The 54,608-nt window shown below is 68.8% G+C and carries 42 protein-coding genes and 4 tRNA genes (1 of these 46 cut by a window edge); 19 read left to right on the top strand and 27 right to left on the bottom strand.

Going from position 1 to position 54,608, the window contains the following annotated elements; genetic code table 11:
* Together ACTJKH_RS14875 and ACTJKH_RS14870 are read right to left on the bottom strand one after the other, a co-directional pair.
* Window positions 1-1,904, bottom strand: a 1,904-nt coding sequence (locus ACTJKH_RS14875) for a DUF7507 domain-containing protein (RefSeq protein WP_440737549.1), incomplete at its 3' end; no start/stop codon positions are given.
* The gene (locus tag ACTJKH_RS14870; RefSeq protein WP_440737551.1) at window positions 1,822-9,891 is read right to left on the bottom strand and encodes a DUF7507 domain-containing protein; all 8,070 of its coding nucleotides are present in this window, start codon (window positions 9,889-9,891) and stop codon (window positions 1,822-1,824) included. The genes ACTJKH_RS14870 and ACTJKH_RS14875, both read right to left, overlap by 83 nt.
* Window positions 9,892-11,230: 1,339 nt before the next feature.
* On the opposite strand from ACTJKH_RS14870, the gene ACTJKH_RS14865 reads away from it, so the two are divergent.
* The gene (locus ACTJKH_RS14865) at window positions 11,231-11,782 is read left to right on the top strand and encodes a hypothetical protein (protein WP_440737548.1); all 552 of its coding nucleotides are present in this window, start codon (window positions 11,231-11,233) and stop codon (window positions 11,780-11,782) included.
* A 25-nt stretch (window positions 11,783-11,807) separates the two neighbouring features.
* Window positions 11,808-12,857, top strand: a complete 1,050-nt coding sequence (locus ACTJKH_RS14860; RefSeq protein WP_440737547.1) for a 2,3-butanediol dehydrogenase — start codon at window positions 11,808-11,810, stop codon at window positions 12,855-12,857.
* 115 nt (window positions 12,858-12,972) lie between these two features.
* Here the strand turns inward: ACTJKH_RS14860 and ACTJKH_RS14855 are convergent.
* The 3 genes from ACTJKH_RS14855 to ACTJKH_RS14845 form a co-directional block, all read right to left on the bottom strand.
* A tRNA-Val gene (locus ACTJKH_RS14855) sits at window positions 12,973-13,044 on the bottom strand.
* 25 nt (window positions 13,045-13,069) lie between these two features.
* Window positions 13,070-13,140, bottom strand: a tRNA-Cys gene (locus tag ACTJKH_RS14850).
* Between the two features lie 53 nt (window positions 13,141-13,193).
* Window positions 13,194-13,266: transfer RNA gene (locus ACTJKH_RS14845), tRNA-Gly, on the bottom strand.
* A 152-nt stretch (window positions 13,267-13,418) separates the two neighbouring features.
* Here ACTJKH_RS14845 and ACTJKH_RS14840 point away from each other — a divergent pair.
* Both ACTJKH_RS14840 and ACTJKH_RS14835 read left to right on the top strand, forming a co-directional pair.
* A tRNA-Val gene (locus ACTJKH_RS14840) sits at window positions 13,419-13,491 on the top strand.
* Between the two features lie 115 nt (window positions 13,492-13,606).
* Window positions 13,607-14,608 (top strand): SecDF P1 head subdomain-containing protein, encoded by a 1,002-nt coding sequence (locus ACTJKH_RS14835; RefSeq protein WP_440737546.1) that lies wholly within the window; start codon window positions 13,607-13,609, stop codon window positions 14,606-14,608.
* A gap of 109 nt (window positions 14,609-14,717) precedes the next feature.
* Here ACTJKH_RS14835 and ACTJKH_RS14830 read toward each other — a convergent pair whose 3' ends face one another.
* Together ACTJKH_RS14830 and ACTJKH_RS14825 are read right to left on the bottom strand one after the other, a co-directional pair.
* Entirely contained in the window at window positions 14,718-15,101 is a 384-nt protein-coding gene (locus ACTJKH_RS14830; RefSeq protein WP_440737545.1) for a YybH family protein, read from the bottom strand.
* An 86-nt stretch (window positions 15,102-15,187) separates the two neighbouring features.
* A complete protein-coding gene (locus ACTJKH_RS14825) occupies window positions 15,188-15,688 on the bottom strand; it encodes an RNA polymerase sigma factor (protein WP_440737544.1) in 501 nt (166 codons plus the stop codon).
* 63 nt (window positions 15,689-15,751) lie between these two features.
* On the opposite strand from ACTJKH_RS14825, the gene ACTJKH_RS14820 reads away from it, so the two are divergent.
* Window positions 15,752-16,198 carry a GIY-YIG nuclease family protein gene (locus ACTJKH_RS14820; protein WP_440737543.1) on the top strand — a complete coding sequence of 149 codons (447 nt, stop codon included), beginning with the start codon at window positions 15,752-15,754 and terminating at the stop codon, window positions 16,196-16,198.
* 50 nt (window positions 16,199-16,248) lie between these two features.
* On the opposite strand, the gene ACTJKH_RS14815 is transcribed toward ACTJKH_RS14820, so the two are convergent.
* On the bottom strand, window positions 16,249-16,629 hold the full coding sequence (locus tag ACTJKH_RS14815) for an SPW repeat domain-containing protein (RefSeq protein WP_056307564.1): 381 nt from the start codon (window positions 16,627-16,629) through the stop codon (window positions 16,249-16,251).
* A gap of 96 nt (window positions 16,630-16,725) precedes the next feature.
* Between ACTJKH_RS14815 and ACTJKH_RS14810 the strand changes: the two genes are divergently transcribed.
* Window positions 16,726-17,412: a Pr6Pr family membrane protein gene (locus ACTJKH_RS14810; RefSeq protein ID WP_440737542.1), complete on the top strand. Its 687-nt coding sequence runs from the start codon at window positions 16,726-16,728 to the stop codon at window positions 17,410-17,412.
* On the opposite strand, the gene ACTJKH_RS14805 is transcribed toward ACTJKH_RS14810, so the two are convergent.
* The 3 genes from ACTJKH_RS14805 to zapE form a co-directional block, all read right to left on the bottom strand.
* Window positions 17,353-17,838: a type II toxin-antitoxin system PemK/MazF family toxin gene (locus ACTJKH_RS14805; protein ID WP_440737541.1), complete on the bottom strand. Its 486-nt coding sequence runs from the start codon at window positions 17,836-17,838 to the stop codon at window positions 17,353-17,355. The genes ACTJKH_RS14810 and ACTJKH_RS14805 overlap by 60 nt on opposite strands.
* Before the next feature lie 20 nt (window positions 17,839-17,858).
* Window positions 17,859-19,097 (bottom strand): ammonium transporter, encoded by a 1,239-nt coding sequence (locus ACTJKH_RS14800; protein WP_440737540.1) that lies wholly within the window; start codon window positions 19,095-19,097, stop codon window positions 17,859-17,861.
* Window positions 19,098-19,212: 115 nt separating this feature from the next.
* The gene (gene zapE / locus ACTJKH_RS14795; RefSeq protein WP_440737539.1) at window positions 19,213-20,262 is read right to left on the bottom strand and encodes a cell division protein ZapE; all 1,050 of its coding nucleotides are present in this window, start codon (window positions 20,260-20,262) and stop codon (window positions 19,213-19,215) included.
* A 147-nt stretch (window positions 20,263-20,409) separates the two neighbouring features.
* Here zapE and ACTJKH_RS14790 point away from each other — a divergent pair, with 147 nt between their 5' ends.
* Together ACTJKH_RS14790 and ACTJKH_RS14785 are read left to right on the top strand one after the other, a co-directional pair.
* The gene (locus tag ACTJKH_RS14790; protein ID WP_440737538.1) at window positions 20,410-21,303 is read left to right on the top strand and encodes a sulfurtransferase; all 894 of its coding nucleotides are present in this window, start codon (window positions 20,410-20,412) and stop codon (window positions 21,301-21,303) included.
* 19 nt (window positions 21,304-21,322) lie between these two features.
* The gene (locus ACTJKH_RS14785; protein WP_210098046.1) at window positions 21,323-21,754 is read left to right on the top strand and encodes a SufE family protein; all 432 of its coding nucleotides are present in this window, start codon (window positions 21,323-21,325) and stop codon (window positions 21,752-21,754) included.
* On the opposite strand, the gene ACTJKH_RS14780 is transcribed toward ACTJKH_RS14785, so the two are convergent.
* Complete coding sequence (locus ACTJKH_RS14780) at window positions 21,738-22,892, bottom strand: alpha/beta hydrolase family protein (protein WP_440737537.1); 1,155 nt, start codon at window positions 22,890-22,892, stop codon at window positions 21,738-21,740. The genes ACTJKH_RS14785 and ACTJKH_RS14780 overlap by 17 nt on opposite strands.
* 25 nt (window positions 22,893-22,917) lie before the next feature.
* On the opposite strand from ACTJKH_RS14780, the gene ACTJKH_RS14775 reads away from it, so the two are divergent.
* The 4 genes from ACTJKH_RS14775 (at window position 22,918) to ACTJKH_RS14760 (ending at window position 28,130) form a co-directional block, all read left to right on the top strand.
* A complete protein-coding gene (locus ACTJKH_RS14775; protein ID WP_210098048.1) occupies window positions 22,918-23,499 on the top strand; it encodes a DUF3000 family protein in 582 nt (193 codons plus the stop codon).
* Window positions 23,492-24,685, top strand: a complete 1,194-nt coding sequence (locus ACTJKH_RS14770; RefSeq protein WP_440737536.1) for an HRDC domain-containing protein — start codon at window positions 23,492-23,494, stop codon at window positions 24,683-24,685. The genes ACTJKH_RS14775 and ACTJKH_RS14770 overlap by 8 nt, the downstream gene beginning before the upstream one ends.
* Window positions 24,686-24,758: 73 nt before the next feature.
* Complete coding sequence (locus tag ACTJKH_RS14765) at window positions 24,759-25,964, top strand: thiolase family protein (protein WP_440737535.1); 1,206 nt, start codon at window positions 24,759-24,761, stop codon at window positions 25,962-25,964.
* 6 nt (window positions 25,965-25,970) lie between these two features.
* Window positions 25,971-28,130 (top strand): 3-hydroxyacyl-CoA dehydrogenase NAD-binding domain-containing protein, encoded by a 2,160-nt coding sequence (locus tag ACTJKH_RS14760; RefSeq protein ID WP_440737534.1) that lies wholly within the window; start codon window positions 25,971-25,973, stop codon window positions 28,128-28,130.
* A gap of 43 nt (window positions 28,131-28,173) precedes the next feature.
* Here the strand turns inward: ACTJKH_RS14760 and ACTJKH_RS14755 are convergent, their stop codons facing one another.
* From ACTJKH_RS14755 to ACTJKH_RS14745, 3 genes are read right to left on the bottom strand one after another with little or no spacing between them, the layout of a single operon-like run.
* On the bottom strand, window positions 28,174-29,832 hold the full coding sequence (locus ACTJKH_RS14755) for a GMC oxidoreductase (RefSeq protein ID WP_440737533.1): 1,659 nt from the start codon (window positions 29,830-29,832) through the stop codon (window positions 28,174-28,176).
* Complete coding sequence (locus ACTJKH_RS14750; protein ID WP_440737532.1) at window positions 29,825-30,739, bottom strand: diacylglycerol kinase family protein; 915 nt, start codon at window positions 30,737-30,739, stop codon at window positions 29,825-29,827. Before ACTJKH_RS14750 ends, ACTJKH_RS14755 begins: the two co-directional genes overlap by 8 nt.
* A 1-nt stretch (window position 30,740) precedes the next feature.
* Complete coding sequence (locus ACTJKH_RS14745) at window positions 30,741-32,363, bottom strand: FAD-binding oxidoreductase (RefSeq protein WP_440737531.1); 1,623 nt, start codon at window positions 32,361-32,363, stop codon at window positions 30,741-30,743.
* A 20-nt stretch (window positions 32,364-32,383) separates the two neighbouring features.
* On the opposite strand from ACTJKH_RS14745, the gene ACTJKH_RS14740 reads away from it, so the two are divergent.
* The 3 genes from ACTJKH_RS14740 (at window position 32,384) to ACTJKH_RS14730 (ending at window position 35,268) form a co-directional block, all read left to right on the top strand.
* Entirely contained in the window at window positions 32,384-32,992 is a 609-nt protein-coding gene (locus tag ACTJKH_RS14740) for a TetR/AcrR family transcriptional regulator (protein ID WP_440737530.1), read from the top strand.
* Complete coding sequence (locus ACTJKH_RS14735) at window positions 32,989-34,434, top strand: glycerol-3-phosphate dehydrogenase/oxidase (RefSeq protein ID WP_440737529.1); 1,446 nt, start codon at window positions 32,989-32,991, stop codon at window positions 34,432-34,434. Before ACTJKH_RS14740 ends, ACTJKH_RS14735 begins: the two co-directional genes overlap by 4 nt.
* A 138-nt stretch (window positions 34,435-34,572) precedes the next feature.
* On the top strand, window positions 34,573-35,268 hold the full coding sequence (locus tag ACTJKH_RS14730; RefSeq protein ID WP_210098056.1) for an SPFH domain-containing protein: 696 nt from the start codon (window positions 34,573-34,575) through the stop codon (window positions 35,266-35,268).
* 38 nt (window positions 35,269-35,306) lie between these two features.
* On the opposite strand, the gene dxs is transcribed toward ACTJKH_RS14730, so the two are convergent.
* The 5 genes from dxs to dut all read right to left on the bottom strand — a co-directional run bounded on the left by dxs (window position 35,307) and on the right by dut (window position 42,192).
* Window positions 35,307-37,247: a 1-deoxy-D-xylulose-5-phosphate synthase gene (dxs, locus tag ACTJKH_RS14725; protein WP_440737528.1), complete on the bottom strand. Its 1,941-nt coding sequence runs from the start codon at window positions 37,245-37,247 to the stop codon at window positions 35,307-35,309.
* A gap of 169 nt (window positions 37,248-37,416) precedes the next feature.
* Window positions 37,417-40,254 (bottom strand): aconitate hydratase, encoded by a 2,838-nt coding sequence (locus ACTJKH_RS14720; protein WP_440737527.1) that lies wholly within the window; start codon window positions 40,252-40,254, stop codon window positions 37,417-37,419.
* 153 nt (window positions 40,255-40,407) lie between these two features.
* Window positions 40,408-41,142, bottom strand: a complete 735-nt coding sequence (locus ACTJKH_RS14715) for a DUF3159 domain-containing protein (RefSeq protein WP_440737526.1) — start codon at window positions 41,140-41,142, stop codon at window positions 40,408-40,410.
* Window positions 41,139-41,726 carry a DUF3710 domain-containing protein gene (locus tag ACTJKH_RS14710; RefSeq protein WP_440737525.1) on the bottom strand — a complete coding sequence of 196 codons (588 nt, stop codon included), beginning with the start codon at window positions 41,724-41,726 and terminating at the stop codon, window positions 41,139-41,141. The genes ACTJKH_RS14715 and ACTJKH_RS14710 overlap by 4 nt, the downstream gene beginning before the upstream one ends.
* A complete protein-coding gene (gene dut, locus ACTJKH_RS14705) occupies window positions 41,719-42,192 on the bottom strand; it encodes a dUTP diphosphatase (RefSeq protein WP_210098061.1) in 474 nt (157 codons plus the stop codon). Before dut ends, ACTJKH_RS14710 begins: the two co-directional genes overlap by 8 nt.
* A gap of 12 nt (window positions 42,193-42,204) precedes the next feature.
* On the opposite strand from dut, the gene ACTJKH_RS14700 reads away from it, so the two are divergent.
* Window positions 42,205-42,669 (top strand): DUF3093 domain-containing protein, encoded by a 465-nt coding sequence (locus ACTJKH_RS14700; RefSeq protein ID WP_440737524.1) that lies wholly within the window; start codon window positions 42,205-42,207, stop codon window positions 42,667-42,669.
* An 85-nt stretch (window positions 42,670-42,754) separates the two neighbouring features.
* On the opposite strand, the gene ACTJKH_RS14695 is transcribed toward ACTJKH_RS14700, so the two are convergent.
* Entirely contained in the window at window positions 42,755-43,048 is a 294-nt protein-coding gene (locus tag ACTJKH_RS14695) for a DUF4193 domain-containing protein (protein WP_042540214.1), read from the bottom strand.
* A gap of 196 nt (window positions 43,049-43,244) precedes the next feature.
* Between ACTJKH_RS14695 and sepH the strand changes: the two genes are divergently transcribed.
* Window positions 43,245-44,279, top strand: coding sequence for a septation protein SepH (sepH, locus tag ACTJKH_RS14690; protein WP_440737523.1), 1,035 nt, complete (start codon window positions 43,245-43,247; stop codon window positions 44,277-44,279).
* 43 nt (window positions 44,280-44,322) lie between these two features.
* Here sepH and ACTJKH_RS14685 read toward each other — a convergent pair whose 3' ends face one another.
* On the bottom strand, window positions 44,323-45,444 hold the full coding sequence (locus tag ACTJKH_RS14685; RefSeq protein WP_440737522.1) for an alkaline phosphatase family protein: 1,122 nt from the start codon (window positions 45,442-45,444) through the stop codon (window positions 44,323-44,325).
* A gap of 60 nt (window positions 45,445-45,504) precedes the next feature.
* Between ACTJKH_RS14685 and ACTJKH_RS14680 the strand changes: the two genes are divergently transcribed.
* Window positions 45,505-47,949, top strand: coding sequence for a DNA gyrase/topoisomerase IV subunit A (locus ACTJKH_RS14680; RefSeq protein ID WP_440737521.1), 2,445 nt, complete (start codon window positions 45,505-45,507; stop codon window positions 47,947-47,949).
* A gap of 24 nt (window positions 47,950-47,973) precedes the next feature.
* On the opposite strand, the gene ACTJKH_RS14675 is transcribed toward ACTJKH_RS14680, so the two are convergent.
* Genes ACTJKH_RS14675 through ACTJKH_RS14660 form a run of 4 tightly spaced genes read right to left on the bottom strand, consistent with a single transcriptional unit; the run spans window position 47,974 to window position 51,978 of the window.
* The gene (locus ACTJKH_RS14675; RefSeq protein WP_440737520.1) at window positions 47,974-48,888 is read right to left on the bottom strand and encodes a 3-oxoacyl-ACP synthase III family protein; all 915 of its coding nucleotides are present in this window, start codon (window positions 48,886-48,888) and stop codon (window positions 47,974-47,976) included.
* Between the two features lie 14 nt (window positions 48,889-48,902).
* The gene (locus ACTJKH_RS14670) at window positions 48,903-50,195 is read right to left on the bottom strand and encodes a F390 synthetase-related protein (protein ID WP_440737519.1); all 1,293 of its coding nucleotides are present in this window, start codon (window positions 50,193-50,195) and stop codon (window positions 48,903-48,905) included.
* The gene (locus ACTJKH_RS14665) at window positions 50,195-50,992 is read right to left on the bottom strand and encodes an MBL fold metallo-hydrolase (RefSeq protein ID WP_440737518.1); all 798 of its coding nucleotides are present in this window, start codon (window positions 50,990-50,992) and stop codon (window positions 50,195-50,197) included. Before ACTJKH_RS14665 ends, ACTJKH_RS14670 begins: the two co-directional genes overlap by 1 nt.
* A complete protein-coding gene (locus tag ACTJKH_RS14660) occupies window positions 50,989-51,978 on the bottom strand; it encodes an NAD-dependent epimerase/dehydratase family protein (protein ID WP_440737517.1) in 990 nt (329 codons plus the stop codon). The genes ACTJKH_RS14665 and ACTJKH_RS14660 overlap by 4 nt, the downstream gene beginning before the upstream one ends.
* A 32-nt stretch (window positions 51,979-52,010) precedes the next feature.
* Here ACTJKH_RS14660 and ACTJKH_RS14655 point away from each other — a divergent pair, with 32 nt between their 5' ends.
* On the top strand, window positions 52,011-53,228 hold the full coding sequence (locus ACTJKH_RS14655; protein ID WP_440737516.1) for a glycosyltransferase: 1,218 nt from the start codon (window positions 52,011-52,013) through the stop codon (window positions 53,226-53,228).
* Between the two features lie 3 nt (window positions 53,229-53,231).
* Here the strand turns inward: ACTJKH_RS14655 and ACTJKH_RS14650 are convergent, their stop codons facing one another.
* Window positions 53,232-54,608 carry the 3' portion of a DNA gyrase/topoisomerase IV subunit B gene (locus tag ACTJKH_RS14650; protein ID WP_372443554.1) on the bottom strand. The gene runs 726 nt beyond the window's last position, so the window shows 1,377 of its 2,103 coding nt (coding positions 727-2,103); its start codon lies off the right edge, out of view; it ends in the stop codon at window positions 53,232-53,234.

Here is a 54,608-nt window from a genome sequence, read left to right as displayed (position 1 = left end):
GTCAGCACATACGTCCACGTCACCACATCACCGGCCCGGCCCGTCGCCCCCGGAGCCAACGCACCACGGTCGGTCACCGACACCGCCGGAGCCGCCGCCACCGTCGGAACCACACTCTCCGCAGACACCACCGTGATCGGCTCACTCCGCGCCGGCACACCAGACGCCGACGCCGTGTTCACCACACGACCCGCATCCACATCCGCCTGCACGATCACATACGACCCCGTCGCCGTCGCCGTCTCCCCCGGAGCGATCACCCCCGGAGCACCCGCATCCGGCCACACCACACCCGACAACACCACACCCGGCACCGCATCCGACAGCACCACACCCGACACCGTCACATTGCCCGTGTTCGTCACACCGAACTCATACGACACCACATCGCCCACCGCACCAGCACCCGACGCCACACCCGACTTCGACACCGACAACCCCGCCGCAGGCAACACCGTATTCACCCGCACCGTGTTCGTATCCGCCGACACCCGCACCCCACCCGGAGCGAACGCCGCCACCGACGCCGTGTTCTCCACAAAACCCGCATCCACATCCGCCTGCGTCAGCAGGTAGAAGCCGCGACCTGTGGCGGTCTCCCCCACGCCCACGCGACCGGGCACCGCAGGATCCGGCCACACGATGGAGACGCCCTGGAGGCCCTCCATCGGATCCACCAGGACGCCACCGGTGACCGTCACGTTGCCGGTGTTGGTCACGACGACGGTGTAGTCGATACGGTCGCCGACCGCGCCGATGTCACCCGCAGCGAGCACACCCGTCTTCACCGCAGACAGGGCCGCGCCCGGCGCTATCGTGACGGTGGCCGCGGCGGGCGCGTCGGCCAGCGTCCCTCGCACAGGCGTACCCGTGACGGTGACGGCGTTCGACACGGCGCCGGCATCGACGTCGGACTGGAGGAGTGTGTAGGTCGCCGTGGCCGTCGCTTCCGCTCCGGGCACGAGGACGCCGGGGCGTGCCGCGTCCGGCCACGTGATGGTCAGCGGGCTCAGGCCGGTGAGCGCGTCATCGAAAGCGACCTCGCTGACCGTGACGTCGCCCGTGTTGACGACCGAGAACCGGAACTCGACGGTGTCTCCCGCGCGGCCGGTCGATCCCGCCGCGAGCGTGCCCCGCTTCGTCGCGGTCAGCTCCGGACGAGCGGCCGCCAGTTCGGTCGTGACCTCTGCCTCGGTCGACGAGACGTCGACCGCGTCGGGTGCGGACCCGCTCGCGGTGGCGGTGTTGACGACCTCACCGGCATCGACGTCGGCCTGTCCGATCGTGTACTGGGCGGTGGCGCTCACTTCCTGCCCGGGGGCCAGTCGCCCCGTCTCGCCGCTCGGCCATGTTCCGAACACCACGCCGGAGATGCCGTCGAGTTCGTCGGCGATCGCGACGTCCGACACCGTCGTGTTCCCGGTGTTCCGGACGGTGAACGAGTACGCGATCGAGTCGCCGAGCACGCCGGCGCCGGCGAGATCGTCCTCCTTCACCAGCTCGAGCGCAGGTGCCCTGGTCTCTGTCGCGAGCGTGACGGTGTCGGATGCCGCGACGGCAGCGGCGCTGGGGGTGAGACCCGTCGCCGTGGCGGTGTTGCGGATGTCTCCGGCATCCACGTCGGCCTGCGTCACGGTGTACTCCGCCGTCGCGCTCACGGTGCCGCCAGGGGCGAGGCTTCCCGTGGCTCCTGGCCACGGTCCGAACGTGATCGCCGACAGCCCCGGCAACGGATCGCTGAGTGCGATGGCATCGATCGTCGCCGTACCCGAGTTGGAGATGTCGAACGTGAAGGTGACAGTGTCGCCGACCGCGAGGTCGTCATCCTGCGATGCGGTCTTGACCAGTGTCAGCCCGGCGGTCGAGGCGATGGTGACCGTGGCCGGTGCGGTCGCGGTGGNCACCCGACGGGGCTGCGCCGCGCCCCGTGACCACGCTGATGATCGAGCCCGCGTCGACGTCGGCCTGGGTCAGGACCGTCGTCGCGGTCGCGGTGACGGTCTCCCCCGGCGCGAGCACGCCGGCCTGGCCGTTCCATTGGTAGATCGGCGCCGTGGTGCCCGCGAGGGCGTCGGAGAGTGCGGAGCCACTGAGCGTGACGTTTCCCGTGTTCTTGAGCGTGTAGGTCCACGTGACGGTCGACCCGGCCGCTGATCCGGGCGGCAGTGCGCCGCTGTTCGTCACCGCGACCGACGGAGCGGCTGCCTCCACCGGCACGACGCTCTGCGATGAGGTCGTCGAGACGGGTCCCTCGGGAGCCTCTCCCGAGGCCGTCGCGGTGTTCAGCACCCGCCCGGCGTCGATATGAGCCTGGGTGATCTCGAGAGTCGCCGTGGCGGTCACACTCTGGCCCGGGTCGAGCGTCCCGTCAGCACCGGGCCAGTCCGCGGCGATGCTCGAGAGACCGACGAGCGGATCCGCGATGACGATCCCGCTGACCGTGACGTTTCCGGTGTTGCTGAGCACGAACGTATAGGTGATGTCGTCGCCCAGACCCGCTTCGTTCGGGAGGGTGCTCCCCGACTTGGTGAGCCTGAGCTCGGAGCGCTGCGCGCCCGTGGCCACGTCGACGGAGTCGGTGGCCGTCACTGCGGGACCCGCGGGCGGCGCACCGGATGCGGTGACCGAGTTCGGCACCGAGCCGCTGTTCACATCGGCCTGCGTGATGTCGTAGACCGCGACGGCCGTCGCGCGGGCACCCGGGGCGAGGACGCCCGTCGCGCCGGGCCAGGTGATCGTGGGGACGAGGCCGGGGATGCTGTCGGCGAGCTCGACGTCCGTCAGCGTGACGTTGCCGTCGTTGACGATCACGAAGTCGAAACGGATCTGATCGCCCGCTTCTCCGTCTCCCACACCGTCACCGAGCACCGTGCCGGTCTTCGACACGTCGATGGATGCCGATTCGGCGAGCGGCACCGTGACGTCGTCGTTCTCGGTGATCGTCGCGCCGCCCGGCGCCACGCCGGACCCGGTCACCACGTTGTCGACGCCGCCGGAGTCGATGTCGGCCTGAGTGAGCGTGTACGTGGCCGTCGCCGTGACGACCTGGTTCGGGGCGAGCGTGCCCGCGGTCGCCGGCCACGAGTAGACGAGCGGCGAGACGTCTGGAACGAGATCGGTCAGAGCGACACCCGTGAGCGTGACGTTGCCGGTGTTGCGCAGCGAGAACGAGTACGCGACCGTGTCTCCGGCACGCGCGGTCGCTCCCCCGGCGAGAGTGCCCGTCTTCGTGACCTCGATGTCGGGGGTCTGCGTCGCCGTCGGTGTCACGACCGGGTCGGACGGGTCGGTGACGGCAGGACCGGTCGGCGGCGTGCCGGTCGAAGTGGCTGTGTTCGACACCGAGCCGGCATCGAGGTCGGCCTGGGTGATGCGATGGGTAGCCGTCGCCGTCACGGATTCGCCCGGCTGGAGGGTGCCGCTGGCGGCCGGCCAGGGGCCGTACGCGAGCGTGCTGAGCCCGGGTGCAGGATCCGAGAGCGCGACCCCCGTCAGAGTGACGTTGCCCGAGTTGGTCGCGCGGAGCGTGTAGGTGATGAGATCACCCAGCTGGCCGGATCCGCCGACCGAGGCCGACTTCGTGGTGACGATCGCCGGAGCCGCCGCCGAGGTGCTCAGCACGACGGTCTGCGACGTCGCAGAAACCGCTGCACCCGTCGGCGGACGACCCGATGCGGTCGCCACATCGGTGATGGAGCCCGTGTTCACATCGCTCTGACGCACCTGGTAGGTCGCGGTCGCGGTGATCGTCTGGTTCGGCGCGAGCGTTCCCACCGTGCCGGAGGCCCACGTCCCGTAGCTGATCGCGGACAGACCGCTGTGCGGGTCGCTCACGGCGACTCCGGTGAGCGTCACGTTCCCGGCGTTGCGCACGGTGTACGAATAGGTGATCGTGTCTCCGACCGAACCGGAACCGGCGGTGTAGGCACCCGTCTTCTGGATGGTCAGGGCCGGCGCCGAGGTCAACGGGACGGTGGCCGAACCCACCGACGACGTGGCCTGTCCGCGCGAGGGGGTTCCCGTGGCGGTCGCCGCGTTCGAGACCGCGCCCGCATCGACGTCGGTCTGACGCACCGTCGATGTCGCGGTGGCGGTCACGAGATCACCCGGGGCGAGAACGCCCGCAGTTCCCGACGGCCAGGGGCCGTACGTGAGCTGACTGATCCCCGGAAGCGAGTCCGTCGCGCTGACACCCGAGAGCGTGACGTTTCCGGTGTTGCGGATCGACACGGTCCACGTGATGGTCTCCCCCGCGACGCCCGTGGCACCGGCGGGGAGCGTTCCCGACTTGATCACCTGCAGGCGAGGATCGCCCGCGGCGGTCGGCGTGGCGACGGTGCTCGACGCCGCCGTCACGGGCGTGCCGTTGGGCGACAGACCGCTGCCGGTCGCGACGTTGACGATCGACCCGGCATCCACGTCCGCCTGCGTGATCGTGTGGCTCGCGCGAGCGACGACCTGCGCACCGGGGGCGAGAACGCCCGACTCACCCGGCCAGGTGTACACGAACGGTGTGAGGCCGACCATCGGGTCGTTCACGACGACGCTGCGGAGCGTCACGTTTCCGGTGTTGGTCACACGCACCGTGTAGTCGACGACGTCGCCCACGGCACCTGTGCCGCCGACGGACGCCGACTTCGTCGTCGTCAACGCCGGGCCGGCGGCGACGGTCGCGAGCGTGACGGTCTGCGAGTCCGCGCCGACCGCGGGACCGGACGGGGGCGTTCCCGTGACCCGCGCGGCGTTGCGCACGGCGCCTGCGTCGACGTCGGCCTGGGTCACGGTGTACGTCGCTGTTCCGACGACCTGTGCTCCCGGCGCCAGAGTCCCGACCGTTCCCGGCCACGTGAGGGAGATCGGGCTCAGCCCCGCATGCGGGTCTGAGACGGTGACGTCGGTGAGCGTGACATTGCCCGCGTTGCGGGCGGTGAACGTGTAGGTGATGACGCTGCCGACCGCACCGTTTCCCTGCGTGTACACGCCGGTCTTGCCGAGAGTGAGGAGCGGTCCTGCGATCAGCGCGAGGGTCGCCGGGGCTGTCGCCTGCACGGCATCGCCCCTCGGCGGCGTGCCCGTGGACGTCGCCGTGTTCGCGACCGATCCGGCGTCGACATCCGACTGCGTGAGCGCGCGCGTCGCTGTCGCGGTGACGCTCTGTCCGGGCTGCAGAGTGCCGGCGGCCCCGGGCCACCCGGTGTAGGCGATCGTCGAGAGGCCCGGCAGCGCATCCGCGATGCCGACGCCCGTGAGCGTGACGTTGCCGGCGTTCCGCACAATGAAGCTGTAGGTGACGACATCGCCCGCCCGGCCGGTCGCACCCGGGGCCAGGCTGGCTGTCTTGTCGAGAGTCAGCCTCGGCGCGGCTGCGGCCGTCGGCGTGACGACATCGGAAGACGAGGCGTTCACCGCACCGCCGCCCGGGGCCGTGGCAGCCGCCGAGGCGCGGTTGCGGATCGATCCCGAGTTCACGTCCGCCTGGGTGATGACATACGTGGCTCGGGCGGTCGCCGTCTGCCCCGGGGTCAGCACGCCGCTCGCACCCGGCCACGTGACCGAGAGTGCGGAGAGTCCTGCGAGCGGATCGCTCAGGGTCACGCCCGTCAGCGTCTGGTTGCCGCTGTTGGTCGCCGTGATCGTGTACGTGATGACGTCGCCGACACGCGTTCCTGCCGCCGTGTCTGCGCTCTTCGTCACCGTCAGCGCCGGTGCGGCCGCACTCGTGGGCACCACGGCCTCCGTGGATGTCGCCGACACCACGGCACCCGTCGGCGGTCGGCCGCTCACACTCGCGGTGTTGCGCACGGATCCGGCATCGACGTCCGCCTGCCGCACCGTATAGGTCGCGGTTCCGGTCGCCGTCTGACCCGGCGTCAGGGTGTTCGGAGACCCGGGCCACGTGATCACCGGGGCGCTGAGACCCGCAAGAGTGTCGGTGAGGGTGATTCCGCTGAGGGTGACGTTGCCGGAGTTGCGGATCGTGAAGGCGAATGTGACGGTGCTGCCGACCTCACCGGATCCGGTCGTGACCGAACCGGCCTTCTGCACGGCGATCGACGGCACCGCCGCGATACGCACCGTCGAGGGAGCGGTTCCCGTCACCGCGGCTCCGCGCGGCGGCGCGCCCGTGGCCGTGGCCGTGTTCGCCACCGCCCCGGCATCCACGTCGGACTGTCTGACCGTGTAGGTCGCGGAACCGGAGACGCTCTCGCCGGGCTGAAGAACTCCTGCGGCTCCCGGCCACCCGGAGAGCGGTACGGTGGCCGCGCCGATCAGGGGGTCGACGAGCGATACGCCGGTGAGAGTGACATTGCCCGAGTTCCGCACGGTGAAGGCGTACGTGATGGTGTCGCCTGAGGCGCCGGTCCCGGCGAGAGTGCCGGTCTTGGTGACCGAGATGGCGGGTGCGCTCGTGGCGGTCGGCGTCGTCACCGCCGCGGATGACGCGGTCGCGGTCACGCCTGCACCGGTGCCGGTGGCCGAGGCGGTGTTCGTGACGGAACCCGTGTTCACATCGGTCTGCGTCACTGTGTACGGCGCGGTGGCGACGACGGTCTGGCCGGGAGCGAGTGTTCCTGCGGCACCGGGCCACTGGTACTGCAGCGCTCCGAGTCGCGGGAGCGGATCGGTGATCCCGACACCCGTGAGCGTGACGTTTCCGGTGTTGCTGGCGCGGAACGTGTAGGTGATGACGCTGCCCACGCCACCGCCGCCGCCCGAGGCCGTCTTGGTGATCGCGATTCCCGGTGCCGCAGCGACCGTCGCGACCGTCACCTCGCCGGAGGATGCGCTGATCGCGGCGCCCGTCGGCGGGGTGCCGGTCGCACTCGCGGTGTTCTTGGCGGAGCCCGCATCCACATCCGACTGGCGCACGGAGTACGTGGCCGTCGCGGTCACCGTCTGGTTGGGCTGGAGCGTGCCCGCAGTGCCCGGCCAGGTGTAGGCGATCGTCGAGAGTCCGGCGTGCGGGTCGGTGATCGCGACCCCTGTGAGCGTGACGTTTCCGGTGTTGCGCGCCGAGAACGAATAGGTGATCGTGCTGCCGACCGAGCCGTTGCCCGACGTGACCGCACCGGTCTTGGTGAGCACGAGACCGGGAGCCGAGGCGAGCGAGACCGTCGCAGGAGCCGTGCTCGTGACCGCGGCCCCGCTGGGCGGGGTTCCGGAGCCGGTCGCGGTGTTGCTCACCGCGCCGGAGTTCACGTCGGTCTGCGAGATGACCGATGTCGCGGTGGCCGTGACGGTCTGCCCCGGTTGCAGGACGCCGGTCGTGCCGCTCGGCCACGTGCCGTAGGTCGGCACGGAGATGCCCGGGAGCGAATCGGCGACCGCGACCCCGGTCAGCGTCACGTTGCCGGAGTTACGCAGCGTGATCGACCAGACGATCGTGTCACCTGCGCGACCGGAGGAACCGCTCTGGAGCGCACCTGCCTTGGTTGTCACGATCCCCGCCGACGCGGTCACCGTGTTCGTCGTGACCGTTCCCGACGTGCTTGTGACGGGGGTCGTGCCGTAGACGGCCGACGACGATGCGACGTTGCGCACGGACCCCGCATTCACGTCCGCCTGCTTGATCGTGTATGTCGCGACAGCCGTCACCGTCTGCCCCGGTGCGAGCCTCCCAGACGTCCCCGGCCAGGTGTAGGTGAAGGCCGACAACCCCGCGAGTGTGTCCGTCACGGCTACATCCGTGAGCGTCACGTTGCCCGTGTTGGTGGTGCGCACCGTGTAGGTGATCACGTCGCCGACTGCGGCGGTGCCCGAGACGGCGGCGGTCTTCGTGGTCGTGCTCGCGGGCGCGGCCGCCACCGTGTTCACCCGCGTGGTGGGCGAGGTGCCGGTGACCGATGCGCCGCCCGGCGTACGGGCCGAGGCGGTAGCCGTGTTCGTCACGGTGCCCGCATCCACGTCCGCCTGCCGCACCGTGTACGTCGCGCGGCCCTGCACCGTCTGCCCCGGTGCGAGGGATCCCGCGGTGCCGGGCCAGGTGTAGGTGATGGCCGAGAGTCCGGCAAGAGGATCCGCGATCGCGACCTGCGTGAGCGTCACGTTGCCGTTGTTGGTCGCCGAGAAGTTGTAGGTGACGGTGCTGCCGACCCCGCCGTTCCCCGTGGTGACCGATCCCGACTTCAACACGGTCAGAGCACCCGTCGGGGTGACCGGCAGGGTGAACGCCCTCGTCTGAGTCAGGCGCGCACCGCTCGGCGGCAGAGCCGACGCGGTCGCGGTGTTCGCCACGGAGCCGGCATCGACATCCGACTGCTTCAGCGTGTATGTGGCGGTCGCGGTGACCGCCTGTCCTGGCGCCAAGGTGCCCGCGGTCCCGGGCCACGTGTAGCTCAAGGCCGAGAGGCCTGCCAGCGGATCGGTGATCGAGACCTCGGTGAGCGTGACGTTTCCGCTGTTCGCCAGGCGGAACGAGTAGGTGACGACGTCGCCCGCCTTGCCCGTGCTGCCTGGCGCGAGCGCCCCGGTCTTCGTCAGATTCACCGCGGGGGCGGATGCGGCGGTGGCGACGACCGACTGGCTGCTCGGAACCGTGAGAGTCGCACCGGCCGGCGTCCGAGCGGTGCCGGTCGCGGTGTTGCGCACCGCTCCGGCATCGACGTCTGCCTGGGTCACGGTGTACGTGGCGGTCGCGGTCACGGACTGCCCCGGTGCGAGAGAGCCGGCGGATCCGGGCCATGAGTAGGCGAGAGTCGAGAGCCCGGCGAGCGGATCGTTGATCGCGACGTTCGTGAGAGTCGTGTTGCCGGAGTTGCGGGCCGTGAACGTGTAGGTGATCGTGCTGCCCACTCCCCCGCTGCCCTGAGTGAGGGATCCCGACTTCGTCGTCGTGAGTCCTGGAGCGGAAGCGATGGTGGGGACGGTGACCTGCGGAGAGGACCCGGAGACTGTGGTGCCGCCCGGCGTGCGGGCTGTGGCGGTGGCGATGTTGCGGACGCTGCCTGCGTCGACATCTGCCTGGGTGATCGTGTAGAAGGCGGTCGCGGTGGCTGTCTGACCGACGGGGATGACGCCCGCCGTCGCAGTGGGCCAGGTGATCGCCGGTGGAGAGAGACCCGGCAGCGGGTCGACGAGCGAGGCGTTGTCGAGCGTCACGTTTCCGGTGTTCCGGATGGTGAAGCTGTAATTGATGCGATCGCCCACCCGGCCGGTCGTCCCGCTCGCGAGAGCCCCGGTCTTGGTGACCGTGACAGCGCCGGCGGCGGCGATGGGCGTGACGCGATTCGCCGATCCGGAAGGACGGATGCCGCCGTCGTCATCCGCCGCGCTGACCGTCGCCGTGTTCGCGACGGAACCCGCATCCACATCGCTCTGCTTCAGCGTGTAGTTCGCGGTCGCCGTGACGGACTGACCCGGAGTCAGCGTTCCGACCGTTCCGGGCCAGGTGCCGAATGTGATCGCCGACAGCCCCGGAAGCGGATCACTGAGGATGATGTCGGTGAGCGTCGACTGACCCGTGTTCGTCACGGTGAAGGTGTAGATCACGACGTCTCCGGCACGGCCCGTGCCACCGGGAGCGAGCGCGCTCGTCTTCGCGAGAGTGATCGCGCTGAGCAGCACCGTCGTGCTGTCGTTGTCCTGCGCGAGGAAGTCGCCCACGACCGTCCTGGCTGTGGCCTCGGCCGTCGAGACGTAGCCCGTCGCAGACGGCGCGGTCGCCGCACAGGTGTAGGTGGTCGTCTGCAGGGGCGCGAGAGTCAGCGTGCCGAGGTTGCGCGCGCAGTTGGCCTGGTCGTCGGTCACGACGATGTTGCGCAGGGTTCCCGCACCGGTGTTCGTGATACGGATCGTGAAGGTCGCGACCTCTCCTGCCGTCCGCGACTGGGTGTCCGCCGTGCCGTCGAAGGTCTTCACGAGCTGCAGTCCGGCGGTCGGCACCGAGAGCATGGCGTTGCGCAGAAGGTAGGAGTCGCCCGACGTGCCGAGGCGAAGGTTCACGGTCGAGTCGCCGGCGACCACGTTGGTGAGCGGAACCGTCGCGACGTCGACGTTCTGGTTGGTGAACGCCGTGCCTGCGGTGCCCGTGTATCTGACCGACCCCACCGCCCGCGAGATGCCGACGTTGCCGGTCGCGCCGGCCGCGTTCGCGATCTCGGTGTAGGGCGTGGAGCCTCCGCGCGAGTATGACGCGGTGTCACCGGTGATGTTCCGATCGCCCTCGAAGAGGGTGAATCCGGCGCGCGTTCCGGCGGCGACCGCGGTGAAGCCGTTGAACGCCACGGTGAGGTCGGCGTCGTTCGCCCCCTGCCGCACGTGGCCCTCGTAGTAGATGATGTTGTGCGGCACCGAGGCCGGGTTGTCGGCGATGAACGTGCCGTAGTCGTAGACGACGTTGATCGACCAGCCCGCGTAGCAGCCGGCGCCGGTCGGGGTCCAGATGTTCCCGGCCGAGATCGTGACCTCGGATCCCGTCGGCACGGCCGCGAAGGCCGATGTCACATCGGCACTCGCCGAGTAGTAGAGCGCCGTCGCCTGCGAGGCGGGGTCGGCGAGCATGCTCTGCGGCGAGACGTTGATGACCGAACTGCCTGCGACCTTGAGCTGGACCGCCCGCGAGGTGTACCCGGTGGCGCTGCCCGACGGCATCGTGGCCACGCCTCGTGCGGCGGAGTACTGCGCGCAGAGACGGCGCGTGTCACCCGTGTAGACGCCGGTGTTCGCGCTCCAGGTGAGGAAGGCCTTGACGACGGTGGCGCCGGCGGGGATGGTCATGGTCGCGCTGCTCGAGTTCGAGGTGAAGCCGGCGACCGAGTTGTTCTGGCTCATCACGAAGTTGTCGTTGACGTTGTTGGCGTTGGTGCTGGAGGCCGCGTGCAGATCGGCGCAGGTGCCGTTCGTCGTGGCGGTCGTCGCGGAGCACGCGAGCACACCGTTGCCGGCCATGATGAAGTCGCCGTTGACGTTCGCCTGGTAGTTCGGGGCGGTGCCGGAATTGGTGCCCCACTGCACGACAGCGGCTTCGGCAGCCTGCGGTGCACCGAGGGTGAAGCCTGCGGCGATCACGGCGATGGCCGTGGTCATCGCGACCACGGATCTGCGCCAGCGACGCCGATCACTCCCCCCGACCATCAGACCTGACCCCCCTCAGAGTCCGTCGACACCTTTGTGGATGTACGACGTCCTCTCACCCTAGGCGAGACCTTCCTTTGTTGACAATGGTGCAGTTGTTACGCGTGCGAAATCTGTGACCGGCACTTACCTGACGACTGTCAGATAGACTTGAGGCATGGACGCACGGTCGCGACGTTCGCGCGAGAGTCTTCGCGCGGCGGTCCTCACGCTGGCGGGGGCCACCCCGATCTCGGAGGTGACGGCATCCGCGATCAGCCTGCAGGCGGGTGTCACGCGCGACACCTTCTATCGCCACGCCGACAGCCCGACGGGCCTGCTCGCCGACGCGCTGTCCGCCGAGATCGACGAGGCGATGAAGGTCCTCCCCCAGGCCGACGTGATCGGCGACGGGGAGCGCGCACTGCTCGAACACGTGCATCGGCGAGCCGACGTGTACCGCGGTGCGATGCATCCGCTGCTCGCCGCTCCCGTACGCGACAATCTCCAGCGGTCGATCAGCGCGGGTCTCGTGCTGTGGGCCGAGCTGCACCCCCGGATCATCCCGGCAGTGTTCGCCGACGACGCCGCCGCCATGCGGATCGCCGTCGCCTACGCCGCGGCCGGCACCGTCGGAGCCATCGAGGAGTGGTTGCGCAGCGGGGACGACGACATCGAACGTGCCGTGAGGCTGATCCTCGCGGCGTCACCGGAGTGGTGGCTGCGTTGACAGCCGCCCGGAAGAGGAGAAGAAGATGAAGGCCGCACAGTTCCACGCCAAGGAGGACCTCCGGATCGAGGATGTTCCCGAGCCCTCGCCAGGCCCCGGACAGGTGAAGCTGCGGAACGCCTTCGCCGGCATCTGCGGCTCCGACCTGCACGTGTACTACAGCCCCGAGGCAGCCGGCCTGGACTTCGATCACCCGCACCCGATCACCGGGTCGACGCTCCCCCAGATCCTCGGTCACGAGTTCTCCGGCACGGTCGTCGAGCTCGGTGAGGGCGTCGACGACGTCGTCGTGGGCGACCGCGTCGCCGTCTGGCCCATCTACTACTGCGGAGAGTGCCCGGCGTGCCGCCGTGGCATGTTCAACGCCTGCCAGAAGATCGGCTTCCACGGGCTGAGCTCGCGCGGCGGAGGAATGGCGGAATTCACCACGGTGGATGCCACGAAGCTGCACGTGCTCCCCGAGAACGTCGACCTGCGCATGGGCGCACTCGTCGAGCCGATGGCGGTCGCCTGGCACGCCGTCACGCGCGGCGGCGTCGAGGCAGGCGGCACCGCGCTGATCGCCGGCGCCGGGCCCATCGGCATCGGCGTCTGGTTCGCCCTCAAGGCGCGCGGCATCGAGAAGGTGCTCGTCTCGGAACCCAGCGCCGACCGGCGTGCCATCATCGCTGCGCTCGGCGCGACGGTCGTCGACCCGGTGAACGAAGATCTCGCTGCCGCGGTCGCGGCACTGACCGACGGAGACGGTGTGGATGTCGCGTTCGACGCCGCCGGCGCGGGCCCGGCCGTGACCTCGTCGCTCGCCAGCCTCGTGTCCGGCGGACGCGTCGTCGTCGTCGCGATCCACGAGCGGACCATGGAGTTCCTGCCGACGCAGCTCGTCATGGCCGAGACCGAGATCGCCGGCGCGCTGGCCTACCTTCCCGAAGACTTCGAAGCGGTCATCGAAGCGATGTCCCGCGGCGTCTACGACACCACCGGCTGGGTGCAGGAGGTCGCGCTCGAGCAGGTCGTCGACGCCATCCACTCGCTCCGAGGCGGCGCCGGCGCGAAGATCCTCGTGCAGGCCGGCTGACCGCCACATGCAGACGGAGGGCCGAGCGGATGNCCCTCCGTCGCATCCGTCCGAATGAGCGCTGGCGGTGACGGGACAACGAAAAAACCCCCGGATAACCGGGGGTTTTCGTCTGTGCGCGATACTGGGATCGAACCAGTGACCTCTTCCGTGTCAGGGAAGCGCGCTACCGCTGCGCCAATCGCGCCCAAGTGGGCTATTCAGTTTGTGAGAGGTGGCGACGGGATTCGAACCCGTGTAAACGGCTTTGCAGGCCGGTGCCTAGCCGCTCGGCCACGCCACCGTGTGGATTGACCCCACGTGCTGAAGGCCTTCCGAAGAAGGCCCCTGCACTTGAGCGGATGACGAGACTCGAACTCGCGACCCCAACCTTGGCAAGGTTGTGCGCTACCAACTGCGCTACATCCGCGTTGTTCCCGGTTGTTGTCCCGGGCACTTATGAAACATTAGCCGAAGATTCACGACTGTCCAAACCGGAAGCGAATCTCGCGCGTGTCTCCCCGGGTGGTCAGCGACGGCTCCGACCGTCCGGTAGTATCGGTTGACGTACCCCACAGGTATGGGCGATTGGCGCAGTTGGTAGCGCGCTTCCTTCACACGGAAGAGGTCATCGGTTCGAGTCCGGTATCGCCCACACGCACAGGCCCCGCACAACGAGAGTTGTGCGGGGCTTTCTCGTGCTGCGAGACCAGCCGTCAGGTCCGTACGTGACCGCCGCCCGCCTTCCCTGCGAAGAAAGAGAGCCCACCATGACCGACTCCCCGTACTCGCCCTCACGGGACACGCGCTCCAGCACGCTGTCGATCGTGGCGCTGGCGCTCGCCATCATTCTTCCTCTCGTGGGCTTCGTGCTGGGGCTCTTCGCCCGGGCGAAGTCGAAGGCTTCCGGATCACCGACGGTGGTCGCGAACACGGCCGTCGTGATCGGGGCACTGCTCAGCGTCGTATGGACGATCGCGATCGTCCTCCTGGTCGGCTTCGGAGGCGTGCTTTCCGGAGGGCCCGCCCCGAGGACGCCTGATACCGCGACACCCTCGGAGTCGACACCGCCGTCGGGATCGGCATCCGGCGATGAACTGGTCATCGAGGTCACGTCGGAGCGCGAGCTCGACGCGGCGACTCTCGCAGCCGCACGTACCGCGCTCTCCTTCTACGCGGAGAACGCCGGCATCGAGGTGATCGACGTCACCGAGACGGACGCCGACGCCCTCGCCGTGACCTTCGGCGCGGATGCGACGAGCGCCGACGTCGCCGCGTTCGCTCGCGCCGTCTCCACTCCCGCCGCCGAAGGCTTTTACGCGGTCGACGCGGTGCACCCGGCGACCGGAGGCGCAGACCTCGGCGACGGTTCGACGACTCCCCCGTGCGATGCGCTGCGGTTCGGTCCGATGACCGTGGAGGGGCACGTCCTCGCCTGCGACGAAGCGATGGTGACCCAGCTGCTCCTCCCCTCTTCCGCGCGCCTGGTCGGAAACGCCATCGCCGAGGTCGAGGTGAGCGGCGACGTCGTGACCGTGACCCTGTCCGACGCCGCCGCCGCCGAGTTCGCCGCGTGGACCCGCGAGGCCTCCGACGCGACCGCGCCGGGCAATCAGATCGCCCTTGTCGACTTCATCGGCGTCATCAGCGCGCCCACCGTCGCCGAAGAGCTCGCCGGCGAGTTCCAGATCTCCGGCGCGACGCTCGACGCGGAACTGCTCGCCGCCCGACTGCAGCTGCTCAGCAGCGGAGTATCGTTCACCGCCCGCTGAGCGGACCCGTCGGCCTCGGTGACTCAGGACTACCTAGCCCTCCTCGTGGTTCCGCGCTGAAGTCCGCGGGCGGCGCCCCTCCTCCGCAGACGCCGCCCACGAGCGCGCCTCAGGCGGTGCCGAAGGGGTTGTCGATCGCGTAGCGCCAGCCGTGCTCGTCATCGTGCACGGCGACGTCGGCGGTGCTTCCGCCGAGCTTCACCTCCGAGCCGTCGGGACCCGTGCCTTCGAGCGTCCAATCGGCGATGGCGAGGCCGACGGAACCCGCCTCGAACACATGCCGGACGTTCATGGTGATGGGCAGACCGAGCGCGAGGAACTGCTCGAGCGCGCCACGGATCGAGTCCTCACCCTCGACGGGGTGGCCGGGCGCCGGGGCGAACACCGCATCCGGCAGGTTCAGGGCGAGCAGCCCCTCGATGTCGCGGGCGTTGAAGCGCTCGGCGAACGCGAGGTTGAGCTGATCGAGCGAGGTGACCGGGGTCGTGGGCATGATGTGCTCCTTCGTCAGGTGAGAGACCGCGGAAGCGGCCCATCGAGAAGGACGTTCAGGAGCGACGGATGTGACAGGACCGCCGATCAGGTGCGCAGCGCGCGCCGTGCGCGGGACACGCGCTGACGCGCCGCGGCCGGCGTGATGGATAGCCTCTGCGCGATCTCCTGCGCCGTCAGGCCGTCGACGACGCTCATCAGAAGAGGCTGGCGAAGATCATCGGGGAGTGCGTCGATCGCGCGGATTGCCGCCTCGAGCCGTTCCCGCAGCTCCGCCTCGGCTTCGACGTCCTGCGGCGACGCGAGCCGCTCGCACAGGACCTCACCGAGATCGTCCTTGCGTGCGCGGTTCATGTCGATGGCGGTCGTCCGCACGATCGTGTCGAGCCACGCGCACATCGGGCCGGCATCAGCCGAGCGGAGCGCGGAGAGTGAACGCCAGGCTCGAAGCGCCGCGTTCTGCGCCGCGTCGTCGGCATCCGCCGGCGGCACACCGAGCGAGATGCTGCGCCTGCGCAGCCGCTCGGGCTCCGTGCGCAGCATGGTGTCGAGACGCGCGGAGGCGACGGCGATGACTTCGGCGTTCACACGGATCCCCTCGTGGATTCGGGCATTCGGCCTCATGCTAGCCGAGCCTCGAACGCGACGTCCGTGGCCGCCGGTAGTGTGCCGATGGTGACGAAGACCCTGCTGCCGAGCCCGTGTGCACTCTGCGGGCACCGCGACGCGGTGCGCGTGGCGGCGGCTCTGATGTGCGCCTGGTGCGGGTGGCGCTACGGCGACTCCCCCGACCCCGACCTCCCGCGCCCGGTGATCGAGGTCGTCTACTACATCCGGTACGACCGCCGGGTGAAGATCGGCACGAGCAGACGGCCTCGTCAGCGACTCGCGAGCATCCGTCACGAAGAGCTCCTCGCGTTCGAGCAGGGAGGGCGTACGGTGGAGCAGGCACGACACCGGCAGTTCGCCGACATCCGCGAGGGCGGCGAGTGGTTCACTCTCACCCCACAGCTCGAGGGCCACATCGGCGGCCTCCGCACCGTCGCCGACCCCTGGCAGCTCTACGCGCGCTGGGTGAGCGCGTCACTGCAGAACTGAAGCCCCGCACGGGGCCGACGTTCCGTGCGGGGCTTCAGAGTTCAGCGGGATCAGGCGCGTGCGGCCTTGACCTTCGCGGGCTGCGGCTGCGAGAACAGCACCACGATGATCACCGCGACGCCGACGACCACGTGCGGCACCCAGACGTTCGGCGCCTCGGTCGAGAAGCCGAAGATCCACGGCGACAGCGCCAGGAACAGACTCGCGACGATGTCGAAGACGAGGTGGACGGGCATCGGGATGAAGCCGAAGGGGCCCCACTCGTACTTCGTGAAGAGGCTGTAGACGATGAGTCCGACGCCGAGCACGATCGGGATGATCACGGCGGGGCCGCCCATGCTCGCGAAGCCGAACAGCCACGGAGCAGCGATCAGCGCCACTCCGACGATGTAGTCGAGAATTCCATGGACCTTGGTGGGGATGAAACGCATGATTCCTCCTGTGGTGTCGTCGCGTGCTGCGACTCACAGATGGTTCGCAGCCCACGCCGAAACGGATTGCGGGCCACCCGCTCGTAGGCTGGACGGATGACGTCGATGCCGCCGCCGCCTCGCGCGATCTCCGCTCTGAGGCTCGCTGCCGGAGGGTCGGTGACGGGCATCCTGCTCTACACGTACGTGATCGGCATCCCCCGTCAGGGCGCGAGCCTCGTCGACCACTTCGGGTACTTCACGAACCTGACGAGCCTGCTGACCGCCGGCATCCTCATCTCATCGAGCCTGATCTCCCTGCGCGGAGGGCGTGTGCCGCCGCTGCTGACCTCGGCGCGCGCGGTGGCCGTGGCCTGCATGATCATCGTGGGAGTGGTCTACAACGTCCTCGTCCCCGGCACGGGGAGCGCGCCGCCCTGGGTGAGTGCGACCCTGCACGCGATCTTCCCGATCCTTCTCGTGCTCGACTGGGTCTTCGTCGCCGACCGCCCGCCGATGTCCTGGCGACGACTCTGGGTGGTGCTCCCCTACCCGGTGCTCTGGCTGGGAGTCGTGCTCGTGCGCGGGGCCACCGACGGATGGGTCCCCTACGGCTTCCTGCTTCCCGAGCGCGGCGCGGCATCGCTCGCTACCCATGTCGCGGGCCTGCTCGTCGCACTGCTCACCTCGGGTGCGCTCGTGTGGACGCTCAGCCGGGTTCGACTCCCCCGACCGACCCGATGGTCAGGCGCTCGCCCAGCCGTATCGCCGAGCGAGCGCGGAGGCGATCCGACCGTAGCGTGAGCGGTCGAGCACCGCGGCTTCACGGCGTAGCCCGGTCTCGTGCACGCTGTAGAGCTGCTCGATGTCGACCCACGACTCACGCCCCTGCGAGTCCCAGGCTCCCGAGCCGATCGACAGGTAGTCGCGGTCACCGTCATGAGCCTTGCTCGTCATCCGCACCGCGAAGACGCGGTCTGCGGATTCCCGGCCGATCACGAGCACCGGTCGGTCTTTGCCCCGACCGTCGTTCTCCTCGTAGGGAACCCAGGTCCAGATGATCTCGCCCGCATCGGGGGCGCCGTCACGGTCGGGGGCGTACCCGATGCGGAGATCGTCGATGCGATCCGGGTCGACACGGACGGTCTCGACCCCGTGCGCCCGGTCAGATCCCAGTGCCTTGAGAAGGATCTCCGCGAGTCGTGCCAGGATGCCGTCGGTTTTGCTCACACGGTCACCCTAACGGCAGCTCAGGCGTCGGCGAGTGCGTAGCCCTCTTCACCGTGGACGACCTGGTCGACACCGGCGATCTCGTCTTCGCTCGTGATGCGGAAGCCGATCGTCTTCTCGATCGCGAATCCGATGATGAACGCGACCACGAAGGAGTAGATCAGCACACCCAGTGCGGCGATCGCCTGGACGGCCAGCTGACGCAGGTCGCCGCCGACGAACAGGCCGGTGCCGGTGGCGAAGAAGCCGAGGTAGAGGGTTCCGATCAGACCACCGACGAGGTGGATGCCGACGACGTCGAGCGAGTCGTCGAACCCGAGACGGAACTTCATCTCGACGGCCAGGGCGCAGACGATACCGGCGACGGCACCGAGCAGCAGCGACCAGCCGGGCGTGAGGTTGGCGCAGGCGGGGGTGATGGCGACGAGACCCGCGACGGCACCGGAGGCGGCGCCGACCGACGTGGCCTTGCCGTCCTTGATGCGCTCGATGAGGATCCAGCCGAGGATCGCGGCAGCCGTGGCGCCGAGGGTGTTCAGGCCGATGAGTCCGACGCCGCCCATGTCCTCGGCGAGCCACTCCGCGCCGGCGTTGAAGCCGAACCAGCCGAACCACAGCAGCGCTGCGCCGAGGAGCGTCAGCGGCACGTTGTGCGGCTTGAGGATGCCCTTCTGGAAGCCGATGCGCTTGCCCAGGACGATGGCGAGTGCGAGTGCGGCAGCACCTGCGTTGATGTGCACCGCGGTACCACCGGCGTAGTCGATCACACCGATTCCGCTGTCCTCACCGAAGAGGGTGGTGCCGAGGTTCATGATCCAACCGCCACCCCAGACCCATGCGGCGACGGGGAAGTATCCGACGGTCGCGAAGACGCCGGCGAAGATCAGCCAGCTGCCGAACTTCGCACGGTCGGCGATCGCGCCCGAGATCAGGGCGACCGTGATGATCGCGAAGGTGGCGCCGTAGGCGACACCGAGGAGCGCGACGTTCGAGCCCTCACCGGCCGCGAGGCTCGAGAGGCCGAAGTCGGCGAAGGGGTTGCCTGCGAAGGCGGTAGGGCTGTCGACGGCGCTCATCGAGAATCCGAAGAGGATCCAGAGCACTGCCACGAGACCGATCGAGCCGAAGCTCATCATCATCATGCTGACGACGCTCTTGGCCTTCACGAGGCCGCCGTAGAAGAAGGCGACGCCGGGCGTCATGAGCAGTACGAGGGCGGTCGCGGTGATCGCCCAGGAGATGTTGCCTGGAGCATCCATAGTCAAACCTCACATTCGGGAAACTGAGAGCTTCAGTGTGACGAGGCCCGATTTCCGGAATGCGTGAGGTTTGTTGCGCTGACGTTACAGAGCGGCTCTGTGTGTGAACATCGCGTTACGCGACACTGCGATCCGCGTGTGTAAGTGCATTGAGTCTGGAGATCGCGCGCAGGTACTTCTTGCGGTATCCCCCGCCGAGCATCTCGTCGGCGAAGACCTGGTCGAGGCTCACACCGGTGGCGACGATGGGGATCTGCGCGTCGTAGACGCGGTCGACGAATGCGACGAACCGCAGCGCCTCCGACTGATCGGTCAGCACGTGCACGTCACGGAGGCCCACGAGATCGAGGCCCGCGATCACCCGCAGGTACCGAGAGGGGTGGACGCGCGCGAGGTGACGGATGACGTCGGCGAAGGAGTCGTCGGATGCCGTTCCCGCGGCAGCGCCGGTCTCGACGGCCGTCTCGTACTCACCGGCCTCGCTGACCACGGCGTGCCCGTCCAGCGCGCGCTGGCGGAAGTCGACTCCGTCGATGCGGATCGTCTGGAAGCTGTCGGACATCGCATGGATCTCACGCAGGAAGTCCTGCGCCGCGAAGCGACCCTCGCCGAGCGCATTGGGAGGGGTGTTCGAGGTCGCCGCCAGCTTGGTGCCGGTCGGCACGAGCTCGCCGATGAGACGGGTCATCACCATCGTGTCGCCCGGATCGTCGAGTTCGAACTCGTCGATGCAGAGCAGATCCGCGCCCTTCAGAAGGTCGACCGTGTTCTTGTACCCCAGCGCACCCACGAGCGCCGTGTACTCGATGAACGATCCGAAGTACTTCCTCCGGGCCGGCATCGCGTGATAGATCGACGCGAGCAGATGCGTCTTGCCGACGCCGAAGCCGCCGTCGAGGTAAACGCCCGGCTTCACCTCGGGTTCCTTCTTGGTACGGCTGAAGAATCCGCCCCGCTTGACCGGCGCTCCGCGTCCGGCGAAGCGGATCAGCGTCTCTTTCGCCTCCTCCTGTGACGGATACGCCTCATCGGCCCGATAGCTGTCGAACGTGGCTCCGTCGAACTGGGGCGGCGGAACGAGACTCGCGAGCATCTCGGGACCGGTGACGGTCGGCTGGCGATCGGTCAGGTGCACGATGCCCGTGCGGCTGGGCGTGTCGGTCATCAGGGTCCTGTATCGGGGGCGCACCTGTGTCGAAGTCTTACGAATCGGGTGCAGGGCGCACGGCGTGGATCTATCGTCGAAGTATCGGCTCCACATTACGCCGTCAACGCCCTGCATCATCGCCGCTCACCGTCTGAGGAGATCCCTGTGGCCATCGAGTTCGACACCACTTCGTCCAAGTTCGCCGAGTACGCCGAGCCCGGCCGCCTCGTCACCACCGAGTGGCTCGCGGAACGCCTCGGAGACCCGGGTCTGGTCGTGGTCGAATCCGATGAGGATGTGCTCCTGTACGAGACGGGGCACATTCCCGGCGCCGTGAAGGTCGACTGGCACACCGAGCTCAACGACCCGGTGGTGCGCGACTACGTCGACGGCGAGGGCTTCGCGAAGCTGCTGAGCCGCAAGGGCATCTCGCGCGACGACACCGTGGTGATCTACGGCGACAAGAACAACTGGTGGGCCGCCTACGCGCTGTGGGTCTTCTCGCTCTTCGGCCACGAGGACGTGCGCCTGCTCGACGGGGGCCGCGACCGCTGGATCTCCGAGGGCCGCGAGATCACGCGTGACGCGCCGACGCCCACGCCGACCGAGTATCCCGTCGTGGAGCGCGATGACTCCGTCATCCGCGCCTACAAGGAGGACGTGCTGGCCCACATCGGCAGCCCTCTGATCGACGTCCGCTCCCCCGAGGAGTACAGCGGAGAGCGCACCACGGCGCCCGCGTACCCCGAGGAGGGCACGCTGCGCGCCGGCCACATCCCGACCGCGCAGAGCGTGCCGTGGGCGAAGGCCGTGGCCGAGGACGGCGGTTTCAAGTCCCGCGCCGAACTCGACGCCATCTACCGCGACGGTGCGGGCCTCGCCGACGGTGACGACGTCGTCGCTTACTGCCGCATCGGCGAGCGTTCCAGCCACACGTGGTTCGTTCTCAAGCACCTGCTGGGCTTCGAGAACGTGCGCAACTACGACGGATCGTGGACCGAGTGGGGCAGCGCCGTCCGCGTCCCGATCGTCACCGGCGCGGAGCCCGGTTCCCTCTGATCGTGTGACAATGACAGGGATGAGCACCAGCGAAGTTCCTGACACCCTCGCCGAGATCCGCGACGGATTCCTCGAGACCCCTGAGGCAGATCGCCTGCTGCTCCTGTTGGAGTACTCGGACGAGCTGCCCGAGGTCTCCGAGGAGGTCGCGAACCACCCCGAGATGTGCGAGCGCGTGGCCGAGTGCCAGTCGCCCGTCTACATCTACGTCGAGGTGAACGACGGGATCGTGACCATGCACGCGACCGCTCCGCCCGAGGCACCGACGACCCGCGGTTTCGCGAGCATCCTCGTGCAGGGCATCACCGGCCTCACGGCCGACGAGGTGCTGGCGATCCCCGACGACTACCCGCAGTCGATCGGACTCACGAAAGCCGTCTCACCGCTGCGCATCGGCGGAATGACCGGGATGCTGATGCGTGCCAAGAAGCAGGTCACGCAGAAGCGCTGAAGCCCTGCGTGCGGAGCCATTCGGTGATGGCGTCGCTCCAGCCCGCCTGGTCATAGTTCCACAGCTTGGTGTGACGCGCCCCCGAGAACGGCGGCATCGTCACCAGGTCCGGCCTGGCCTCCTGCAGTGCGTGCGAGGCGTCGGCGGGGACGAACCCGTCATCGTCGCTGTGCAGGATGAGGATCGGGACCGACAGTTCCTCGGCGCGGGCGACCATGTCGAGCCGGTCGAACGGGATCGCGTCGTCGGCGCCGCTGAGCCGTGCCGTGAGCGGCAGCGAGAGAGCGCTCATCGCGAGGTCGGGCAGCGGAGCGCGCATCCCGGCCCCCCGTGCCTGGAATCGCAGCACCGTGCGCCAGTCGACGACGGGCGACTCGAGGATCAGCCCGGCGATGCGATCGCGATTGCCCGAGTTGACCGCCGTCTGCAGCGCGACGGCCCCGCCCATCGACCAGCCCATCAGGATCACCCGATCGGCGCCGTGGCGCAGCGCATACGCGATCGCGGCGTCGACGTCGCGCCACTCCGAGGCACCCAGGGCGTAGGCGCCGCTGCGGCTGCGAGGGGCCTCACCGTCGTTCCGGTAGGACACGACCAGATTCGGGAAGCCGGCCGCATGCAGCACCGGCACCGCACGAAGGCACTCGGCGCGAGTGACGCCCCGCCCGTGCACCTGCACGACCCAGGTCGACGACTCCGCCGGGAAGAACCACGCGGGGCAGGGGCCCGCGGGCGATCCGATGAGCACGTTCTCCCAGCGGAGGTGGAGTTCACTCGGCGTGGCGTAGTACCAGCCGCTGAACGCCGCAGTCCGATCGACCCGTGCACCCGGCTCGATCTGCGTGAGCAGCTTGCGGCGCACCGTGGTGGCATCGGCGCTGAGCACCGCACCGAGCTTCACGTAGCCGTAGGTGCCCGACGTGAACAGGCCGTATCGACCCGGCAGCTCGGTGTCACGCGTGCGGGTCAGCTCGATCGTCTGGGCGCCCGTGTCGACCGCGAGGATCTCTGCATCGGCAGGACGCTTCGCAGGAATCACGACCCGTCGGGCGATGCTGAGCACGAGCAGAGCCATCGCCGCCCCGAGAGCGAGCAGTGCAGGGACAAGGAGCGCAACGGCGTGCCTGAGACTCTTCATCGCTTCCTGACTCTAGCCTGTTGCCGTGACCGCACACCCCGATGCCGGGACGATCTTCGACGCCGCAGTGGCTGAGCTGCGTGATATCGCGTTCCGCGCGGACATCACGATCCGTGAGATCCCCACGCCGCAAGGCCTCGCCCCGCACGCCCTCGCGCTCGCCGCCGACGTCCGCCCGGACGACGAGGGCGAGTCCGCCTACGGGACGGGCCGGTTCGTGCTGCTGCACGATCCGGACTCGCCGTCCGCGTGGGACGGCGCATGGCGGATCATCATCTTCGCCCAGGCGCCACTGGAGACGGAGATCGGCACCGACCCTCTCCTCGCCGACGTGACGTGGTCCTGGCTGGTCGACGCCCTCGACTCCCGTGGTGCCGGATATCACTCCGCGTCCGGCACATCGACCAAGACCCTCTCGAAGGGCTTCGGTTCCCTCGCGGTCGAAGGGGACGGCGCCCAGATAGAGTTGAGGGCGTCCTGGACACCCGATGGCCCGTTCCGACCGCACGTCGAAGCATGGGTGGAACTGGTCGGGATGCTGGCGGGTCTTCCGCCCGGTTCCGAGGGCATCGCCGTGATCGGCGCGCGAAAGGCAGCACGTGACTGAATACTCCGTGATCTCCGACGTCTCGGAGTTCCGTGCGGCGTGCGCCGCACTCGCCGCAGGCACAGGCCCTGTCGCCGTCGACGTCGAGCGGGCATCCGGATTCCGCTACTCCCAGCGCGCCTACCTCGTGCAGGTGTTCCGCCGCGACGCGGGGGTGTTCCTCTTCGACCCGCCGGCCCTGGGCGACTTCAGCCCCCTCCAGGAGGCGATCGGCGACGTGCAGTGGATCTTCCACGCCGCCAGCCAGGACCTCCCCTCGCTGCGCGAACTGGATCTGCTCCCCCCGTCGATCTTCGACACCGAGCTCGCCTCGCGCCTGCTCGGGCATGAGCGCGTCGGTCTCGCCGCCGTCGTCGAGAACACCCTGGGCATCACGCTGAAGAAGGAGCATTCGGCCGCGGACTGGTCCACCCGTCCGCTCCCCGCGGCCTGGCTCGAGTACGCGGCTCTCGATGTACTCCACCTGATCGACGTCTACGAGGCGCTCGAGGCCGAGCTCGAGGAGCAGGGCAAGACGGAGTTCGCCGCAGAGGAGTTCGCCGCGACCCTCACGCGACTCCCCAAACCGCCGCGCGAGGACCCGTGGCGCCGGCTGAGCGGACTCCACCAGGTACGCGGAGCCCGCAATCTCGCGGTCGCGCGATCGCTCTGGCAGGCACGAGAGGCCTTCGCTCAGGATCAGGACGTCTCTCCCGGTCGACTCGTTCCCGACCGGTCGCTGATCGCGGCCGTTCTGGCGAACCCGCAGAGCAAGCAGGCGCTCGCCGGTGTCAAGGACTTCCAGGGTCGCGCGAGCCGCACGCAGCTCGACCGCTGGTGGCAGGCGTTCGTCGACGGGCGTGCGACGGAGGAGCTTCCTCGCGAGCGCGTTCCCAGTGATGCCCTCCCGCCCCCTCGCGCCTGGTCCGACCGCAACCCCGAGGCTGATGCTCGACTCAAGGCCGCACGCCCCGTGATCGAGGCGACAGCAGAGGAACTCGGGATGCCGACCGAGAACCTGCTGACCCCGGACTACCTTCGCCGCGTGGCCTGGGACGTCCCCGGAACGACCCCGGAGGCCATCGGCGACGCCCTCGCCGCCCTCGGTGCGCGTCCGTGGCAGATTGCACAGACTGCACAGAAGATCGCCGACGCCTTTGTAGAAGCCGCGCAAACGCCCGACGAGACGCCCCCGACCGCTTCGTAGGTTCGATCCAAGCGATTCCTCCCGGTTTCCGGCCCTCCCTAGACTGAGGCCACCGCACAAACTTGGAGGCAGAGTGGCCGAGATCTCGGACGTCTTCTTCGTCGATGGAGTGCGCACCCCCTTCGGGCGCGCCGGCGAAAAGGGCATGTACTGGAACACCCGCGCTGATGACCTCGCCGTGAAGGCGACCATCGGCCTGATGGAGCGGAACGCGGCCGTGCCTGCCGACCGCATCGACGATGTCGCCATCGCGGCGACGAGTCAGACGGGCGACCAGGGCCTGACCCTGGGACGCTCGGTGGCCATCCTCGCCGGGCTCCCGCAGACGGTTCCCGGCCTCGCCGTCGAGCGCATGTGCGCCGGAGCGATGACCAGCGTCACGACCATGGGCGCGTCCATCGGTGTGGGCATGTACGACTTCGCCCTCGCCGGCGGCGTCGAGCACATGGGTCACCACCCGATCGGCGGCAATGCAGACCCCAACCCGCGTTTCGTGGCGGAGAAGATGGTCGACCCGGGCGCCCTGAACATGGGCGTCACGGCGGAGCGCATCTTCGATCGCTTCCCGCACCTCACCAAGGAGCGCTCCGACCGGTTCGGCATGCTCAGCCAGCACAAGGTGCAGGCCGCCTACGACGCCGGCAAGATCCAGCCCGATCTCGTGTCCGTCGCGACCAAGAGCGCCGACGGAGCCTGGGGCCTCGCCACGGAGGATGAGGGCCGTCGCCCCCAGACGACGATGGAGGACCTCGCGGCTCTCAAGACGCCGTTCCGTCCGCACGGTCGCGTGACCGCCGGCACCTCGTCTCCCCTGACCGACGGCGCGACGATGTCGCTGCTCGCCGGAGGCGGCGCCGTGAAGGAGTTCGGGCTCGCCCCGAAGATGCGCATGGTGTCGTTCGCCTTCGCGGGCGTCCAGCCCGAGATCATGGGCATCGGCCCGATCCCCTCGACCGAGAAGGCCCTGAAGAAGGCCGGGCTGACCATCGCCGACATCGGCCTGTTCGAGCTCAACGAAGCTTTCGCGATCCAGGTCATCTCACTGCTCGACCACTTCGGGATCGCCGACGACGATCCCCGCGTCAACCAGTGGGGCGGGGCGATCGCACTCGGACACCCGCTCGCGGCATCCGGTGTGCGTCTGATGATCCAGCTCGCGGCGCAGTTCGCCGAGCGCCCTGACGTGCGCTACGGCCTGACGGCCATGTGCGTCGGTCTCGGACAGGGCGGCTCCGTCATCTGGGAGAACCCGCACTTCGACGGCAAGAAGAGGAAGTAAGCGCCGATGGCACACTCGATTTCCGAACAGTACGCGAACGTCGACTTCTCCCCGATCCAGGCCCTCACCGAGGGTGAGGTGATCACGCACTCCCCCGTGCGCGACATCCGCCTCGCCTCGGGCAAGGTCCTCGCGCTGATCACCCTCGACAACGGACGCGACCACACGCGGCCGAACACGCTGGGTCCGGCGACGCTCACCGCTCTCGGCGAGACGCTCGACGGCCTCGCCGTCCGCGCCGCCGCCGGGGAGATCCAGGCGGTCGGCATCACCGGCAAGCAGTACATCCTGGCCGCAGGTGCCGACCTCTCCGACATCAGCAAGGTCGGCTCGCGTGACAACGCCCGCCTGATCGCGCAGCTCGGCCACAAGGTGCTGGGCAAGTTCGGCGAGCTCGGCGTTCCCTCGTTCGCGTTCGTGAACGGGCTCGCGCTCGGTGGCGGCCTCGAGATCGCGCTGAACTCCAGCTATCGCACGGTCGACGCGTCCGCCGCGGCGATCGCGCTGCCCGAGGTCTTCCTCGGGATCATCCCCGGCTGGGGTGGCGCCTACCTGCTGCCCAACCTGATCGGCATCGAGAATGCCCTCGAGGTCGTCATCTCGAATCCGCTGAAGCAGAACCGGATGCTGAAGCCGCAGCAGGCGTTCGACCTGGGCATCGTCGATGCGATCTTCCCCGCGGCGAACTACCTCGAGAACTCGCTCGCCTGGGCGGACGCGGTGCTCGGCGGCAAGAAGGTCGAGCGCAGGAACGAACCAGGAAAGATCGAGCGACTCACCAAGTGGCCGATCGCCGTCAAGATGGCGCGCGGGATGCTCGAATCGAAGATCGGGACCGTGCCGAAGTCGCCGTACGCCGCACTCGAGCTGCTCGACAAGGCGAAGAGCGGCACCAAGGCCGAGGGCTTCGCCCGAGAGGACGAGGCTCTCGCCGAGCTCGTGACGGGCGACCAGTTCGCGGCATCCATGTACGCGTTCGATCTCGTGCAGAAGCGCGCCAAGCGTCCCGTCGGCGCGCCCGACAAGGCTCTCGCGAAGAAGGTCACCAAGGTCGGCATCATCGGGGCGGGGCTCATGGCGAGCCAGTTCGCGCTGCTTTTCGTGCGCAAGCTCCAGGTGCCCGTGCTGATCACCGACCTCGACCAGGCGCGCGTCGACAAGGGCGTCGCCTACATCCACGAGGAGATCGGCAAGCTCGAGGGCAAGGGCCGCCTGGACACGGACTCCGCGAACAAGCTGCGTGCGCTCGTCACCGGCACGACCGACAAGAGCCTGTACGCGGACTGCGACTTCGTCATCGAGGCCGTGTTCGAGGAGGTCGGAGTCAAGCAGCAGGTCTTCGGTGAGATCGAGAAGATCATCGCCGAGGACGCGATCCTCGCGACCAACACCTCGTCGCTGTCGGTCGAGGAGATCGGTGCGAAGCTCGCTCACCCCGAGCGCCTCGTCGGCTTCCACTTCTTCAACCCGGTCGCCGTGATGCCGCTGATCGAGATCGTGAAGACGCCGACGACGTCCGAGGCGGCACTGTCGACCGCGTTCGTCGTCGCGAAGAACCTGGGCAAGAACGCGGTGCTCACCGCTGACGCCCCCGGATTCGTGGTGAACCGCCTGCTGGCCAAGGTCATGGGTGAGGCAGCGCGCGCGGTGTACGAAGGCACTCCGATCACGGATGTCGAGAAGGCGTTCGCGCCGCTCGGACTGCCGATGGGACCGTTCCAGCTGATCGACCTGGTCGGATGGAAGGTCGCCGCTCACGTGCAGGACACGATGGCGCACGCGTTCCCGGAGCGCTTCTACGCGAACGAGAACTTCCACGCCCTCGCGGAGCTCGACGCGGTGATCGAGAAGGACAAGGGAGGTCGGGTCACCGGCTGGACGAAGCAGGCCGAGAAGCTGCTGAAGCCCGCCGTCGGCAAGACTCCCGCGTCGGCCGAGACGATCCTGCAGCGGGTGCAGGACGGTCTCGCGAGCGAGATCAAGCTCATGCTCGACGAGGGGGTCGTACCCGAGGTCGAGGACATCGATCTGTGCCTCATCCTCGGCGCCGGCTGGCCGTTCATCGACGGTGGGGCCTCGCCCTACCTCGATCGTGAGGGCGCCTCGGAGCGCGCCTTCGGCGGAGAGTTCCACACGCCGCAGATCCGCGGTATCGAGAGCCGCTGATCGGATGCATCGACGGGGGTCGCGCTCGGCGCGGCCCCCGTCGTCATGTCTGCTGAACGGGGCGCCCGTCGACGTCGCCGGAGCGTGGCCAGAACGACATGGCGCGCTCTGCGAGCGCGGTGATCGTCAACGAGGGGTTCACGCCCGGATTCGCGGGGACCGCCGCCCCGTCGACGACGTGCAGCCCCGGGTGCCCCCACACGCGGTGGTATCGATCGACGACACCGGTCTCCGGCGACGCCGAGATGACGGCACCGCCGAGGAAGTGCGCGGTGAGCGGGATGCCGAAGACCTCAGGCCACGAGCCCCGCGCCTCTGCGGGCACTCCGCCCTCCTTCTGCACTCGGGCGGCGATCGCCGCGGCCGCTCGGTGCGCCTGCGGCAGATGGCTCGGGTTCGGCTCGCCGTGCCCCTGCCTGCTCGTCATGACCAGGCGGCCGAATCGTCGACGCAGTGACAGCGTGAGCGAGTTGTCGACGGTCTGCATGACGAGCGCGATGATGCCGCGTTCGCTCCAGTGCCGAAGCGACGCCAGGCGCACCTGTCGAATCGGCGCCCGCAGGAATCGCCCCACGAGAGTGCCCAGCCGACGACCGAGCGACGCACCTCCCGGCACCATGATCGACGCCAGTGCGCCCATCAGGTTGGACCCGGGTCCGTAGCGCACGTTCTCGACATGGGTGCGCTCGTCGACGTGGAAGGAGGTCGTGATGGCGACGCCCTTGGCGAGCTCGAGAGAAGTCGGAACCTCGGTCGCGATCGCGCCGTCGAGCGCTTCGGAGTTCGTCCTGGTGAGGCGCCCCACGGCATCCGAGATGCGAGGGAGCGCACCGCTCTGCTTCATGCGATGCAGCAGCTGCTGCGTGCCCCAGGTGCCCGCGGCCAGCACGACCTGACGCGCCCGCACGGTGCGGCGCTCCCGCCTGAGCCAGGCTCCGCTGCGCTCGGTCGTCACGGCGAAGCCGCCGCCCGCGAGCTCGCGCACCTCGGTGACCGTGCGGAGCGGCTCGATCACCGCCCCGCGGCGCTCCGCGAGTGCGAGGTAGTTCTTCATAAGCGTGTTCTTCGCGCCGACCCGGCACCCGACCATGCAGTTGCCGCAGAGCGTGCAGCCGGTGCGATCCGGGCCCTCTCCGTCGAAGAAGGGATCGGCTGTGCGCTCCCCCGGCTTTCCGAACCAGACGCCGACAGGCGCGCGTCGGAACGTGTCTCCGACGCCGAGGTCCTCGGCGGCCCCCGCCATGATGCGCTCGACGGGACCGGAGTGGGGATACCGCTCGACCACGCCCAGCATCCGCTTCGCCGTCGCGTAGTGCGGCGACAGCTCGGCATCCCAGTTCGCGAGCGCACTCCACTGAGGGTCCGTGAAGAACGCTCCGCCCGGCTGGTACAGCGTGTTCGCGTAGTTCAAGGATCCTCCGCCCACGCCCGCTCCGGCGAGGATCATCACGTGCGGCAGGCGATGGATGCGCTGGATGCCGAAGCAGCCGAGAGCCGGTGCCCACAGGTATCGGCGCACGTCCCAGCTGGTCTTCGCGAAGTCCTCGTCTTCGAACCGACGTCCCGCCTCGTAGACCAGCACCCGGTACCCCTTGTCGACGAGCCGCAGCGCGGAGACCGACCCGCCGAACCCGGAGCCGATCACGACCACGTCCTCATCGAACGCGGAATCACCGCGCGTGGTCGTACCCGCATCACGCATGATCCTCCTCCGTCGTCGCGGGCACCAGGACGGTCAGCGCGGCCGGTCGGATCCCGATCGTGCAGTCGTCCTCGCCGAGGCGCTCACCGTCGGCGTAGACGACGAGTCCCGGCGCGCTCACCCTCACCGAGCGAACGCGCCGGTGAACGACCTCTCGACGCGTCAGGTGCGTTCCTCGCAGCAGCAACGGGAACAGCCGCAGCAGACGACGCCTGCTCAGCGGCGCGACCTGCACGAGATCGAGCAGACCGTCGTCGGCGCTCGCACCGGCGCACACCGGCATCCCGCCCCCGTAGCTCGCCGTGTTGCCGACCGCGACGAGCGTGCCCGGAGCCGCGACAGGGTCCGAACCGTCGAGCGACACGGTGAACTCCATCGGACGAAGACGCAGGAGCTCGATCACGACAGCGAGGTAGTAGCGAAGCACCCCGTGCGGCCATCGGAGCCGGTTCGTGCGATCGCTGACCTTCGCGTCGAAACCGAGGGCCGCGATCGTGAGAAAAGGTGCGACGCGATCCGCAGTGCGGATCTCTCCGACATCGATCGCCCGCGAGACTCCCGAGAGGGCGACCTCTGCCGCTGCGACCGGGTCGTGCCGAGGAAGGCCGAGCGCCCGTGCGAGATCGTTCCCCGTTCCGGCGGGCACGAGCGCGACGGGTACCGCAGCCGAACAGACCATGTCGAGGATGCCTGAGAGCGTGCCGTCTCCGCCGACGACGACCAGCACTCGTGGATCCTCGCCGAGCGCCTGCGCCGCCAGCACCCGGCTCGACGCCGCAGAGTCGCCGCTGAAGACGCGGATGTCCGCGCCACGACCCCGCAGGTGGGCCAGTGCCGCGTCGGCCTCGCGCCCACCGCGTCCCTTGCCCGCGAAGGGGTTCGACAGCACAGCGATGTGGTCTGCCATGTCATCGCGTCCGATCAGACGAGATCACGGCACCGGGGTTGAGGATCCCCGTGGGGTCGAGCTCGCGCTTGATCGCGGCCAGGATCCGCACGCCGGTCTCGCCGATCTCCTGCTCCAGCCACGGGGCGTGATCGCGGCCGACGGCGTGGTGGTGGCTGATCGTGCCGCCGGTCGCGATGATCGCGTCGTTCGCACGCGTCTTCACCCGAGCCCACGCCGCCAGAGGGTCTGACCGGATGCCGGCCAGCACCGTGAAGTACAGCGATGCCCCCGTCGGGTAGATGTGGGAGACATGGCACATGACGTACGACTTGGCGCCGGCATCCGAGAATCCGTCTCGAAGCGCCGCGGCAACCGCCGACTTGAGCGCATGGAGGTTCGACCAGGTGGTCGCCGTCTCGAGCGTCTCGCAGAACACCCCGGCGTCCAGCAGCGCATCACGCAGATAGGGACCGTCGAAGCGTCCGTCCAGCCAGTCCTCAGCGCCCGATGCGCCCGACGAGGTTCCGCCGGCCGCGGCCAGCGACGCCGACGTCCGCGCCCGCCGCGCACCGATGCCCTCGCCTTCGTAGACGGTGACGACCTCGGCACCCTTCGAGAGTGCCTTGCCGATCCGGCCCACCTGCGCCAGGCTGACCGCGGTCTCAGCCTCGTCGGACAGTCGGATCACGGTCGGCCCGCCGCCCTGCTGTGCCACCTGCCGCAAGGCGTCCACGCCCGCGGTGAAATCCGGGAACGTCCAGGACTCGAGCACACGGTCACGAGGGATCGGATGGATCCGCACGCGGACTTCGGTGATCACCCCGAAGATGCCCTCGGAGCCGAGGAACACACGGATGAGGTCGGGACCCGCGGCCGACCCCGGTGATCTCCCGAGATCGATGTCACCGGTCGGCGTGGCCACCCGGATGCCGGTGACCATCGTGTCGAAGCGACCGTGACCCGCGGAATTCTGCCCCGACGACCGCGCCGCAGCGAACCCGCCGATCGTCGCGTAGCGGAAGCTCTGCGGGTAGTGCCCGAGTTCATACCCGTGCGCGGTGAGCAGTGCCTCCGCGTCCGGCCCGGTGGTTCCTGCGGCGAGGACGGCTTCACCGCTCACCTCGTCGAGCCGGAGAAGACCGGTGAGTCGACGCAGGTCGAGGCTGACCACGGCGTGGTGGCTCCCGCGCTCGGGATCGAGGGCGCCGACCACGCTCGTCCCGCCGCCGAAGGGAATCACCGCGACGCCGCGAGCAGCCGCGACTCCGAGCACGGCAGCGACCTGGTCGTGATCGCCGGGTCGGACCACCGCGTCCGGTGCTGTCTGATGGAGTCGTCGTCGCCGAAGCAGATCGGGTGTCGAGCGCCCGCCCGCGTGGCGGATCCGGGCCTCAGACGACACGTCGACGTGGCCGGTGCCGACGACATCGGTGAACGCATGAATGTCGGCAGGCAGCAGCGCAGAGGTCTCGAGCTGCACGTCCGCGAGCTCGACCGGCACCTCCGGCTTTCGGATCCGTCCGAGCAGCAGCGGGAGAAGCGCGCGCACGGCACGCGGCAGATCACCGGCCTTCGCGGGGTCGCCCCAGCCGTTCCACCGCATCTCCGATCGCTCGGCGACTCTGCCGTTCTCCTGACCCATGCGTTACAGTGTGACAGATCATGGAAGAACGTCAAGCGATTGCCGAAGCGCCACTCGCGGAGCAGCCGCACTGGGATGCCACCCAGTCGCGCATCCTCGACGCGGCCGACGAATTGATCAGCCGCCGAGGCGTGCACGGAGTGACGATCGCCGAGCTCGCACGCCGTGCAGGCCACAGCCGACCCACGATCTACCGCAGCTGGAGCGACGCCGACGACGTCGTACGGGCAGCTCTGCTCCGCCGGGTCGCCGGCATCGTCTCGCAGTTCCCGACCGAGCCGTTCACCCGACCCGATCTCGTCGACGATGTGCTTCGTTTCTCGGTCCTCTTCCGGACTGACGAGGTCTACGGGCGGTTGCTCGCGGACGAGCCGGAGGTCTTCACCCGCTACACGCTGCAGCGTGTCGGATCGAGTCAGCGCCTGATCCTGAGCTGGCTCGCCGCGGCGATCCGTGCAGCACAGCAGGGCGGCACGGTGAGGACGGGAGACGCGGACGCGATCGCGGTGATGCTGCTGCTCATCGCGCAATCGGCGGTGCTCTCGCACGGCACGGTCTCGGAGCTCATCTCCGAGGAATCGTGGGAGCGCGAGCTGCGCGCCGCTCTCGACGGGCTGCTCCGGCCGTGAACGCCCACTCCCCCGACCTCAACGTCGCGCGTCGGGCCGTCGAACTCGCTCGGGCCGCCGAGGAGGTCGTCGACGTGCTCGTGATCGGCGGAGGGATCACCGGTACGGGAGTCGCGCTCGACGCCGCGGCCCGGGGGCTGACCGTCACGCTGCTCGAAGCGGATGACCTCGCATTCGGCACGAGCCGATTCAGCTCGAAGCTCGTGCACGGCGGGCTCCGGTATCTCGCCACGGGCGATCTGGCGACCGCGAAGGAGAGTGCTTTCGAGCGGCACCTGCTGATGACGGTCATCGCTCCGCACCTCATCCGACCGCTCGGCCAGCTCCTTCCTTTCGCCTCCGGGGTGACCGCTCGACAACGCGCGGCCGGCGCCGCCGGCATGACCATGGGTGACCTGCTGCGGCTGCGCGCACGAACACCCCGCGCGATCCTGCCCGCCCCACGGATCATCTCCGCCCGCGCCGCGCATGATCTGGTCCCGGCTCTCGACCGCCGAGGGCTTCGCGGAGGCATGCTGTCGTACGACGGCCAGCTCGTCGATGATGCGCGACTGGTCGTGACCGTCGCCCGCACGGCCGCGAGTCTGGGCGCACGCATCCTCACCCGGGTCCGGGCACGGGAGCTGCGACGCGACGGAGCGATCGCCGAAGATGTCCTGACCGGCGAGACCCTCGACATCCGCGCCCGCAGCGTGATCAATGCCACGGGGGTGTGGGCCGGCACCCTCGACGAGTCGATCACCATGCGGCCCAGCCGTGGAACGCACATCGTGCTCGATGCCTCCGACCTCGGACGACCCTCGGCGGCGCTCACCATCCCGCATGAGGGGTCGATCAGCCGGTACGTGTTCGCCCTGCCGCAGCAGAGTGGACGCGTGATCGTCGGTCTCACCGACGAGGACGCCCCAGGACCCGTGCCGCCGATCGCGACCCCGACCGAGGGTGAGATCTCCTTCCTGCTCTCGACCCTGAACCGGGTGCTCGAGGAGCCGATCACGCGCGACCGGGTGCGTGGTGCCTTCGCGGGGCTCCGCCCACTCGTCGACACCGGCGCCGATGCCACCGCGGACATCTCCCGCCGACATATGGTCGCCGTCTCCGAGGCCGGGTTCATCAGCGTCCTCGGCGGCAAGCTGACCACGTATCGCCGGATGGCCGAGGATGCTGTCGATCTCGCGTCACGCGCGAGCGGCCTGAATGCCGGGCGGAGCACGACGGCATCCCTCCGGCTCACCGACACCGCTCGTGTGATGCAGGAGGTCCCGGACGATGAGGGCCCGTCACGCTCGCAGATCGACTTCGCCGTACGCGCGGAGGGCGCGATGACCGTCGACGATGTCCTCGATCGACGCACCCGCGTCGGCCTCGTCGACGCAGACCGTGACCGCGCCAGACCCGCAGTGGAAGCCCTGATCTCGGAGGTACTGGCCGAGCTCGCCTGACAGGCCCGAGGCCGGCCGAGCCGGCGGCGTATCCACCTCGGGGCGCCGCGGGGAACGCCGCGGGAACAGCGCGTGAACACCGGAGCCAGAGGCTCGCACGAGGCCGTGATGCCGCACTCGAGGGGGCACAGTGGTGTCATGGACATGCTCCTCACGATGCTGGGCGGTAAGGGAATGTCAGGTCTGTTCAAGACCGGCACGGCGATCCTCACCATCCTGCTGGTCGTCCCGGCCCTGCTGAAGATCTTCGTCGTCACGGTGGATGAAGGGTGGGCGGCGATCCGCACCCGCAACGGCAAGCCGATCATCCGCAACAGGCCGCAGCGTCGGCCCACCTCACGCGGGGGCGCGGTCGGCGAGGTCGTCGTGCTCGATCCCGGATCGCACGGGGCCTTCCCGCTGTTCTACTGGTACAAGCTCATCGACGTCCGCTGCCGCGCGACGGACCTGCCCGCCCGCGAGATGACCGGAGCGAGCGGGCATCAGCATCGCGTGCATGCGTCGTTCGAGTGGAGACCGCTGCCGACCGGCCGAGATCTCCGGGTGTTCGAGCTCGACGTCGTGAACGTGAACGAGCGCGCGTCGAACATCGTCGGGGCGGCGCTCCGAGACGTCATCCGGGGCCTCGACGGCGCCGAGCTGCCGCACAACGACGAGATCAACACACGGGTGATCGCCGCCAGCGCCGACGAGGTGCGACGCTCGTGCGGGGTCGAGCTCGTCCGCGTCATGGTCACGGGGGATGCGCTGACCGACGGCTACCTGCTCTCCACCGCGCTCCGCGATGCGGACCGTGGCGCCGAGGCCGTCGCGGCGCTCCACGCCCTCAACTGACGGCGCGCGGCCCGGATCTCGGCCGCGGCTGCCGGGGATCAGCTCCGCTCGTGCAGCGGAACGTCGACCGTGCCGGTCTCTCCCGACTGGCGGGCGACCGGGATGCGAGTGCCGAGAACCTGGGCGACGACGTCCTGCGCGATCTTGGATGCCGTGAGCCCGGCATCCGCGAGGATCTGATCGCGCGAGGCGTGATCGATGAACTCGTCGGGCAGACCCAGCTCGTCGACCGCCGTGTCGATGCCCGCCTCGCGGAGCACCTGACGCACGCGCGTGCCGATGCCTCCCACGCGGATTCCGTCTTCGAGCGTGATGACGAGGCGATGACGCGCCGCCATGCTGACGATCGAGGGCTGCACCGGGATCGCCCAGCGGGGGTCGATGACCGTCGCTCCGATTCCCTGGGCACGGAGACGCTCGGCGACGTCCATCGCGAGAGCGGCGAACGGGCCGATCGCCACGAGCAGCACATCTTCGGACTCGCCGCGGGCGAGCACGTCGACACCGTCGTGCAGGCGTTCGACGGCGGGCAGCTCGGGCGCGACGTCGCCCTTCGGGAAGCGGATCACGGTCGGTGCATCCTCGACGAGCACTGCCTCGTCGAGCGCCTCCTGCAGGCGCGCTCCGTCTCGCGGGGCGGCGATGCGGATGTGCGGGACGATCTGCAGCATCGCGAGGTCCCACATGCCGTGGTGGCTGGGCCCGTCGGGACCGGTCACTCCCGCGCGATCGAGGACGAAGGTGACGCCTGCGCGGTGCAGGGCGACATCCATGAGCACCTGATCGAAGGCGCGGCCCATGAAGGTCGCGTACAGGGCGACGACCGGGTGCAGGCCGCCGAACGCGAGCCCTGCCGCGGATGCCACGGCGTGCTGCTCGGCGATCCCCACGTCGTACACACGGTCGGGGAACCGCTCGGCGAACGGAGCGAGTCCTGTCGGGCGCAGCATCGCGGCCGTCATCGCGATGACGTCGGAGCGTCGTTCTCCGACCGAGACGAGCGCGTCGGAGAACACGTCGGTCCAGCCGGTCCCGCTCGACGAGAGGGTCTCGCCCGTGGTCGGATCTATGCGCCCGACGGCATGGAACTGATCGGCCTCGTCGTCGCGAGCCGGCTGGTAGCCGCGCCCCTTCTCGGTGATGGCGTGCACGATGACGGGAGCACCGAACGACTTCGCGAGCTCGAGGGTCTCGAGCAGCGCGGGAAGGTCGTGTCCGTCGACCGGGCCGAGGTACTTGATGTCGAGATTGGAATACAGGGCTTCGTTGTTCGTGAAGCGCGAGAGGAAGCCGTGGGTCCCTCCCCGCACACCGCGGAAGACGGCGCGGCCGACGGGTCCGAAGGCGCGGAAGAGGCGATCCGACTTGTGGTGCAGCTCCTTGTACGCCGCGGCGGTGCGCACCCGATTGAGGTAGCGCGACATACCGCCGATGGTCGGCGCGTACGAGCGTCCGTTGTCGTTGACCACGATGACGAGATTGCGGTCGTTGTCGTCGGAGATGTTGTTGAGCGCCTCCCACGTCATACCGCCGGTCAAGGCGCCGTCGCCGACCACCGCGACCACATGGCGATCTGCACGACCGGTCGCGGTGAGGGCACGTGAGACGCCGTCCGCCCAGCTCAAAGAGCTCGATGCGTGGGACGACTCGACGACGTCGTGCGGGCTCTCGGAGCGCTGCGGGTAGCCTGCGAGCCCTCCGCGGACGCGCAACGACGAGAAGTCCTGACGGCCGGTCAGCAGCTTGTGCACATACGACTGGTGACCGGTGTCGAAGATGAAGGGGTCGTCGGGAGACGAGAAGACACGATGCAGCGCGATCGTCAGTTCGACGACGCCGAGGTTCGGACCCAGGTGGCCACCCGTACGAGAGACGTTCTCGACGAGGAACTCGCGGATCTCCCCTGCGAGCTCGATGAGCTGGTCCTCGGACAGAGAGTCGAGGTCACGGGGTCCTGAGATGCTCGGAAGAATCGGCATCTGCACCTCCTCATAGGCACCGTTCGCGGCATCCGATTCCAGTACGGACGCCTGCTCGATCCTACCCCGGGCATCCGGGAAAGCTCGGAGAGCGACTCCCCCTTGACACCGGCCCTGAGACGCGGAAAGGGCCCGGTTCCGGAGAACCGAGCCCTGTCCGAGCGTGCGATCAGACCAGCGAACGCAGCACGTACTGCAGGATGCCGCCGTTGCGGTAGTAGTCCGCCTCACCGGGGGTGTCGATGCGGACGACCGCGTCGAACTCCACGACCTGCTTGCCCTCGGGCGAGTCGACGGTCGGGGTGGCGGTCACGCGGACCGTCTTCGGTGTCGTGCCGTTGTTGAGCTCCTCGAGACCGGAGATCGAGACGACCTCGGTACCGTCGAGACCCAGCGACTCCCAGCTCTCGCTGGCCGGGAACTGCAGCGGGACGACGCCCATGCCGATCAGGTTCGAGCGGTGGATGCGCTCGAAGCTCTCGGTGATGACCGCCTTGACGCCCAGCAGGCTCGTGCCCTTGGCCGCCCAGTCGCGCGACGAGCCGGAGCCGTACTCCTTGCCACCGAAGATGACGAGAGGGGTGCCCTGCTCCTGGTAGTTCATGCTCGCGTCGTAGATGTACGACTGCGGGCCGCCCTCCTGGGTGAAGTCGCGGGTGTATCCGCCCTCGACGACCTGGCCGTCGTTGACGGCCGAGACCATCATGTTCTTCAGACGGATGTTCGCGAACGTTCCGCGGATCATGACCTCATGGTTGCCTCGACGCGAACCGAAGGAGTTGAAGTCCTTGCGGTCGACGCCGTGCTCGGTGAGGTACTGAGCGGCGGGCGTGCCGGCCTTGATGTTTCCGGCGGGCGAGATGTGGTCGGTGGTGACCGAGTCGCCCAGGGTCGCCATGACGCGCGCGCCCTCGATGTCGCGCACCGGGGTGAGCTCCATCGTCATCCCGTCGAAGTAGGGCGCCTTGCGCACGTACGTCGAGTTCTCGTCCCACTGGAAGATGTCGTCGTCCGGAGTGGGCAGGCTGCGCCAGCGCTCGTCACCGTCGAAGACGGTCGCGTACTGCTTGATGAACTGCTCGCGGGAGATCGACGAGTCGACCAGCTCCTGAACCTCGGCCGGCGTGGGCCAGATGTCCTTGAGGAAGACGTCTTCGCCGTCGGTGCCCTTGCCGAGCGCGTCGTTCTCGAAGTCGAAGTGCATCGACCCCGCGAGCGCATAGGCGATGACCAGTGGCGGGCTGGCCAGGTAGTTCATCTTCACGTCGGGGCTGATGCGCCCCTCGAAGTTGCGGTTGCCCGAGAGCACGGCGGTCACCGCGAGGTCGTGGTCGTTGATGGCCGCGGAGACCTCTTCGATCAGGGGGCCCGAGTTGCCGATGCAGATCGTGCAGCCGTAGCCGACGGTGTAGAAGCCGAGACCCTCGAGGTCCTTGTCGAGTCCGGACTTCTCGTAGTAGTCCGTGACGACCTTCGAGCCGGGGCCGAGTGTCGTCTTGACCCACGGCTTCTGCTTGAGGCCCTTCTCGAGCGCCTTGCGGGCGACAAGCCCTGCGGCGATCATGACCGACGGGTTCGAGGTGTTCGTGCACGACGTGATCGCCGCGAGCGTGACGGCACCGTTGTCGAGGATGTACTTCTCACCCGACGGCGTGGTGACCGGCACGGGCTTGGAGGCGTTGGCGGGGGCGCCGCTGTTGATGTGCACCGGACGCGTCGTGGTCGGCTCCTCCTCGCCGGGCACCGAACCGGGGTCGGATGCCGGGAAGGAGTGCTTCGACTCGAGGTCGACGACGGAGTCCGAGGTCGATGCCGAGGCGTACGAGAGGATGTCGTGCTCGAACTGCGACTTCGCCTCGGAGAGGAGGATGCGGTCCTGCGGGCGCTTCGGGCCTGCGATCGACGGCACGACGGTGCCGAGGTCGAGCTCGAGGTACTCGCTGAAGGTGGGCTCGTGAGAGGCGTCGTGCCAGAGCTTCTGCTCCTTGGCGTACGCCTCGACGAGTGCGACGGCCTCGTCGCTGCGACCGGTCAGGCGCAGGTAGTCGAGCGTGACGTCGTCGATCGGGAAGATCGCGGCGGTGGAGCCGAACTCCGGCGACATGTTTCCGATCGTGGCACGGTTGGCCAGCGGCACGGATGCCACGCCCTCGCCGTAGAACTCGACGAACTTGCCGACGACGCCGTGCTTGCGCAGCAGGTCGGTGATGGTGAGCACGACGTCGGTCGCCGTCACGCCGGCCGGGATCTCGCCCGAGAGCTTGAATCCGACGACGCGCGGGATGAGCATCGACACGGGCTGGCCGAGCATCGCAGCCTCGGCCTCGATGCCGCCGACGCCCCAGCCCAGCACACCCAGGCCGTTGACCATCGTGGTGTGCGAGTCGGTGCCGACGCAGGTGTCGGGGTACGCGCGCAGCACGCCGTCGACGTCGCGGTCGTAGATGACCTTGGCCAGGTGCTCGATGTTCACCTGGTGCACGATGCCCGTTCCGGGCGGGACGACCTTGAAGTCGCTGAAGGCCGTCTGGCCCCAGCGGAGGAACTGATAGCGCTCGCCGTTGCGCTCGTACTCGATCTCGACGTTGCGCTCGAGCGCGTTCTCGGAGCCGAAGAGATCGGCGATGACCGAGTGGTCGATGACCATCTCTGCCGGCGAGAGCGGGTTGATCTTGTTCGCATCGCCGCCGAGCGCCGTGACGGCCTCGCGCATGGTGGCGAGATCGACGATGCACGGAACACCGGTGAAGTCCTGCATGACCACGCGGGCCGGCGTGAACTGGATCTCGGTGCTCGGTTCTGCCGCAGCATCCCATGAACCCAGTGCTTCGATCTGCGCCTTCGTCACATTCGCGCCGTCCTCGGTGCGAAGCAGGTTCTCAAGGAGCACCTTGAGGCTGAACGGGAGCTTGTCGAAACCGGGCACCGTGTCGATGCGGAAGATCTCGTAGTCGGTGCTGCCGACCGTCAGGGTGCTCTTGGCACCGAAGCTGTTCACCGTGGACACGAATCCGTCTCCTTCTATTCGGATGGGAGCGACAGGCGCCTCCATCTTGCTCGCCAGCGAGCCCCTGCGGCTAGCAAGGCAGACCTAACCAGTCTGCTCCGCTCAGCCTCCAGGCGAAAGCCTGCAATTTATCTTGATGTCAAGATAAATCTATCACGACTGCGCAGGCGCCTCGGCATCCGACGCGCGCGGATACAGCGCGCGCACGACGAGCCAGGTGACTGCGATCAGGGGCGCGAACAGGGGCAGGCCCATGATCAGCTTCAGTGTTCCGAGTGCCGTGACGTCACCGGCGAGGTACAACGGCAGCTGCACGGCGAGCCGAGCGAAGAAGAGTGCGGCCCAGGCGACTCCGAGCCAGAGGAAGGCGCGCCGCTTGCGGCGGTCGCCGCGCCAGGCGGTGCCCTCCCCCATCAGGAATCCGACCGCGAGGCCGATGAGCGACCATCCGATCAGAGCGGAGACGAGCATCGCCGATCCGTATACGGCGTTCGTGATCAATCCGGGAACGAAGTTGTCCTCACCCCGTCCTGTCCACAGAGCGAGCGCTGCGGCCGCGGCCNCGGCGACCAGACCGCCGATCGCGGCGGACGGCGGCGACTTCTGCACCAGTCGCACCACGGTGAAGACGGCCGCGAGACCGACCGAGACCCCCAGCGGGAGGATCAGAGGCTCGGGACGGATCGTGAAGAGGATGACGAACGCGAGGCTCGGCAGGACGGACTCGAGGATGCCTCGCCACCCGCCGATCGCCGACCACACCACCTTGTGGGTCGCGCCGCTCTCGTTCGGGTCGAGCCCTGCGCGGCGAGCTGCGCCCCCGAGGGCCGCTCCGACGATGTCCGACGCGCTCTGTTCGCGATCGGGCTGGGAGGCCGGGATGCTCACGCCGAGCCGGGGGTGGCGGGCATCTTCAGCGGGATCAGGTCGCGCGGCGGCATCGGAGCGCCACCGCGGACGACCACGATCGACCGGAAGAGGTCCTCGACCTTGGCAGCGGCCTCGAGATCGGAGGTGGCGGCGCCACCGATCACTCCGCGGAGGAACCAGCGGGGGCCGTCGATGCCGATGAATCGGGCGAGCCGAAGCTCGGAGCCCTCGTTCGCGGCGGCCGGCACCTCGGCGAGCAGTTCCTTGCCGAGGGAGCCCTCACGTTCCTCCACGCGACCACCCTGCGAGCGGACCTGATCGCGCAGCTGCACGCGGGTCTCGTCCCACAGGCCACCGGAGCGCGGTGCGGCGAACGGCTGCACCTGCAGCGAGGAGTCGGCGTAGTCGAGGCCGACGGCGACGATCCGCTTGGACTGCTCCTCGACCTCCAATCGGAGGTTGAGGCCCTCGCGCGGCAGGATCTTGATCCCGCCGAGGTCGATGTACGGGCGGACCGGGTTCGCCTCGGAGTCGTCGAAGGGACCCTGGGTCGCACGGTCGTCCGGAGCCGACTTCGATGGCGTCGCGTTGTTGTCAGTCATTGGTGTGTCCTGCCGAAGGGGAATGGGATCCTGCCTGGTAGCCGGTCGAGCCGAAGCCACCCTCGCCGCGGACGCTCTCGGGAAGCTCCTCGACCGGGATGAACGTCGCACGCGTCACGGGCATCACGATCAGCTGCGCGATGCGATCGCCGACGGCCACATCGTACGCGCTGCGGATGTCGGTGTTGATCAGGCTCACCTTGATCTCGCCCCGGTACCCGGCATCGACCGTGCCCGGCGAGTTGACGATCGAGATCCCGTGCTTGGCGGCGAGGCCGCTGCGCGGCACCACGAATGCCGCGTATCCCTCGGGCAGTGCGATGCGCACGCCCGTCGCGACGAGCGCACGCTCCCCGGGGCCCAGGTGGACGGCCTCGGCCGACACCAGATCCGCTCCGGCATCGCCGGGGTGGGCGTAGCCGGGCACCACAGAGGCGATAATGGGGACATCAACCGAATCAGTCACCCCACGAGGCTAATGCAGAACATCGCTCCTGACACGCGGACCCGCTACCGCGAGAGACTGTCCCCCAGCCTGTGGCTGCTGGTGACGGTCGCTCTCGCCGGCCCGATGGTCGCGCTCATCTTCGTCCCCGTCGGCTCCACGATCGCGTTGATCGTCGGAGCCGCCGTCTCGGCGCTGCTCGTGGTCGCCTTCATCTTCTTCACTCCGGTGGTCTCGGTCGACGGCCAGGTCCTTCGTGCGGGCAGAGCCCACATCGAGACTCGACACCTCGGCCGGCCGACGGCTCTGACCGACGAGGATGCGCGCCAGGCGCGCGGACCGGGGCTGCCCGCTCGCGGATGGCACCTCATCCGCGGCGGCGTCGACGGCGTGGTCGTCGTGCCCAACATCGACCCGGACGACCCGGTCGACACCTGGACCATCTCGAGCAGGACTCCCGACCGCCTCGCGGCCGCGATCACCGCATCGCAGGCCTGACCCAGCGCGCGGCCGACGACCGCCGAAAGAACGACGCGCCCCTGACCGGAAGGTCGGGGGCGCGTGAATTCTCGCTACGGTGCGCTCAGGCGGCGCACTCCTTGCAGATGGGGCCGGAGGCTCCCTCGTGGTCGAGCTGAGAACGGTGCTTCACCAGGAAGCAGTTCATGCAGGTGAATTCGTCCTGCTGCGCGGGCAGCACGACGACATCGAGCTCGAGATCGGAAAGGTCGGCTCCGGGAAGATCGAAGCTGGACGGATTGTCCGCATCCTCGTCTCCCGAAGAGCCGGAGAGCTTGTCCGGCACACGCTCCTTGAGGGCTTCGATCGACTCGGAGTCGTCTTCACTCTTGCGGGGGGCGTCGTAGTCGGTTGCCATGTGGTGAATCTCCACTTTCATGCGAGTGGGTGGTGCGCCGTCGGGGTAATCGGCGGCCATAGTTTGCACGACTGCGGAGCAATAAGCAAATGCCCGTGCGTGCGACAGACCAAACTCACGGCACGCCCAGAGTATTCCCGGCTCGGAGGCACCCCGCGTGACACCATGAATGCACACCCATCAGAGGGGCATTCGCATGGAAAACGTCACCATCGTCGGCACAGAAGCAGGTCTGCTCGTACTCGCGACAGAGTCGGGCGAGCGCTTCGCGCTGCCCATCGACGACGTCCTGCACCGGGAGATCCGGCGGGCGACACGCCAGAGCGAACCCACGGCTCAGCGGCTCGCGGCGAGTCCGCGTGACATCCAGGCGCAGATCCGTGCGGGTCTCACCGCGCCCGAAGTGGCCGAGCTCCTCGGCATCAGCGTCGACGACGTCATCCGCTTCGAAGCGCCGGTTCTCGCTGAGCGCGAACACGTGATCGGCCAGGCCCTCGCGGTGCCCGTCCTCATCGGCAGCGATGTCGAGCCCGACGCTCAGCCGACCTTCGGCACCGCCATCCGCGCCAAGCTCTCCGAGGTCGAGGCCTCAGCCGAGCGCTGGGCGAGCTGGAAGGGCGAGAGCGGCTGGATCATCAAGCTCGAGTTCACCGCGAGCGACGTCGACCATGACGCGCGCTGGAGCTTCGATCCCCGACGCAGCGCGCTGTCGCCGCTCAACGCTGACGCGACCCAGCTGTCGCGGCAGGGTTCGCTCCCCGAGGGCCTCATCCCTCGCCTTCGTGCTGTCGAGGCCGAGCGACAGGCCTCGCCGTACAAGGATGAGAGCCGCTTCGACTCCGGAGCCTTCGGCCCGCGCCTCGTCGCTGCTGCCGAGTTCGAGAGCGACGAGGTCGCTCCGCCCGAGCGGTCGACGGCGGCGGTCCAGGACGCGGCGATCAAGCGCGCACCCGACTCCGCGACCACGAGCCCCGAGACCGCCGATCTGCTCGAGGCTCTGCGCCGTCGGCGCGGTCAGCGGGAGACGGCCCCGGTCCTCGAATCGTCCGATGAGGACGAGACCGACCGCAACCCCATCGCACTGTTCGACGCCTTCGACAGCTCCGAGCCGGAAGACGACGAGCCCGAAGTCGCCCCCGAACCCTCCACCGAGAACAGCGGCCGCCGCAAGCGCCGCAATGCGATGCCGTCGTGGGACGAGATCGTCTTCGGGGCTCGCACCGACGAGTAACGCCGACGAGTAGCGCCGGCGAGAAGGGCCGTCGCGACGTCCGTCAACGGGCGAAGGCTCCGAACCGCAGCAGCGGCACCTGACGCTCCTCCGGAGTGAGACCGCCGTGCTGACCGATCATGCCGCGGCTGCGCTGATCGTGCGCCGTGCCGTCGTACACCGCGCCGTTGCCCCTGGCCACGACGAGGAGATCGCCGATCCTCGACGAGGCGGCATCGCTCACCTCCGGCCCGAACAGCCCCGAGGCGATCACCTCACCTCGGGTGCCCACATCGGCCCGCCCGTCGAGGTCCCTCGTCCACCGATCCGCCACCTCGGAGGCGTCGACATCGGGCTCGAGGTAGACGTGCAGCATCCGGGGTTCTCCGCCGAAGTGCCGCACTCCCTCGAGGTGCTCGGCCTCGAGCACGATCTGTCGGTGCGCCGGCACATCCACCATGCCGTGATCCGACGTGACGAGCACACCGACGCCCGGCGGCACACGCCGAGACAGCGCAGCGTCGATCTCTTCGAGTGCCGACACCCACTGCACGGAGTCGAGTCCGTACCGGTGACCGGCCTTGTCGGCCTCAGGGAGGTAGCAGTAGACCACGGAGCCGGGGTGCCGTTCGGCCAGCTCGTAGGCGACCTCGACGCGCTCCGCGGGTGTCTGTGCTGCGACGAAGTCGGCGCCGCGCAACGTGGCGCGTGTGAAGCCGCTGGCCGCGTACGCGGCGACGCCGACGGCGAAAGCCGGCCTGCCCTCGGCGCGGGCCCGCTCGAAGATGGTCGGCGCGGCCTGCCAGGTGGCGGGATCCAGGCCCTCGGATTCCCAGCCGGTGAGCTGGTTCACCAGGACGCCCTGTGCGGGGTCGAGCACGCGGTACCCGACCAGTCCGTGCTGCCCCGGCCATGCCCCGGTGAGGATGCTCGTGAGCGCCGCCGCGGTGGTCGATGGGAACACCGACTGCGCCACGTCCTTCTTCGCCATGCCCGCCGTCAGCCCCCTGGCGTGTCCGGCGTGGGCGCGCAGGCTGATGGCGCCGAGTCCGTCGATGAGCACGAGCACGACGGATTCAGCGCGCTGCAGGGCCGCGGATTCGCCGCGGAGAGCGGCGAACACGTCGTCCGCCACCCCGACGACGCTCCGGGCTGCGGGCGACTCGGACGGTAGAATGATGGGCATCCGAGCCAGTCTGACACAGGCTCCCGTACGCCCTCAGCCTCGCACCCATTCAGGATGGCCATGCCGAAGACCCCGCCTCCCGAGCTCGCCCCGGAGAGAATCCAGGACATCGATCTCGAAACCGAGATGCAGGGTTCCTTCCTCGAGTACGCGTACTCGGTGATCTACTCCCGTGCGCTGCCGGATGCCAGGGACGGACTCAAGCCGGTCCAGCGCCGCATCCTCTACCAGATGGCCGAGATGGGCCTGCGTCCCGACCGCGGCCACGTCAAGAGCGCCCGCGTCGTCGGCGAGGTCATGGGAAAGCTGCACCCGCACGGTGACTCCGCGATCTACGACGCACTCGTGCGCCTCGCCCAGGAGTGGGCGCTGCGTGTTCCGCTCGTCGACGGACACGGCAACTTCGGTTCGCTCGACGACGGGCCCGCGGCGGCAAGGTACACCGAGGCGCGTCTGGCCTCCCCGGCGATGGCGCTCACGGAGAACCTCGACGAGGACGTCGTCGACTTCATCCCGAACTACGACGGCCAGTTCCAGCAGCCCTCCGTGCTGCCCGCCGCGTTCCCGAACCTCCTGGTGAACGGCGCGAGCGGCATCGCCGTCGGCATGGCGACCAACATGGCGCCGCACAACCTGATCGAGGTCGTCGCAGCCGCCACGCATCTGCTCGAGAATCCCGACGCCACGACCGAAGAGCTCATGGAGTTCGTGCCGGGGCCCGACTTCCCCTCCGGCGGCATCCTGATGGGGCTCGACGGCGTCAGGGATGCGTACACCAACGGTCGCGGGGCTCTGAAGGTACGAGGCAAGGTCTCGATCGAGCCGCTCGGCCCACGGCGCACCGGCATCATCGTGTCGGAGCTGCCGTACATGGTCGGCCCCGAACGTCTGATCGAGAAGATCCGCGATGCGGTGCAGGCGAAGAAGCTGCAGGGCATCAGCGACGTCACGGATCTCACGGACCGCAATCACGGTCTCCGCGTCGCGATCGGCATCAAGACGGGATTCGATCCCAACGCCGTGCTCGAGCAGCTGTACCGGCTGACGCCCCTCGAGGACTCGTTCAGCATCAACAACGTCGCCCTGGTCGACGGACAGCCCCGCACACTGGGGCTCAAGGAGATGCTCCGCGTCTACGTGGCGCACCGCCTCGAGGTCATCACCCGGCGCAGCAGGTACCGGCTCGCTCGACGGGAGGAACGCCTCCACCTGGTCGAGGGCCTGCTCATCGCGATCCTCGACATCGACGAGGTCATCCAGGTCATCCGCTCGTCCGACGACTCCGAGCAGGCGCGCACGCGACTGCGGTCGGTGTTCGACCTCAGCGAGCTGCAGGCCGAGTACATCCTCGAACTGCGTCTGCGCCGACTGACGAAGTTCTCCCGCATCGAGCTCGAGACCGAGCGCGATGCGCTTCTCGCCGAGATCGCCGCGCTGCGTGAGCTGCTCGGCAGCGATGTGCTGCTCCGCGCTGCGGTCGCGAAGGAGCTGGATGCCGCGGCCGACGCGTACGGCACTCCTCGCCGCACGCTCCTGATGAACGCCGCTCCCCCGAAGCCCCGAGCGTCCAAGGGCGCCGCGGCCGACCTCCAGATCGCGGACGCCCCGACGGTGCTCGTGCTGTCGACGACGGGCCGTGCCGTGCGCGTCGACCTCGGTGAGGGTCAGGAGCTTTCGCTGCCGCCCCGTCGCAGCAAGCACGACGCGATCCTGACGACGCTCGAGACGACGGTCCGTGCTGAGATCGGCGCGTTGACCACGGAGGGCCGCGTGCTGCGTTTCTCTCCGGTCGACCTTCCGTCGGTGCCGTCGTCGTCGGTCCAGCTGGCGGCCGGCGCACCGCTGCGCGACTATCTCGGGATCACCACCCGAGGAGAGCGGATCCTCGGATTCGTGCGCTTCGACAGTGACACGCCGATCGCCCTCGGCACGGCTCAGGGAACGGTCAAGCGGATCGTCCCCTCGACCCTGCCCGTGCGTCCCGATCTCGAGGTCATCGGCATGAAGCCCGGTGACACCGTCGTCGGCGCCGTCGAAGCGAACGACGATGCTGATCTCGTCTTCGTGACGACCGACGCGCAGCTGCTCCGCTTCTCCGCATCCACCGTCCGCCCCCAGGGTGCGCCCGCAGGCGGCATGGCCGGCGTCAAGCTGGGAGCGGGGGCGTCCGTGCTGTTCTTCGGCGCCGTGGCACCCGACATAGACGCCGTGGTCGCCACGGTGTCGGGTGGCGACAGCAGCCTGCCCGGCACCGAGCCCGGTCGTGCGAAGGTGTCATCGTTCGCCGAGTACCCCTCGAAGGGTCGGGCGACCGGCGGCGTGCGCGCCCATGCCTTCCTGAAGGGCGAAGATCGTCTGACGGTCGCGTGGGTCGGACCGACCCCGGCACAGGCGGTCGACCCGACCGGCGCCGTGCGCAAGCTTCCCGACGCGGGTGCCCGACGTGACGCCTCGGGCCAGCCGATCGACGGCGTGATCGGCAGCATCGGCCGCACCCTGGTCTGAGCCCAGCCTGCGCGGGCGCGCCCGTCAGAGTCGCAGCGCGAGCACGTTGGCGGTGAGACCGGCGGCGGTGCCGCAGAGGATCACGGTGTCGCCGGCTCCGACGCGACCGCTCTCGAGCGCGCGCGCGAGCATGAACGGCACGGATGACGACACCATGTTGCCGAACTCCCGCACCTCGTCGATCCGGCGCTCGACGGGGATCCCGAGGCGGTCGAGCATGGGCCCGAGCGCGGCCGACGCCTGGTGGGGCACCCAGAGCGCGACGTCGTCGTACGAGACACCCGATGCGCGATGGAACGACTCGAAGAACTCGGGGAGCACGCGCATCATCCCCAGCAGCGCACGTCGTCCGTTCATGTCGAACAGGTAGTCGGCGGGATCCGCCGTGGCATACGCCTGTGAAGGCGATCTCGAGAGCCCGCCCCTGATCTCCGTGTCGTGCGCGTACGCCGGCCAGGTGCGCTGGGCGCTCGCGATCACGCCGCGATCCGAGTCGGCGGAGCGGCGCAGCACGACGGCGGCCCCCGCATCGCTGAAGAGCTCGAAGCTCTCGCGCTGCTCCGGGTTCAGGAATCGCGTTCCCACGTCGCCCGCGAACACGAGGATCGTCTCGTGGTCACCGGCATCCAGGTACCGCGATGCGACGTCCAGTGCGGTGATGAAGCTCGTGCAGGTGGAGTTCACGTCGAAGGCTGCCGCGTGACCGGTGAGCGTCAGTCTCTCGAGCACGAGGGCCGCCGTGCACGGGATCGGCTGGATCCCGGCTGCTGAGGCGCCGAGGACGAGGTCGATCTGATCCGCGTCGACGCCCGCGTGCGCGAGCGCCCGCTCGCAGGCCTCGGTCAGCATGTCGAGGTGCGACACGTCGTCCTCGATCCGATACCGCGTCTCGTCCTCGAATCGCATCGTGCGTTCGGGCAGGGATGTCCCCCACCCCACGATCTCGCAGTTCCTCACCATCTCCGGTCCCCCCATTCCTGCACCACCCGGCGCAGCTTCACCGAGCCGTCCCTCACGAAGTCGACGAACGTGAGATCCGGCCGCTCGCATCCGAGTCGATCGGCCAGCGCCCCCACCTCGTCTCCGACGCGGCGCCGAGACCGATCATCGACCGTGTCCAGGGCGATCTGCAGTCGCGACTCGCCGATCTGCGTGATGCGGTACTCGTCGAATCCGTCGGCATAGAGCAGCGCCCGGGTGATCACGTCTGCGAACACCGGGACGGCTCGGCCGTCGAGTCCCCGGAAGACCAGGGTGTCGCCCTCTCGCCCCTCGATCCGCTCGATCGCCGTGAGCGCACTGCCACAGGGGCACGGTTCGAGGCGTTGGCGAAGGACGTCGCCGAGCCGGTACCGCACGATCGGCTGCGCGCGTCGGCGCAGATCGGTGACGATCGGCGTGAACCGCTCGTCGTCCAGGGCTTCGCGTTCGACGAGGATGTTGTCTTCGTTCAGATGGATCACCCCGAGCTCGCACGTGTGCGCGAGGAACCCCTCCGTGCACTGGTAGAGCTGGTGCAGGAGCGGCTGCCCGAGCGAGGCCCTGATGCGCTGCTCGTCTGCGATCTCGAGCACCTCGGCCACCGAGTAGACCCGCTGCGGGACGACGTCGAACGCACCGGCATCGGCCGCACGTGCGATCAGCCGCAGGACCGACGGCGGAGCGACGAGGATGGTGGGCCGATACTCCTGCAGCCGGGCGATGTTGTCGTCCATGTCGGAGTACACGTCGAAGTAGCGGAACGACACCGCCCGCGACCGGACCGACTCATAGAGACTGTTGTCCGCGCGGAGGAACAGCGCGATCCGGTGCCCGAAGATCCTGCCCCGGGGAAGAGTGCGGGCGAGCACAGTCCCCACCCAGGCGTCGCGCTCGGCGCTGCTCACCACGAAGAGGCCCCGGTGCCCGCTGGTCCCGCTCGAGAGCCCGACCGAGTGCGAGCCCAGATCCGCCTCGAAGTCACGCGAGCGCTCGTTCCGGATCGCGAGCGCGAGCGCCTCGTCCCTGCCCACCCCCACGGCGTTGATCTCGTCGAAGCGGCTCATCATGACGCTCTTGTCCATGAGCGGGAGGTCGGCGAACGACCGCGTCGCGAGCATCTCACCGAAGTACGGCGATCGACGGCGCAGGAAGGCCACGTGCGATCGCAGCAGGCGTCGCTGGCGTCTCTCCACCGCTGTCCTCGTGCGCAGTGGCCGGAGCCACCGCACCGCGGCGAACTCACGCAGGATCGCGAACTTCGACATCAGCCCAGCAGCTCCCTCGCGCCGAGCGGGTCGTGGCTGCAGACCACACGGATGCCGGCGGCCGCGAGGTCGCCGATAACGCGTGCCGTCGCGACGTAGCGGTCCGCATCATGCTGGACGAGCCGGGGCACCGGCTTCAGGTCCGAGGAGGCGCCGATCAGATCGTTCCCCCACGCCGCGTCACCCGCGAGCAGCACACGATGCTCGACCACCGCGCCGAGGTGCCCGTCGGCATGACCCGGAAGGTCGACGACGAGGTACGAGCCGTCACCGAACAGGTCGTGGGCCCGTATCGAGACGCCGTGGATCGTGACCGTCGAGAACGCCGGGTCGTCGACGACGATGCGTTCAGCGCCCGAGAACCACTCGGGAAACAGGCCCGGGAGCACTCCCGCGCGCAGACGCGGTGCCGCAAGCGTCCGCTCGTGCCCCGCGCTGAGCACGAACGTGGCCTGCGGAAAACGGCGGACTCCCCCGACATGATCCGGATGCAGGTGCGAGAGCACGACATGCGTGACGGATGCCGGATCGATGCCGTCGCGGCTGAGCTGCGCGGCCACGTCGTCCGCGTCATCCACCGTCGGCGGCAGCAGACGACGATAGACGGCACCACGCCAGCCCGTGCGCCACTCCCCTGTCGCATATCCGGTGTCGAAGAGCACGCGACGTCCGTCCGCGCCGTCGTAGAGGAACACGCCGGAGGGGAACTCGCGCACTTCCCTCGCACGTCCGTGGAACATCGCACCGACGTCGTGCGAGGTGCTCCCGCACACGTAGTGACGGAGGCGGCGCGTCACGCGGACGACCTCAGGTGCGCGGCCACCCCGGCGAGGGCGGAATCCACTGAGACGACGGGCCGATAGCCGAGTTCGTTCCGCGCACGTGAGATGTCGAGCGTCTGCGAGTAGGCGATCGTACTGAGTGTGTACCGCGTGAGCGGAGGCTCGGGTCGGCCCGGTACGACCCCGTACACGCCCTCGAGGAGGGATGCCAGTGTCCACGCGACCCGCCGACTCATGGGCCGGAATCGCGGAGTCTCCCCCATCCGCTCGAGCAGCGTCGTGAGCAGCTCGCGGAACGCACGAGGATCATCGTTCGTGATGTTGTACACCCCTCCGGCGGCATCGCCGCGATCGAGAGCCAGCCGCAGGGCCGAGGCGACGTTCTCGACCGCGGTCACGTCGATCAGGTTGTGGCCGCCGTCGAACAGCGGCACGCCGATGCGGCTGTGCACATCGAGCAGCCTCGGCACCAGGCTCGGGTCACCCACGCCGATCAGTCCGCGAGGACGCAGGATCACGACCTCGGGGACGGTTCGCGCATCGAGCGCCTCGAGCAGCAGGTCCTCGGCGGCGATCTTCGAGCGGATGTAGCCGTTGAGGCGGTTGCTGCGGTCGACGTCGTGCTCGCGGATGCCGAGGCGGTCGCGAGCCGCGGCGTACACGCTCGGCGACGACACGTGCACGATCCGTCGGGCCCCGTTGCGGCGGGCGAACTCGACGACATGACCGGTGCCCTCGACGTTGACCCGATGGAAGTCCTTCCAGTGTCCCCAGGGCGTCGACAGCGCCGCGCAATGGATGACGGCATCCACCGGGAGGTCACGGGCGCGCAGTGACGCGAGGTCGCCGGGGACGCGGTGGGCAGGATCGGCGACCAGGGCGAGGGCCTCGGTGTTGCGTCCGCCGGCGAAGACCTCGTACCCGTGGCGCTGCAGCTCGGGCACCACGTAGCCGCCGAGGAACCCGCTCGCCCCCGTCACCAGCACACGGGCTCCGGACATGCACATCACCCTAGCCGCCCTATTGTGGTCGAGTGCGCATCGCCATGGTCACCGACTACTACCTGCCGACTCTGGGCGGCGTGCAGACCGTGATCAAGGCGCACAGGGAAGCGTTGGAGCACGCCGGTCATGAGGTGTTCGTGTTCGCGCCTCTCGCGGAGCCCAGTGCGGATCCGCACGTCGTGCGCCTGCCGACGGCACGGGGCTTCGCGCCGGACGGCTACCCGTTCACGTGGACGCCCGCGGCCGCCGCCGCGGCGTTGCACGAGGGCCTGAGCGCACGCGGGATCGAGATCGTCCATGTGCACACCGAGATGTTCGCGGCGCTGGGCGGCTTCGAGGCGGCGCGGGCGCTCGGCATCCCGATCGTGCAGACCATGCACGGGCGGATCGATGTGTACACGCGCTCGGTGCTGCCGATCCCTTCCGTCACGACGATGATGCTGGCCGCCATGCACCGACGACGTCTGAGCCACGATCGCGCCCGCATCGACGCGACAGCCTCGTACGCGAGCACGCGGATGGCACAGCGGATGTGGCGGCTCATGGTCAGTCAGGCGAATCACGCCGACCACGTCATCGTGCCCTCGGCGCACTTCGCGGCGAAGCTCGTCGCCCAGGGCGTGCAGACTCCGCTCACCGTGCTGTCGAACGGGCTCGAGTCGAGCGTGCTCGCTCGCGTGGGCTCGCCGACGCCGCGTGTCGTCGCCCCGGGAGATGAGCTCCGAGCCGTCTGGTGCGGCCGGCTGTCGCCGGAGAAGCGACCCCAGGTCTTCGTCGACGCCATACGGCAGTCGCCCGGAGTCCGCGCCGAGATGTTCGGTGACGGTGTCGCGCGTCGCGCTGTCGCCGCCGCGGCTTCGGATCTGGCATCGGGGCGCCTCACGGTCCGCGGCGGGGTCCCCCAATCCCAGGTGCTCGACGGCATGCGTCAGGCGCACGTGCTGGTGTCGACGTCGCTCGACTTCGACAACCAGCCGATGGTCATCCTCGAGGCGATCGCATCGGGGCTGCCGGTGATCGTCACCGATCCGGACCTCGCCGAGATGCTGCCCGAAGGCGGAGGCGTCGTGACCGAGACTCCGGATGCCGTGGGATTGACCGCGACTCTCCGGACGCTGCGAGACGATCCGACACTGGTCACCTCGATGAGCGCCGCCGCGATCTCGCACCGGTCGCAGGTCGCGCAGGACACCCACCGCGACGCACTGCTCGACGTCTACCGCGCGGCGCTCTCGAGGGCTCGGTGACGATCAGGCGTCGATCGATTCCCGAGACAGGCGATCGGACGAGTCGATGATGAACTCGCGGCGAGGAGCGACCTCGTTGCCCATCAGCAGCTCGAAGACACGACCTGCCGCCTCGGCATCCTCCATGCGCACTCGACGCAGAAGCCGCCCGCCGCGGTCCATCGTCGTGGACGCCAGCTGCTCGGCATCCATCTCACCGAGTCCCTTGTACCGCTGGATCGGCTCGTGCCAGCGCTTACCGGCCTTGCGCAGCTTGGTCAGCAGCGCGTGCATCTCCTGCTCGCTGTAGGTGTAGATCGTCTCGTTCGGCTTCGAGCCCGGGTTCATCACGATCACGCGGTGCAGCGGCGGCACCGCGGCGAACACACGCCCGTGCTCGATGAGCGGACGCATGTACCGGTAGAAGAGCGTGAGGAGCAGCGTGCGGATGTGCGCACCGTCGACGTCGGCGTCGCTCATCAGGATGACTTTGCCGTAGCGCGCGGCGTCGATGTCGAAGCTCCGACCGGAGCCCGCACCGATCACCTGGATGATCGACGCGCACTCGGTGTTCGAGAGCATGTCACCGACCGAGGCCTTCTGCACGTTGAGGATCTTGCCCCGGATCGGCAGCAGAGCCTGGAACTCGCTGTTGCGCGCGTTCTTGGCCGTGCCGAGGGCCGAGTCGCCCTCGACGATGAAGAGCTCGCTGCGCTCGACCTCGTTCGTGCGGCAGTCGACGAGCTTGGTCGGCAGCGTCGAGGACTCCAGCGCGTTCTTGCGGCGCTGGGTCTCCTTGTGCGCACGTGCCGACACGCGGGCCTTCATCTCGGCGACGATCTTGTCGAGCAGCTGCGTCGCCTGGCTCTTGTCGTCACGCTTGGTCGAGCTGAATCGGGCGGCGAGATCCTTGCGGATCACCTGGGCGACGATCTGGCGCACGGCGGGCGTGCCGAGCACCTCCTTCGTCTGTCCCTCGAACTGCGGCTCAGGCACGTTCACCGTGAGCACCGCGCTGAGTCCGGCGAGAACGTCGTCCTTCTCGAGCTTGTCATTGCTGCCCACCTTGAGTCGGCGGGCGTTCTGCTCGACCTGCGATCGCAGCACCTTGAGCAGCTCCTGCTCGAAGCCCTGCTGATGCGTGCCGCCCTTCGGGGTGGCGATGATGTTGACGAACGACCGGGTGATCGTGTCGTAGCCCGTGCCCCAGCGCATCGCGATGTCGACGGCGCAGACGCGCTCGACCTCGGTGGCGACCATGTGACCGTCGGCCTGGAGCACAGGCACGGTCTCCTTGAAGGTCCCCTCGCCCTGGATGCGCCACGTGTCGGTGACGGGAGCATCGTTCGCGAGGTACTCGACGAACTCCGAGATGCCGCCCTCATAGTGGTACGACTTCTC

The organism is Microbacterium sp. 22215 (assembly GCF_052045655.1).
In the GTDB taxonomy this organism is placed as follows: Bacteria; Actinomycetota; Actinomycetes; order Actinomycetales; family Microbacteriaceae; genus Microbacterium; species Microbacterium phyllosphaerae.
The sequence above is the reverse complement of the archived record's forward strand: the minus strand, read 5'-3'. Positions and strand labels throughout refer to the sequence as shown.

What these genes read in the sequence shown, in the direction of transcription:
- ACTJKH_RS14865 (WP_440737548.1), top strand. Translation starts at nt 11,231, where the DNA reads ATGGACGCACGGTCGCGACGTTCGCGCGAGAGTCTTCGCGCGGCGGTC.
- ACTJKH_RS14860 (WP_440737547.1), top strand. Translation starts at nt 11,808, where the DNA reads ATGAAGGCCGCACAGTTCCACGCCAAGGAGGACCTCCGGATCGAGGAT.
- ACTJKH_RS14835 (WP_440737546.1), top strand. Translation starts at nt 13,607, where the DNA reads ATGACCGACTCCCCGTACTCGCCCTCACGGGACACGCGCTCCAGCACG.
- ACTJKH_RS14830 (WP_440737545.1), bottom strand. Translation starts at nt 15,101, where the DNA reads ATGCCCACGACCCCGGTCACCTCGCTCGATCAGCTCAACCTCGCGTTC.
- ACTJKH_RS14815 (WP_056307564.1), bottom strand. Translation starts at nt 16,629, where the DNA reads ATGCGTTTCATCCCCACCAAGGTCCATGGAATTCTCGACTACATCGTC.
- ACTJKH_RS14810 (WP_440737542.1), top strand. Translation starts at nt 16,726, where the DNA reads ATGACGTCGATGCCGCCGCCGCCTCGCGCGATCTCCGCTCTGAGGCTC.
- ACTJKH_RS14800 (WP_440737540.1), bottom strand. Translation starts at nt 19,097, where the DNA reads ATGGATGCTCCAGGCAACATCTCCTGGGCGATCACCGCGACCGCCCTC.
- zapE (WP_440737539.1), bottom strand. Translation starts at nt 20,262, where the DNA reads ATGACCGACACGCCCAGCCGCACGGGCATCGTGCACCTGACCGATCGC.
- ACTJKH_RS14785 (WP_210098046.1), top strand. Translation starts at nt 21,323, where the DNA reads ATGAGCACCAGCGAAGTTCCTGACACCCTCGCCGAGATCCGCGACGGA.
- ACTJKH_RS14780 (WP_440737537.1), bottom strand. Translation starts at nt 22,892, where the DNA reads ATGAAGAGTCTCAGGCACGCCGTTGCGCTCCTTGTCCCTGCACTGCTC.
- ACTJKH_RS14760 (WP_440737534.1), top strand. Translation starts at nt 25,971, where the DNA reads ATGGCACACTCGATTTCCGAACAGTACGCGAACGTCGACTTCTCCCCG.
- ACTJKH_RS14755 (WP_440737533.1), bottom strand. Translation starts at nt 29,832, where the DNA reads ATGCGTGATGCGGGTACGACCACGCGCGGTGATTCCGCGTTCGATGAG.
- ACTJKH_RS14750 (WP_440737532.1), bottom strand. Translation starts at nt 30,739, where the DNA reads ATGGCAGACCACATCGCTGTGCTGTCGAACCCCTTCGCGGGCAAGGGA.
- ACTJKH_RS14745 (WP_440737531.1), bottom strand. Translation starts at nt 32,363, where the DNA reads ATGGGTCAGGAGAACGGCAGAGTCGCCGAGCGATCGGAGATGCGGTGG.
- ACTJKH_RS14740 (WP_440737530.1), top strand. Translation starts at nt 32,384, where the DNA reads ATGGAAGAACGTCAAGCGATTGCCGAAGCGCCACTCGCGGAGCAGCCG.
- ACTJKH_RS14730 (WP_210098056.1), top strand. Translation starts at nt 34,573, where the DNA reads ATGGACATGCTCCTCACGATGCTGGGCGGTAAGGGAATGTCAGGTCTG.
- dxs (WP_440737528.1), bottom strand. Translation starts at nt 37,247, where the DNA reads ATGCCGATTCTTCCGAGCATCTCAGGACCCCGTGACCTCGACTCTCTG.
- ACTJKH_RS14710 (WP_440737525.1), bottom strand. Translation starts at nt 41,726, where the DNA reads ATGACTGACAACAACGCGACGCCATCGAAGTCGGCTCCGGACGACCGT.
- ACTJKH_RS14700 (WP_440737524.1), top strand. Translation starts at nt 42,205, where the DNA reads ATGCAGAACATCGCTCCTGACACGCGGACCCGCTACCGCGAGAGACTG.
- ACTJKH_RS14695 (WP_042540214.1), bottom strand. Translation starts at nt 43,048, where the DNA reads ATGGCAACCGACTACGACGCCCCCCGCAAGAGTGAAGACGACTCCGAG.
- sepH (WP_440737523.1), top strand. Translation starts at nt 43,245, where the DNA reads ATGGAAAACGTCACCATCGTCGGCACAGAAGCAGGTCTGCTCGTACTC.
- ACTJKH_RS14685 (WP_440737522.1), bottom strand. Translation starts at nt 45,444, where the DNA reads ATGCCCATCATTCTACCGTCCGAGTCGCCCGCAGCCCGGAGCGTCGTC.
- ACTJKH_RS14680 (WP_440737521.1), top strand. Translation starts at nt 45,505, where the DNA reads ATGCCGAAGACCCCGCCTCCCGAGCTCGCCCCGGAGAGAATCCAGGAC.
- ACTJKH_RS14670 (WP_440737519.1), bottom strand. Translation starts at nt 50,195, where the DNA reads ATGTCGAAGTTCGCGATCCTGCGTGAGTTCGCCGCGGTGCGGTGGCTC.
- ACTJKH_RS14660 (WP_440737517.1), bottom strand. Translation starts at nt 51,978, where the DNA reads ATGTCCGGAGCCCGTGTGCTGGTGACGGGGGCGAGCGGGTTCCTCGGC.